Origin of the sequence: Campylobacter concisus (assembly GCF_002912895.1) — a bacterium.
Lineage (GTDB): Bacteria > Campylobacterota > Campylobacteria > Campylobacterales > Campylobacteraceae > Campylobacter_A > Campylobacter_A concisus_G.
This window is the reverse complement of sequence record NZ_POZX01000033.1, coordinates 1-57,671: the sequence shown is the minus strand read 5'-3', so window position 1 is coordinate 57,671 and position 57,671 is coordinate 1. Positions and strand designations below refer to the sequence as shown.

Sequence of the window (57,671 nt, the reverse complement as noted above, 5' to 3'; positions counted from 1 at the left end):
TTTATTATAATTATACAAATTTGGTAAGAAAAAAGACATATATCACATACGGAGGAAAAGATGGCTAAAGAAAAATTTTCACGTAACAAGCCGCACGTAAACATAGGTACTATTGGTCACGTAGATCATGGTAAAACTACATTAACAGCTGCAATATCTGCTGTTCTTTCACGCAAAGGACTTGCTGAGCTAAAAGATTATGATAATATTGATAATGCTCCAGAAGAAAAAGAGCGTGGTATTACAATTGCTACTTCACATATTGAGTACGAGACAGAGAAACGCCACTATGCCCACGTTGACTGCCCTGGTCACGCCGACTATGTAAAAAATATGATTACAGGTGCTGCGCAAATGGATGGAGCTATTCTAGTCGTTTCTGCAGCTGATGGCCCAATGCCACAAACTAGAGAGCATATTTTGTTATCACGCCAAGTTGGTGTTCCATACATTGTTGTTTTCATGAACAAAGCTGATATGGTTGATGATGCTGAGCTACTTGAATTGGTTGAAATGGAAATCCGTGAATTACTTAATGAGTATAATTTCCCAGGCGATGATACACCTATTGTTTCTGGTTCAGCACTTAAAGCTCTTGAAGAGGCAAAAGCTGGTCAAGATGGCGAATGGTCAGCAAAAATTATGGAATTAATGGATGCAGTTGATAGCTATATTCCAACTCCAGTTCGTGCAACAGATAAAGACCTTCTTATGCCAATCGAAGATGTTTTTTCGATTTCAGGTCGTGGTACAGTTGTAACTGGTAGAATTGAAAAGGGTGTTATAAAAGTTGGTGACACAATTGAAATTGTTGGTATTAAACCAACTCAAACAACAACAGTTACTGGTGTTGAAATGTTTAGAAAAGAGATGGATCAAGGTGAAGCTGGCGATAATGTTGGCGTTCTTCTCCGTGGTACTAAGAAAGAGGATGTTGAGCGTGGTATGGTTCTTTGCAAACCTAAATCAATTACCCCTCATACAAAATTTGAAGGCGAAGTCTACATCTTGACAAAAGAAGAAGGTGGTCGCCATACTCCTTTCTTTAATAACTATAGACCACAATTCTACGTAAGAACAACCGATGTTACTGGTTCAATTACGCTCCCAGAAGGAACAGAGATGGTTATGCCAGGTGATAATGTAAGAATTTCTGTTGAATTGATTGCTCCAGTAGCACTTGAGGAAGGCACTCGTTTTGCTATCCGTGAAGGTGGTAGGACTGTTGGTTCAGGTGTTGTTTCAAAAATACTTGGTTAATTTATAAAAATTTGTCAAAGGGAGGATATCCCTTTGATATCTTAATAAGGACTTATATGAGAATTAAAATTGGTTTAAAATGCTCCGAAAGTGGTGATATAAATTATACAACAACTAAAAATAGTAAAACTACTACGGATAAAGTTGAACTTAAAAAGTATTGCCCAAGATTAAAAAAACATACTATTCATAAAGAAGTTAAATTAAAAAGTTAATTAAGAAGCTATTAGGGCAATAGCTCCAACGGTAGAGCGCTGGATTCCAAATCCAATGGTTGGGGGTTCGAATCCCTCTTGCCCTGCCACGACTAAGGTTAAGATTATGGAAAAAATTATAAATTATATTAAGCTTTCTAAATTGGAAATAATGAAGGTTATTTATCCTACAAAAGAACAAATTAGAAATGCTTTTTTTGCAGTTTTTATCGTAGTTGCTGTTGTATCACTTTTTTTAGCTCTTGTTGATGTTATTATGTCCTTTGTTTTATCTAAAGTTATATGATATAAGGAAGAAGTAATGTCACATAAATGGTATGCTATACAGACTTACGCTGGAAGCGAAATGGCAGTAAAGAGAGGAATTGAAAATTTAGTAAAAGATCATGGAATAGAAGATCAACTAAAAGAAATTATAGTTCCTACAGAAGACGTAATAGAAATTAAAAATGGTAAGCAAAAAATCAACGAAAGAACTCTTTATCCAGGCTATGCTTTTGCGTGCTTAGATCTTGATACGGCTCTTTGGCATAGGATTCAATCTTTACCAAAAGTTGGACGTTTTATTGGTGAGGCCAAAAAACCTACGCCATTATCTGAAAAAGATATCAATACTATTTTGGAAAAGGTTCAAAAAAGAGCTGCGCCAAAACCTAAGATATTCTTTGAGGATGGTGAGAGTGTTCGTATAACAGAAGGTCCTTTTGCTAACTTTACAGGTATTGTCGAAGAATATGACATGATACATGGCAAACTTAGACTTAATGTTTCTATTTTTGGTAGAAGTACCCCTGTTGATATTTTGTATTCACAAGTTGAGAAGATAATTTAAGGAGCAAGAAATGGCTAAAAAAGTTATAGGTGAAATAAAATTACAAATTGCTGCAACAAAAGCAAATCCTAGTCCACCAGTTGGTCCAGCTCTTGGACAAAAAGGTGTTAATATTATGGAATTTTGTAAAGCCTTTAATGAAAGAACAAAAGATATGGTTGGGTTTAATATTCCAGTTGTTATAACTGTTTATGCTGATAAAAGTTTTACATTTATCACAAAACAGCCTCCTGCTACAGATCTTATTAAAAAGGCTGCAGGTATAACAAAAGGAACTGATAATCCTTTAAAAAATAAAGTAGGCAAATTAACAAAAGCTCAAGTTCTAGAAATAGTTGAGAAAAAACTTGTTGATTTGAATACAAATGATAAAGAGCAAGCAGCTAAGATTATTGCTGGCTCAGCTCGCTCAATGGGTGTCGAAGTAGTAGACTAAAGCCTTTACCGTCAGGTTGATTAGCAAAAGACGGAAGCAATATATATGCGGAGAAATTTATGGGAAAAACTAGCAAGAGATTTCAAGAATTGCTCAAAAAAGTAGAGCAAGATAAAATTTATAACCTTAGCGAGGCTATTGATACAGTTAAAACTCTGGCTTCTGCTAAATTTAATGAAACGGTTGAGATTGCATTAAAATTAAATGTTGATCCAAGACATGCTGATCAAATGGTTCGTGGCTCAGTCGTTTTGCCGGCCGGTACAGGTAAAACTGTAAGAGTTGCTGTTATTGCTAAAGATGCTAAAGCTGATGAGGCAAAAGCAGCTGGTGCTGATATTGTTGGCGCAGATGATTTGGTCGAAGATATTCAAAAAGGTATAATGAATTTTGATGTTCTTATAGCTACTCCAAATTTAATGGGTCTTGTAGGTAAGGTCGGTAGAATTTTAGGACCAAAAGGATTAATGCCAAACCCAAAAACTGGCACAGTTACAATGGATGTTGCACAGGCTGTTAATAATGCAAAAAGCGGTCAAGTAAATTTTCGTGTTGATAAGCAAGGAAATATACATGCAGGTCTTGGTAAAGTTAATTTTACTAAAGAACAATTAAATGAAAATATTTCAACATTTATTAAAGCGATCAATAAACATAAGCCTGCAACCGCAAAGGGTAGATATGTTAAAAATGCTTCGTTGTCTTTGACAATGAGTCCATCTATAGCTCTTGATACTCAAGAAGTTATGGACTTAAAATAAAACTAAAAATTAAAATTTATATCTTAGATTGGAGATAGCCGAGGCCATTGGGCTTAATTGATTCGACCCGCTCTGCTTGAAATTACCGGTCGGAAAGGAGAAAAAGTGACACGTAACGAAAAAACTGAAGTTGTTGCAAAATTAGAGAGTGAATTTAAAACTGCTGAAGCTATTGTAGTTTGTGACTATCGTGGCCTTTCAGTAAAGAAACTTGAAGTTTTAAGAAATTCTGCTAAAGAACAAAATGTAAAAGTTCAAGTTATTAAAAATACTCTTGCAAATATTGCTCTTAAAAATTCTGATAAAGTCGGAATGGAACTCAAAGATACAAATATATATCTTTGGAGTGAAGATCAATTAGCAGTAACTAAAGTAGCCGCAAAATTTGAAGAGTCTAATGCTGATCTTTTCAAAATAAAAACAGCTTATATTGATGGCGAAGTTGCTAGTGTTGATAAAGTTAAAGCTCTATCTAAAATGCCTAGCCGTGATGAGCTTATTGCGATGCTTTTACAAGTTTGGAATGCACCAATTCAAAATTTCACAATTGGTTTGAATTCGCTTAAAGAGAAAAAAGAACAATCAGCTTAATTTAAATTAAAAAAATAATAAGGATTAAAAATGGCAATTACTAAAGAAGATGTATTAGAGTTTATATCTAATCTTTCTGTACTTGAACTTAGTGAACTTGTAAAAGAGTTCGAAGAGAAATTTGGTGTTAGCGCAGCTCCTGTAATGGTAGCTGGTGGTGCTGTTGCAGCAGGCGGTGCAGCAGCTGCAGCAGAGGAAAAAACAGAATTTAACATTGTCTTGGTTGATTCTGGTGATAAGAAAATCAACGTTATTAAAGTTGTTAGAGCGCTCACTGGTCTTGGTCTTAAAGAAGCTAAAGACGCAGTTGAGGGAACACCATCTGTTCTTAAAGAAGGTGTTAGCAAAGATGAGGCTGAGGCAGCTAAAAAAGAGCTTGAAGAAGCTGGTGCTAAGGTTGAACTTAAATAATTTTTTATTATTTGAGCTTAATATTTCAAGAGAGGGCACAGGCTCTCTCTTTTTTAAATTTTAGATGCCTTGTTAAAAGGCTATACTTTTCTTTCAAAATTACCACGAGGTAGATGCAATGTTAAATAGCTTATACTCAGGAAATCGTCTTAGAGTTGACTTCTCTAATGTCGTTAAGGAGATAGACGTTCCGAACCTACTACAACTACAAAAAAAGAGCTTTGATAATTTTTTAAATCTAAATAATAATCAAACAGAAAGCGGTATAGAAAAAGTTTTTAAATCAATCTTTCCAATACATGATCCGCAAAATCGTTTGACTTTAGAATATGTTGGCTCAGAAATTGGAAAACCAAAATATACGATCAGAGAGTGTATAGAAAGAGGTCTTACATACTCTGTAAATTTAAAGATGAAAATACGTCTTATCGTTCATGAGAAAGATGATAAGACAGGTGATAAAGTCGGTGTTAAAGATATAAAAGAACAAGAAATTTTTATACGCGAAATTCCACTAATGACTGATAGAATTTCATTTATTATAAATGGTGTTGAGCGTGTTGTTGTAAATCAACTCCATAGAAGCCCAGGTGTTATTTTTAAACAAGAAGAGAGCGCGACTGTTGCAAATAAATTAATTTATACAGCTCAAATAATACCTGATCGTGGCTCTTGGCTACATTTCGAATATGACACAAAAGATATTTTATATGTTAGGATAAATAAACGTAGAAAAGTGCCAGTAACTATATTATTTAGGGCGCTTGGATATAAAAAACAAGACATTATTAAGTTGTTTTATCCAATACAAAATTTAATTATTAAAAATAACAAATTCTTAACTCTTTTTAATCCTGAAGATTATTTGGGAAGAGTTGAATATGATATAAAAAACGAAGATGGAGAAATTCTTCACCAAGCAGGCAAGCGTCTAACGAAGAAAAAAGCTGATAAGTTGATCGAGGATGGCGTAAAATTTGTTGAATACCCAGTTGAAGCACTTATTGGTAGATATTTGGCAAATCCTGTAATAAATACAGAGAGTGGAGAAATTTTATATGATACACTATCTGCTCTTGACGAGAATAAACTTGCAAAAATTTTAGCTGAGCATGAAAGTATTGAGATTATAAATAACTCCGCTGCTGGTGTTGATGATGCGATTATAAATTCTTTCATAGCTGACAACGATATGCTTAAGGTTTTAAAACAAACTGAGGGCGTTGATGATGAAAATGATCTTGCGGCTATTAGAATTTATAAGGTCATGAGACCAGGAGAGCCAGTTGTTAAAGAGGCTGCAAAGAGTTTTGTAAATGATATGCTATTTAATCCCGAGAGATACGATTTAACAAAAGTTGGTCGTATGAAAATGAATCATAAGCTCTCTCTTGATGTGCCAGAATATGTTACTTTACTAACAAGTGAAGATATTATAAAAACTGCAAAATATCTTATAAAAGTTAAAAACGGACAAGGTCACATTGATGATCGCGACCACCTTGGCAACCGCCGTATAAGGTCAATCGGTGAGCTACTTGCTAGCGAACTTCACCTTGGTTTCGTAAAGATGCAAAAGGCAATTCGCGATAAATTTACAAGCTTAAGCAATAATACTGAAGAGATTATGCCATACGACCTTATTAATCCAAAAATGATTACTGCTACGATTATGGAATTTTTCACAGGTGGACAGTTAAGCCAGTTTATGGATCAGACAAACCCGCTTAGTGAGGTTACTCACAAGCGTCGTCTATCTGCACTTGGTGAGGGTGGTTTGGTAAAAGAACGTGCTGGCTTTGAGGTGCGCGACGTTCACCCAACTCATTACGGCAGAATTTGTCCAGTTGAGACTCCAGAAGGTCAAAATATTGGTCTTATCAATACGCTTTCAACCTATGCAAAAGTAAATGATCTTGGCTTTGTTGAAGCTCCTTACAAAAAAGTTATAGATGGCAAAGTAACTGATGAGATAGTTTATTTAACCGCAACTCAAGAAGAGGGTAATGTTATAGCTCCAGCATCAACCAAACTTGATGAAAATGGGCATATCGTTGAGGACTTGATTGAGGTTAGAAAAGATGGCGAGATGATGCTTGCGCGTAGAGAAGATGTTACTTTGATCGACCTTTGTTCTGGTATGATAGCTGGTGTTGCGGCTTCACTTATTCCATTCCTAGAGCATGATGATGCTAACCGTGCTCTAATGGGTTCAAACATGCAACGTCAGGCAGTACCACTACTTCGCTCAACTGCTCCTATTGTTGGAACAGGTATGGAAAGCGTTATTGCAAGAGATGCATGGGAAAGCGTAAAAGCAAGACGTAGTGGTGTGGTTGAAAAGGTTGATAATAAAAATATATTCATTTTAGGCGAAGACGAAGCTGGTCCATATATCGATCACTACTCTTTAGAGAAAAATTTAAGAACAAACCAAAATACGACTTTTTCTCAACATCCGATAGTTAAAAAAGGTGATGAGATCGTTGCCGGTCAAATAATTGCTGACGGCCCAAGTATGGAAAAAGGCGAACTAGCTATCGGTAAAAATGCACTAATTGCATTTATGCCTTGGAATGGCTACAACTACGAAGACGCGATCGTCATTAGCGAAAAAATGATACGTGAAGACGCCTTTACAAGTGTTCATATCTATGAAAAAGAGATCGAAGCTCGTGAGCTAAAAGATGGCGTTGAGGAGATAACAAAAGATATACCAAATGTTAAAGAAGAGGAACTTATGCACCTTGACGAAAGCGGTATTGTCAAAATTGGTACAGAGATCAAGCCTGGCATGATCCTTGTTGGTAAGGTATCTCCAAAAGGCGAAGTTAAGCCAACTCCAGAAGAGAGGCTACTACGCGCTATCTTTGGTGAAAAAGCTGGCCACGTCGTAAATAAATCGCTATACGCTTCAGCTTCAATGGAAGGCGTAGTTGTTGATGTTAAAATTTTCACCAAAAAAGGATATGAAAAAGATAGCAGAACAAATAAAGCTTACGAAGAAGAGAAGACTCTTTTAGAAAAAGAACATCATGATAGACTACTTATGCTAGACCGCGAAGAGATGCTAAAAGTTACAGCACTTCTTTCTAAAAATCCACTAGCAAGTGATCAAGAGGTAAATAAAAAAGAGTATAAGAAAGGCTCAAAGATCAATAAGGCTGATCTTGAAAATATAAATAGGTTTACTCTAAATGCTATCGTTAAAAGCTTTTCAAAAGATATTCAAAAGAAATATGACGAGCTAAAAAATTACTTCCAAAATGAGAAGAAAAAGCTCAAAGAAGAGCACGATGCTAAGATAGAAATTTTAGAAAAAGATGACATTTTACCAAGCGGCGTTGTAAAACTTGTAAAAGTTTATATAGCTACAAAACGTAAACTAAAAGTCGGCGATAAGATGGCTGGACGTCACGGCAACAAAGGTATCGTTTCAAATATAGTTAGAGAAGTAGATATGCCTTATCTTCCAAGTGGTCAGATCGTAGACATCGTGCTAAACCCACTTGGTGTTCCAAGCCGTATGAACATTGGTCAAATTTTAGAGAGTCACCTTGGTCTTGTTGGCTACCGCTTAGGCGAACAAATCAATGAAATTTTTGAGACCAAAAAAGGCGAGTGGATAAAAGATCTAAGAGCTAAGATGATAGAGATAGCAGGTGTTGCTAAGCTAATGGATGCTAAAAAAGCTCTTGGTAAGATGAGTGATGAGAAGCTTCTTGAATATGCAAAAGATTGGAGTAATGGCGTAAGATTTGCAACTCCGATTTTTGAAGGCGTTAAGGCTGACGAATTTGCAAAACTATTTGAGATGGCAAAGATAGATAGCGACGGCAAAACCGAGCTATACGATGGACGCACAGGCTCAAAGATAAGAGAGCGCGTTAATGTTGGTTGTATGTATATGCTAAAACTTCACCACTTGGTTGATGAGAAAGTCCACGCAAGAAGCACTGGACCATACAGCCTTGTTACGCAGCAACCTGTCGGCGGTAAGGCACTATTTGGCGGTCAAAGGTTTGGTGAGATGGAGGTTTGGGCACTTGAGGCTTACGGCGCCGCCCATACACTAAGAGAGATGCTAACTGTAAAATCAGACGATGTTGAGGGAAGACTATCTGCTTATAAAGCTTTAACAAGAGGTGAAAACGTTCCTGAGACTGGTATCCCTGAGACGTTCTTTGTTCTAACAAACGAGCTAAAATCACTAGCTCTTGATGTAGAAGTATATGATGAGGATGAGACAAATGAAACTAACTAATTTAAAACCAGTTGAGATAAAAGAAGAGCATAGACCTCGTGATTTTGAAGCTTTTCAACTTCGTTTAGCAAGTCCTGAGAAGATAAAATCTTGGAGTTATGGTGAGGTTAAAAAACCAGAAACTATCAACTACCGTACGCTAAAACCTGAGCGTGACGGCTTATTTTGTGCCAAAATTTTTGGACCGATCCGTGATTACGAGTGCCTTTGTGGCAAATATAAAAAGATGCGTTATAAAGGCATCAAGTGCGAAAAGTGTGGCGTTGAAGTAACAACATCTAAGGTTCGCCGCTCTCGCATGGGTCACATTGAGCTTGTAACTCCAGTGGCTCACATTTGGTATGTAAATTTCTTGCCAAGCCGTATTGGTGCACTTCTTGGTATTAAGATGAAGGATCTTGAGCGCGTACTTTATTATGAGGCATACATTGTTGATAATGCTGGCGAGGCTTATTACGACAATGAAAATTCTAAAAAAGTTGAGAAATACGACGTTTTAAATGAAGAACAATATCAAAGCCTAGCTTCAAGATATGAAGAGACTGGTTTTACAGCTAGAATGGGCGGCGAGGTCATCTATGACATGCTAGCTGAGCTTGATTTGATGGAAATTTTAAATCAACTAAAAGAAGAGATGGAGTCTACAAATTCTGAGGCTAAGAAAAAGACTATCGTAAAACGCCTAAAAGTTATCGAGAGCTTTTTAAATTCAGGTAACCGCCCAGAGTGGATGATGATAACAAATTTACCAGTTCTTCCACCTGATCTTAGACCGCTAGTCAGCCTTGATGGTGGTAAATTTGCTGTTTCAGACGTAAACGACCTATATCGCCGCGTAATAAACAGAAATAGCCGTCTAAAACGTCTACTTGAGCTTGACGCACCTGAGATCATTATCAGAAATGAAAAGAGAATGCTTCAAGAAGCTGTTGATGCGCTATTTGATAATGGCCGCAGAGCAAATGCAGTAAAAGGTGCAAATAAGCGCCCACTAAAATCACTAAGTGAGATCATCAAAGGTAAGCAAGGTCGCTTCCGTCAGAATTTGCTAGGTAAGCGTGTTGACTTCTCTGGACGTTCTGTTATCGTCGTTGGTCCAAAGCTAAAGATGGATCAGTGCGGTCTTCCAAAGAAGATGGCTCTAGAGCTATTTAAGCCACATTTGCTTGCTCGCTTAGAAGAAAAAGGCTATGCAACAACTGTTAAGCAAGCTAAAAAGATGATAGAAGATAAGACAAATGAGGTTTGGGAGTGCTTAGAAGAGGTTGTTAAAGACTATCCGGTTATGCTAAACCGTGCTCCGACACTTCACAAACTTTCTATCCAGGCGTTTCACCCAGTACTTGTTGAAGGCAAGGCTATCCAACTTCACCCACTAGTTTGTGCGGCGTTTAACGCAGACTTTGACGGTGACCAAATGGCTGTTCACGTGCCACTATCACAAGAGGCTATCGCTGAATGCAAAATTTTGATGCTTAGCTCAATGAATATCTTGCTTCCTGCAAGCGGTAAGGCTATCACAGTTCCTTCACAAGATATGGTTTTAGGAATTTACTATTTAAGCCTAGAGAGAAATGACGAAAAAGGCGCAAATAAAATTTTCTCAAGCGTTGATGAAGTAATGATCGCTGAAGAGGCTAATACTCTTGGTCTTCACGCTAAAATCAAAACAATGGTTGATAACAAGATCGTCTTTACGACGGCTGGTCGCTTGATTTTAAGAGCTATACTTCCTGATTTTGTTCCTGAAAATATGTGGAATAAGATTATGAAGAAAAAAGATATTGCAAATTTGGTTGATTATGTTTATAGAAATGGTGGTCTTGAAGTAACGGCTGACTTCCTTGATAAGCTTAAGAATTTAGGCTTTAGATATGCGACAAAAGCGGGAATTTCTATCTCTATTGCAGACATCATCGTACCTGATAGTAAGCAAAAATATATCGACGAAGCTAAGAAAAAAGTTCGCGAAATTCAAAAGCAATACGGCGCTGGTCTTTTAACAGATAGCGAGAGATACAATAAGATCATTGATATCTGGACAGATACAAACAATAGCGTTGCAAGCGAGATGATGAAGCTTATCCAAAATGATAAGGGCGGATTTAACTCAATTTATATGATGGCAGACTCAGGTGCGAGAGGTAGTGCAGCACAAATTCGCCAGCTAGCTGGTATGCGTGGTCTTATGGCAAAACCTGATGGTTCGATCATTGAAACGCCAATCATTTCAAACTTCCGTGAAGGTCTAAATATAATGGAGTACTTTAACTCTACCCACGGAGCTAGAAAAGGACTTGCAGATACCGCTCTAAAAACAGCCAACGCCGGTTATTTAACAAGAAAACTAATCGACGTTGCTCAAAATGTTAAAGTCACAATGCATGACTGCGGTACGCACGAGGGTGTTGAAATTACAGATATTACAGAGAGTGGCGAGCTAATAGAAAGCCTTGAAGAAAGAGTATTAGGCCGTGTTTTAGCAGATGATGTGATCGATCCTATAACAAATGAAATTTTATTTAGCGAAGGCACATTACTTGATGAAGAAAAAGCTAGAGCTATAACAGAAGCTGGCATAAAATCAGTGAGCATTAGAACGCCTATCACATGCAAGGCACCAAAAGGCGTTTGTGCAAAATGCTACGGCTTAAACTTGGGTGAGGGCAAACTTGTAAAACCAGGTGAAGCAGTTGGTATCATTTCAGCTCAATCTATCGGTGAGCCAGGTACACAGCTAACACTAAGAACATTCCACATCGGTGGTACGGCTTCTACTGAGCAACAAGATCGTCAAGTAATCGCCCAAAAAGAGGGATTCATCAGATATTATAACCTTAATACTTATGATAATGGCGATAAGAAGATCGTTGCAAATAGAAGAAGCGCGGCTATACTACTTGTTGAGCCAAAGATTAAATCAACGATTGACGGTAAAATAGAGATCGAATATGCCCACGAAGATGTAAATATCGTGATAAAAGGTAAAAAAGAAGAGGTTAAATATACAATTAGAAGAAATGATCTTGCTAAACCAAATGAATTAGCTGGTGTTAGCGGAAAGATCGAAGGAAAGATGTATATACCTTATGTAAGTGGCGATAAAGTAAAAGAGAATGAAAGTATCGTTGAGATCATAAAAGAGGGTTGGAATATTCCAAATCGTATCCCATACGCTAGTGAACTTAAAATTTCAGACGGAGATCCTGTAACTCGTAAAATTTTAGCTGACGCAAATGGTGTGGTTAAATTTTTCATACTAAAAGGTGATTATCTTGATAGGGTTAAAGATATCAAAAAAGGTCACAAAGTAACTGAAAAAGGTTTCTTTGTAGTTGTTTCTGATAAAGATGGACGTGAAGCAGTTCGCCATTATATCCCAAGAAATTCTATCATCCAAGTTTCTGATAATGATGCAGTTGAGAGAGCGACAGTAGTCTCATTGCCTGAAAAAGATGATAAGTTGATTATTGCTGAGTGGGACCCATACTCAACTCCAACTATTGCTGAAGAAGCTGGTGTGGTTAGTTTTGAGGATATTGAGCCAGGATATAGTGCGACTGAGCAAGCAGATGAGGCGACTGGACAAAGACGTCTTGTTATCAATGAATACTTGCCAAGCGGTGTAAAACCTGCGATTATTATCGCTACTAAAAAAGGAAATTTAATCAAGTATTCGCTTGATCCAAAAACTGCGATCTTTGTCTCAAGTGGTGATGAAGTAGCTCAGGCTGATATTTTGGCTAAGACTCCAAAAGCTGTCGCTAAGTCAAAAGATATCACTGGTGGTCTTCCAAGAGTTAGCGAGCTATTTGAAGCAAGACGCCCTAAAAATACAGCTATCGTTGCAGAGATTGATGGTGTGGTTAGATTTGACAAGCCACTTCGCTCAAAAGAGCGCATAATTATCCAAGCTGAAGATGGTACAACTGCTGAGTATTTGATCGAGAAAAGTCGTCAGATACAAGTAAGAGACGGGGAATTTGTCCATGCTGGCGAGAAACTAACTGATGGGCTAATCTCAAGCCACGATATTTTAAGAATTCTTGGCGAAAAAGCGCTTCACTACTATTTGATTAGCGAAATTCAGCAAGTTTATCGCCGTCAAGGTGTTGCGATCGCTGATAAACATATCGAGATCATTGTCTCTCAAATGCTTCGCCAGGTTAAGATTGTTGATAGTGGAAATACAAATTTCATCGTTGGCGATATGGTCTCAAGAAATAAATTTAAAGAAGAGAACGAGCGCATCATGAACATGGGCGGTGAGCCAGCTATTGCTGAGCCGATCTTGTTAGGCGTTACAAGAGCAGCTATCGGAAGTGATAGTGTGATCTCTGCTGCATCGTTCCAAGAGACAACTAAAGTCTTAACAGAAGCATCTATCGCTGCTAAATTTGACTATCTTGAAGATCTAAAAGAGAACGTTATCCTAGGACGTATGATTCCGGTTGGAACTGGTTTTTATAAGGATAAAAAAGTAAAAATCAAAGAAAACTAATACTTCAAGCCCCTATTTTGGGGCTTAACCTCTTTATAGAATTAAATCAATTAAAAATTTACAAGCTATTAACTATCACCTAATAAAATCCTTATCTTTGAAATCACATCATGGAGAATTTATGAAAAACGTTGATCTTGGACTTTTATTTATACGTTTAGGACTTGGTCTCTGCCTTTTTATGCATGGTTTTGGTAAAATTTTACATGGACTTAGTGGGGTAAAAGGTATATTAGTAAATGCTGGTTTGCCTGGATTTTTGGCATATTTTTCTTACCTTGGAGAGGTCTTAGCACCCATTATGTTAATTATTGGTTTTTATTCAAGAGTAGGCGCTATCCTAGTTTTAGGTACTAGTATTACTATTTTATACTCGTACTATGGATTTGCAAATTTATTTGCATTAAATGAGGTTAATGGCTTTAAATCGGAACTTATCTATCTTTATATTGCTATTTCACTTTGTATTCTTTTGATAGGTAGTGGCAAATATGCTGTCAAACAAGACTAATACAAAATAAGGACAGCAGAGTTTTTATAAAATCAAGAATTAGATGAGTAAGTCTAACTTATTAACCGTTATTTAAGTTTATTTTAAATAAAATTAGGTCTTTTTAATAAATTTAGTTGAAAGGAATTATTGTGCCAACCATAAATCAATTGGTCAGAAAAGAACGCAAGAAAGTGACTGTTAAGTCAAAATCTCCAGCGTTAAAAGAGTGCCCTCAAAGAAGAGGAGTTTGCACTAGGGTTTATACTACAACTCCTAAAAAACCAAACTCAGCTTTGAGGAAAGTTGCCAAAGTCAGGCTAACAAGCGGTTTTGAAGTCATCAGCTATATCGGTGGTGAAGGTCACAACCTGCAAGAACACAGTATCGTTTTAGTTCGCGGCGGTAGGGTTAAAGACTTACCAGGTGTTAAATATCACATCGTTCGTGGTGCACTTGATACTGCTGGTGTTGCAAAAAGAACAGTTTCTCGTTCTAAATATGGTGCAAAACGCCCTAAAGCTGGCGCTGCAGCTGCAACAAAAAAGTAAAAATTTAGGTTCGCAGACGTTGCTAAAATTTGCAAACGTTTGAGTAAAATTTCATAAAAATTTGAAGGAAAGATCAAAATGAGAAGAAGAAAAGCCCCTGTAAGGGAAGTCTTACCTGATCCGATTTACGGAAATAAAATAATCACTAAATTTATTAATTCTCTTATGTATGATGGTAAAAAAAGCGTCGCTACTGAGATAATGTATGGTGCTATTAAAGCCATAGAAAAGAAAAATGCTGAGGTTAAAGGCATCGATGTTTTTAATGATGCTATCGAAAATGTAAAACCTATTCTAGAAGTTAAATCACGCCGTGTTGGTGGTGCTACTTATCAAGTACCAGTTGAGGTTCGCCCAGCTCGCCAACAAGCTCTTGCTATCCGCTGGCTTATAACTTATGCTAGAAAAAGAAGCGAAAGAACTATGATAGATAAACTAGCGAATGAGCTCTTAGATGCGGCAAACTCAAAAGGTGCATCTTTCAAGAAGAAGGAAGATACTTACAAGATGGCAGAGGCTAATAAAGCATTTGCTCACTACCGCTGGTAAGAAAGAATTAATATGGCAGAGAGAAAAACGCCTTTACATAAGGTAAGAAATATCGGTATTGCGGCTCACATTGATGCTGGAAAGACAACTACTAGTGAGAGAATTTTATTCTTTACTGGTATGAGCCACAAAATAGGTGAAGTTCATGATGGCGCTGCCACTATGGACTGGATGGAACAAGAAAAAGAGCGTGGTATTACTATTACTTCAGCTGCAACTACAGCTTTTTGGAAAGGTTATCAAATAAACCTAATCGACACTCCGGGACACGTTGACTTTACTATCGAAGTTGAGCGTTCTATGCGTGTTCTTGACGGTGCTGTTTCAGTATTTTGTTCTGTTGGTGGTGTTCAACCACAATCAGAAACTGTTTGGAGACAAGCAAATAAATATCACGTACCAAGAATCGTTTTTGTTAATAAAATGGATAGAATAGGTGCAAATTTCTTTAGAGTTGAAGAGCAGATTAGGGAAAGACTAAAAGCAAACCCAATACCTATTCAAATTCCTATAGGTGCTGAGGATAACTTTAGAGGTGTGGTTGACCTTGTAAGAATGAAAGCTTATGTTTGGAATGATGAGAAAAAACCAACTGACTATGTTGAAGAAGAAATTCCAGCTGAAGTTAAAGATAAAGCAGAAGAATATCGTGCGAAACTAATCGAAGCAGTTTCAGAGACAGATGATAGCTTGATGGAGAAATTTTTTGCTGGTGAAGATCTAAGTGAAGAAGAGATCAAAAAAGGTATAAAAGCAGGCTGCTTGAGAATGACTATCACACCTATGCTTTGTGGAACTGCGTTTAAAAACAAAGGAATTCAACCTCTACTTGATGCTGTTGTTGATTACTTGCCGGCTCCAGATGAAATTGAAGCTATTAAGGGCGTATATGAAGATGGCACTGAAGTAACTGTTGAAAGCACTGATAATGGTGAATTTGCAGCTCTTGCATTTAAGATTATGACTGACCCATTTGTTGGACAGCTAACATTTATTCGTGTTTATAGAGGAAGCTTGGAAAGTGGTAGCTATGCTTATAATACCGTTCAAGATAGTAAAGAGAGAATCGGTCGCTTGCTAAAAATGCACTCAAATAAACGTGAAGAGATTACTGAGCTTTTCGCTGGTGAGATCGGCGCTGTTGTTGGTCTAAAAAATACTTTAACAGGTGATACTCTAGCTAGCGAGAAAGATAAAGTTATTCTTGAGAGAATGGACTTCCCTGAGCCAGTTATTAGTGTTGCAGTTGAACCAAAAACAAAGGCAGACCAGGAAAAAATGGCAATAGCACTTCAAAAACTAGCTCAAGAAGATCCAAGTTTTAGAGTTAGTACAGACGAAGAGAGTGGTCAAACTATTATTAGCGGTATGGGTGAGCTTCACTTGGAGATCATAGTTGATCGTATGCTTCGTGAATTTAAAGTAGATGCTGAAGTTGGACAACCACAAGTTGCTTATCGTGAAACTATTCGTAAGACAGTTGAGCAAGAATATAAGTATGCTAAACAATCAGGCGGTCGTGGTCAATACGGTCACGTATTTTTACGTATTGAGCCGCTTCCAGCTGCTAGTGGATTTGAGTTTGTTAATGATATCAAAGGTGGTGTTGTTCCAAAAGAATATATTCCAGCCGTTGAAAAAGGTTGCAAAGAGGCACTTCAAAGCGGTGTTCTTGCTGGTTATCCAGTTGAAGACGTTAAAGTTACACTATTTGATGGTAGTTACCATGAAGTTGACTCGTCTGAAATGGCATTTAAGCTTGCTGCTTCAATGGGCTTTAAGGAAGGTGCTAGAAAAGCAGGTGCTGTTATTCTTGAGCCTATGATGAAGGTTGAAGTAGAAACTCCAGAAGAGTATATGGGTGATGTTATAGGCGACCTTAATAAACGCCGTGGCCAAGTAAATTCAATGGATGATAGAAATGGCGTAAAGATCATTGCAGCTTATTGTCCATTGGCTCAAATGTTTGGCTATTCAACAGATCTTCGCTCAATGACTCAAGGCCGTGCAACTTATTCAATGGAATTTGATCACTACGAAGAAGTTCCTAAAAACGTAAGTGATGAGATCATTAAAAAAAGAAATGGCTAATTAACCAAAGAAGGGCAGAGTAATCTGTCCTTCAAAAATTATTTATTCTGATAAAATCTATCTACAAAATATATGAACTGTCCTCATAGCTCAGCTGGATAGAGCGTAGAATTCCTAATTCTAAGGCCACAGGTTCGAACCCTGTTGGGGACACCATTATATAATCATCTTTATAAAATACAAAATACTCAAACAAGTATATACTAAAACGTACAATTAAGATATAGCAATTTATAAAAAATATTCTTATGCTGATCAGCAAATAGAGTAAAAGAAAAAATAAAAAGAATAAACTTTTAAAAAAATAAGATCACTAAAATCAAAGAAAAATTTTTAAAAATGTAATGGTAAGTGAATATATTTTTATCAATCTAGTCGGTTTATCTATATATGCATTCGTAGTGGGTTTAGTTTTTTATCAACACGTTATATTATTAATTTTTATCTAAACTAATAAATTTTATCAACAAAAATTTTTATATATTTAATAATCCGTGCTAACATTTCAAAAATTTATTTAAGGAGAGTAGATGAAAAAAATTTTACTTTTAGGAGCTGTTTGTTGTATGTTGTCAGCTGATGTTAAAACCGTTAATATAAGCCCAGATGAGATCAAAAAATATGATCAGATTATCGATATAAGAACTCCATCTGAGTGGCAAGAGACTGGCGTTATCGCAGGTGCAAAGACTATAACTTTTAATCCAAACGATAAGAGTGCATTTTTAGAGGGGCTTTCAAAGGCAGTTGATATCAAAAAGCCTATTGCTCTTGTTTGCAGAAGTGGCAGAAGAAGCACAGCAGCTGCAGCAGCGATAGATAGCTCAGATATTAAGATAATAAATTTAGATGGAGGTATGAGCAGTTTGATCGAGCAAGGCTACAAAACTACACCATATAAAAAATAGAAAAATTTGTGATCCTACATTTGACTACAAGATAATTTTATTTTGTAGTCAAATTTTATATCAAATAATAAAATTTATTATTTGATTAACCACCGATTAACTCTAGCTATATATAATTTCATCATATTTATAATAAAGAAGGAGACAAAATGTCAAAAGTTATTTTACAATTAAATATTATTCAGGCTGATGCAAATGCACTTTATATTAAATTTCATGATCTTCACTGGAATGTAAAAGGTATTCAATTTTTTAGCGTTCATGAATACACAGAAAAAGCTTATGAAGATATGAGTGAGATATTTGACGATGCAGCTGAGAGAGCTCTTATGCTTGGTGGCAGACCTATCGTCAAGGCTGAGGAGCTAGCAAAAGTTACTCACATTAAACACGAGCCAAAAGAAATTTACACTCCAACTGAGGTTTTAGAGATTGTCTTGGCTGATTATAAACACCTTTTGGGTGAGTTTAAAAAGCTTGACGAGCTTGCAGAAGGCGATACAACAACTCAAATGTATGCACAAGATCAAATCGCAAAATTTGAAAAAGCGATCTGGATGCTAAACGCAACACTTAGCAAATAAACTACTAGCGGGAGTTCTCCCGCTCTATCTAAATAAATTCTACTTTTTGGCGATATTGATTCTATAAATTTTAAGGGAGCCAAAATGAAAATTTCTCAAATCACAAACTCATATAATAATTCAAGTATAAAAGAAAATGTAAAATCAGAAATTTCACTTCATAAAGATGAAAAGGATATCTCTAAAAAAGAGTCTGAAATTACAAATTTAACAGCCAAAGATATTTCAAATAGCTACTTTTTGCAGTATCAAAAAGAGATCGTTAAAAGCAGTAGTTCAAATTTACTAGCCCAAAGCGGCTTAAGCTTTAATGCACCTAAAAATTTATCAGAAATTTTATCAGGACTTGATCTTGCAAGTATCGGCTATAACGGTAAATCTTTAAACGAGCTAAGTAGTGACGAGGCAAATGATCTTATTAGCGAGAATGGATTTTTTGGTATTGCAAATACGGCTGAGAGGATAGCTAGCTTTGTGCTAAATGGTGCAGGTGATGACGTGGAAAAACTAAAAGCAGGTAGAGAGGGCGTGACAAAGGGTTTTGAGGATGCGAAGAAAATTTGGGGAGGTGAGCTTCCTGAAATTTCACAAAAAACTATCGAGAAGACCCTTGAGACACTTGATAAAAAGATCGCCGAGCTTGGCGGTAACGTTTTAAATGTTTCAGCTTAACTATTTTAGGCAGGCTCGCCTAAGATAAATTTGTATGATCGTGTATATAAATTTAGATACGAGCCTTTAATTTCCCACAAAATTTATTTAATCTTAAAAGTTATACTTCGCCGTTTTACACTAAGGAGAAGAGATGAAAGCTAAAATTTTACTTCCACTGGCAACTGCTATCATGTTTTTGGGTTGCTCATTTTTTGAAGACAATCCACCAGTACGAAAACAGCCAAGACAGGTCATGCAAAATAGACCAGTAAAAAGCTCGATCAAAGGTTTTATAAAAGAGGTTACTTATAAAGATTCAAAATACTGCTATGAAATAGTGGCGAGCGATATAAAAAATCACAAACTCAATAAAGCAAATTTTTGTGCAAATAGATACTATTATGATAAAGGCGACTTGGTCTATGCGACCTTTTATGCAGATAAACTTATAGATATGCTTCTTATAAAAGAGGGCGGCTCTAGTGGCTTATATAATGGTATAAAAAAGCCACAAAATGAAGTGATTATTAAAAGAAAAAATGTAAAAACAAATATCGAAGTGCCAAAAGAGGAAAAAATTTCTTTTTAATTACCGTTGATTTACTGCTTGCTTATATAATTTCAACAGCAATCAAAACTAGAACTCCTTTTAAGGGGCAAAGCAACAGCCCCTTTTTCCTTTTACTCCTTTAAAATTTTGTCATTGTTTTATTTAAAACTATCAACTTTTGCCTATTTTTTATTAATTACGGTAAACGATCGGTAACTAAAATTAAAAATTTTAAGCTTCATGTTAAATTTTATTGATTATAATCATCAGCACAAAACCTTAAAAGGAGAAAAAATGAAACTAACAAAAATTAGTTTAGCCACTTTGGTTGCTTTAGGTGCATTTTCAAGCGTAGCAAGTGCTACTCCACTTGAAGAAGCTATAAAAAATGTAGATCTTTCAGGATTTGCAAGATATAGATATACAAACGATAAAAAACACGGTGAGTTTTCTAATACAAAATCAGAGTCTGGCTCAAAAGCTGGTCATCAATTTAAAGCAGTAGCAAATTTTAAAGCTGCAATTGATGATAACTTCTTTGGCGTTATTGGTTTAAGATATAACGCTACTGATAACTCTGGTGACAATACTCAAGATGATCAAGGTACTCAAGGAAGCGGCACAGATAAAACTAATACAACTGATCCATTTAAAGTTCATCAGTTCTATCTTGGTTATAAAGCCGGAAACACTACTATAACAGCTGGTAAACAAGAGATCGGCTCGTTCTTTACAGATGATGCTATCGGTACTGGTGTAAGAGTAGTAAATGAAGATATCGAAGGTCTTACTCTAACAGCTTTAGCTTTTGATGCGATTGAGGGTAATAATATTGAGAGCGATGGTGATCTATATGATGCTATAGGTAAAGATAAAGATAAAGGAATAAATAAATACGACGTTGGTAATCTATATGCAGCTGGTATCGCTGGCTCATATGATCCTATCAATTTCCAACTATGGTATGCTAGCCTAACAAATCTAGCTGATCTACTTGCAGCTGACGTTTCAGCAAATTTTGCTATTAATGATGATGTTAGTTTAGGTGGTAGAGTTAACTATATAAATACTACTGTAGATAAAAGTGCAAAAGCACATCTTTATAAAGATATAGATGAATCTAATGGCGTTGCAAACTATAATGATGGTAACTTCTATGCTGGCGAACTTACAGCTTCATTATTTGGCTTTGATTTGAGAGCTGGTTATATGGGTTGGAAAGTTGATAATAAAGGTGTAACATCATTTGCTCTTGAAGATAAAGGTAGTCTAATAGATGTTGGTGAGCTTACACTTGATCCAACTTGGGCTGATGGAAAAGCAAACCTAGTATATGGAACAGCTGGATATACATTTGATAAATTTACAGTTGGTGTTGATTACATAAAAGGCCACATTAAACACGCTGCAGCTCCTGGCAAAAATGGCAAAGAAAAAGTTGAAGAGGTTACTCCAAGATTTGCATATGAATATAGCAAAAAGCTAACATTTAGCTCATACTATGCATTCAAAACTTCAAAATTTGCTGATGAGGCTAAAAACAAAGAAGATCAATTCAGATTTGAGGCTAAATACTCATTCTAATCGTAGCTCATTAATCAACTTATGATATAATCCCGGGTCGGAGCAATCTGATCCGGGATTTTTAAATTTAGAGCAAAATTTCAAGGAAAATTATGAAAAATATTAAAATTTCTTTTTTGGCGTGTTTTTTGGTGGCAAATGCCTTTGCAGCTTCGCAAGTTTACTATATAGAAGCTCGTGGTGAGTTTGGTAAAGAACTTGCAGAAATGGCAAAAAAGCAGGCCAATGATAGAAATGAAAAAGTAAATGTCTATGTTGATGAAGATCCAAGACGTTATAAAGATAATAGAATTTTAAAATTAGGCGTTGATAGAAAGGGCAGATATAGTGTTTCTTTGGGTAAGGAGCTTTATGAAAAGCAATGTGCTAGCTGCCATGGCGAGAATGCTGATAAAAGGCCATTTGGTTCAATGCCTCTAAAAAATATGGATGCTAAAGATATTGAAGATAGTATCATCTCTTATAGAAGTGACTCAAGTTTTGGTGGAAGCGGTAAAAATGTAATGCAAAACCAAGCCAAAATTCTTTCAAATAATGATCTTGGCGCGATTCTCGCCTATCTAAAAGGCAAAGATGCATTTGCTGAACAAGACACAAATGAAAATAAACCGGTCTCTACTCAAACAAAGCAAGGTAGTTATTTAAGATAAGTTTCGCTTTGGTAGCTTTGTCATATTATAAACAAAAGGAAACAGATGTTAAATCCAAAATCATTATTTTTAAGTATGGGCTCAGCTATCGTTTTGATGATAATCTTTGCCATAGCTAGCGGAGCTGCTACGATAATAGAAAGTAAAACTAGCACAGAAGCTGCATGGTACTATGTTTATGGTGCCAGCTGGTTTGCGCTCATTCAACTACTTCTTGGTATAAATTTGACCTATAATATCTTTAGATATAACTTAATAGATCCCAAAAAACTCCCTTCGCTTACCTTTCACCTTGGTTTTATCGTTATCTTAATCGGTGCTGGAATAACAAGATATCTTGGCTTTGAGGCTGATATGCATATAAGAGAAAAAACTCAGTCAAATATCGTTACGACAAAAATATCCTATTTAAATTTAACCGCATTAAACGATAATGGAGAAGAGATAAACGCTGCTTTGCCACTAGGACTTTCTGATGCAAAAAAAGGTTTTGATCTAAAGCTAAAAATAGCAGATAATGAAGCTAATTTAAAATTTAAAGAATTTGTGCCAAATGCAAGTTATAAGTTTGTGGATGATAAAAACGGGCAACCAGTAGTGGAATTTGTGGTTTCAAACGAGAGTGAAAGTGAAGAAATCTTCTTGTTAGAAGAAGAGGAAGCAAGAGTTGCAGATATTAGTTTTATCTTTAATGCTAAGCCAGACGAGAGTAAAAAATATGTACTTTTTAAATTAGTGGACGGAAATTTCACAGTTACTTCAAATACCGATCTTTCAAAATTTACAATGAGTGATAGCTCAAAAACTGAGTTAAAAGCTGGTAGTGTAAATGATTTTGGCATAGGCAGTCTTTATACTATTTCAAATATAAATTTTGCTCCAAGATTAGTTTCTGCTTATGCCTCAAGGAAGCTAGTTAGTACAAAAGATAGCGAATTTAACGCCTTGATAGCTGAATTAAATTATAAAGGCGAGAGTAAAGAGATGCATATTTTTTATAACCTAACAGAGCCTTCACGTTTAGCTGTGGCTGGACAAAAATTTAATGCTTCATGGGGTGCGCAGCAAGTTAAACTTCCGTTTAGCTTATACTTAAAAGACTTTGAACTTAAAAGATATCCTGGTTCAAATTCGCCTATGAGCTACTCAAGTGAAGTTATTGTAAAAGATGATACAAACATGTCAGGGCTTGACTATAAAATTTATATGAATCATGTGCTTGACTATGATGGTTATAGATTCTTCCAAAGTTCATACGATACAGACGAAAAAGGAACCATTCTCTCTGTAAATAAAGATCCAGGCAAGATACCAACTTATATCGGCTACTTTTTGCTTGGACTTGGCTTTGTGTTAAATGTTGTAAATCCTGGTAGTCGTTTTAGAAAACTAGCTAAGTTAATCGATAATGAATCAACAAAAGGTGGTAAAAAGGTTGTTGCTATCATTGCCATTATGCTTTTAAGTTTAAATTTTAGCTCATTAAAGGCTGAAGACTTTTTGCCTAATATCAGCAAAGAGCACACACAAAAGCTTTCTAGGCTTATTGTGCAAAGCTCAGATGGTAGAATGAAGCCATTTGATACTCTTAGCAAAGAAATTTTAAATAAAATACATAGAAGTGAGAACATAAATAGCCTAAACTCAAATCAAGCAATGCTTTCAATAATGGTAACACCTGATTTTTGGCGAAGTGAAAAAATTATCTCACTTGGGCAAAGTAAAGAGCTAAAAAAAGAGCTTGGCATAGATGAAAATGCAAAGTATGCAAGTTTTAATGACTTTTTTAGAGCCACAAAAGATGGCGGAAGTGAATATAAACTCACAAAATTTGCTGAAATTGCTAATCGTAAGCATCCTGGATCACGCAATACATTTGATAAAGACGTAATCAAGATCGATGAGAGATTGAACGTTTTTTATATGATATTTATTGGTGAAATTTTTAAAATTTTTCCAAAACAAGATGACCCATCAAACTCTTGGTATTCACCTGCTAGTGCAATGATGTACTTTCCGCCTAAAGAGGCCGATCTAGTCATTAATATGATGAGAGAGTATTTTGCAGCAGTTGATGCGGCAACAAAAGATAATGATTGGAACAAGGCTGATGCCGCACTTGATAAAATTTCAGTCTATCAGCAAAAGTATGGCTCTGCTGTAATGCCAAGTGAAGAAAAGATAAATATAGAAATTTTGTTTAATAAAATTCAAATTTTTGAGCGATTGACGCCGATTTATCTTTTGGCTGGCCTAGCGCTTTTATTTTTTGTTTTTGTCAAAATGCTAGCTCCAAAAGTTCAGATAAATGGTATCGTAAGAGTTGTATACATTATAAATTTACTAGCTTTTCTTGCTCACACTGTCGGACTTGGACTTCGTTGGTACATTGCTGAGCATGCACCTTGGAGTAATGCTTATGAATCGATGGTCTATATCGCTTGGGCTCTAGGATTTTCTGGTATCGTCTTTGCAAAACGTAGCCCTATCGCTCTTGCTCTTACGTCAATATTGGCTGGTGTCACATTGTTTGTTGCACACCTTAGCTGGATGGATCCACAGATCACTACACTTGTGCCAGTGCTTCAAAGCTACTGGCTAACAATACATGTTTCTGTCATTACTGCAAGTTATGGATTTTTAGGGCTTTGCGCGTTACTTGGTGGCTTTACACTATTGCTTATCATTTTACAAAATAAGAAAAAGCCAAATCCAGAAATTTCTCGCAACATCCTCGAAGCTACCCGTATAAATGAGATGGCTATGATACTAGGACTTAGCTTGCTTACTCTTGGAAATTTCCTGGGTGGTGTTTGGGCGAACGAGAGCTGGGGCAGATATTGGGGCTGGGACAGCAAGGAGACTTGGGCGCTAGTTTCGATACTTGTTTATGCCGCGGTTCTTCATATAAGATTTATTCCAAAACTAAACAACCAGTATGCATTTGCAGTGGCTTCATTTTTTGCTTATTGGTCGATTATTATGACTTATTTTGGCGTAAATTTTTATTTAGCTGGCATGCACTCGTATGCAGCTGGCGATCCATTGCCAGTGCCTGATTTTATCTGGATTAGTATCATAATAATGGTGCTTATGAGTGTTTTAGCATTTACAAAGCGATCACTTTGCTCAAGGCTTTAGATGCTAATAAAAGGTCTAATAGTTTTCTTTATTGTATTGTTATTAATTGCAATTTGTGTGCTAATCTATTTACTTTTAAGAAATAGAGATTATAGCACCGAAATAAAGGACCTTGCATTAGAAAAAGAAGAGATAACGATCGAAAAGCTTGAAAAGCTTGCGGGTGATAATAGTCTAAGTAAAAACGAGCTTTTCGAACTTATTCAAGTCTTTGTAGGAAATTTTAGTATACCAGCTAAAAATAACCAAGTCATGCCAAAAGAGGCAAATAACTATATAGATTTCATAATTTTAATCTGCTCTCATAAAAATTCTGATGCAAAGCTCATTAGTTTTTTAGACAAAGAGGCTAAAAAGAAAAATCCAAGCTATATTGTCGAGATAGAAGAGAGTGAGAAAATCGGCATAGAAAATCGCAAAAATCGTAGATAAATTTATTAAAAAAAGTGTAGTTAAAATATCTTAAAATTAAGCTTGGGATAAAAATGAGTTCTTATGATATTGATTCTATGTATGTGGTATCTTTTATTTTCTTTTCAATCGTATTGCCTATATTTTTGATAATTCCTGCAGGTAGATATAACATAAAGGTTTATGCGAGTAAATTTGATCTAATCGGGCTTCATCTAATTTTTCCAATCATTATATTGCCTGCTTTGGTAGGTACTTTTATTTTAGTTTGTAACTTTTTAAATATTTCAGATTATGCTGGTTTAAGCTTTGTATTCTATGCTTTTTTGATTCTAATGATATCCTATATAATTTATGGTTTTTATGTTTGTATCAGATACAACTACGGCTTTTTTCATTGTATCGTAGCGCTTTTCTTAAGATTTAATTATGTTATGCCGCTTATTTATCTGCTCTTTTTAGGCGGAAAAAACTACAAAGATGACAAAGAGATAACTTCTAAAAATATTAAAGACTTAAATCTTTTCGATCAGTTTAGATTTTCTATTTATAATTTAATTGCTATTAGAAACTAAAAGTATTTTAAGAGTATTAAAGGTTTTGCAATTAGAGAAATTTATTAAAAGCAATAAAAGCAAAAGAAATTTTTATATCTTTCTTGTCTTTAAAATTTTAGTCCAAAGCAGGCTTTTGTTTTGTCTTATCGTTTTTAAGCTTATCTTTTTTGGCTTCAAACTCAGCTATTACATTTGCATCAGGAAATAAATATCCATCCTCAACCATCAGATCAACTGCTTTTTTAAACATAGGCAAGGCACTTTGAGCACCGAAGTAGTAGTAAGGCCTTTTAGGATCCCTTGCTAAAACGCCTATTGTGTAGCTATTACCTCTTGTGTCGTTCACAAAGCCAAAAAATGAGCCATTGTAGGTATTGCTGTATCCACCACTACCTGAGGCAATGTGTGCAGTTCCAGTCTTGCCACCTATCTCAAGTCCTGGTGTAAAGGCTTTTAGTCCAGTACCTTTTTCAACCGTTTTTATTAAAATTCTCTTCATTATCTTTGCGGTTTCTTGTGAGATAACTTGAGCTGGCTCGGACTTTGGCAAATCGTATCTTTTTCCATTCCTTTCTAAGTAGGCAACCATGTGAGGGGTAACTTCAATGCCTTTATTGTTAAATGTATTATAGGCTTTTAAAAGCTGCATAAATGTAGCTTGCAAGCCGTATCCGTAGCTCACAGTTGCCTTATAGGTTGATGAGTTTAGCTTTGTAACTGTTGGCATCATACCTACTTGCTCGTAAGGTAAATCTATGCCAGTCTTTCTTGAAAAGCCAAAATTTAAAAGTCCTTGATAAATTTGTGGCCCATTTAAACGTTCAACAAGCTGAATCATGCCGATGTTTGAACTGTACACGATTATATCTTCAGCACTCATAAAAGGCTCCGGATGGGTATCTTTGATTATCCTTTTGCCAAGTTGGTATCGGCCATTATAGGTATTTACAAGCTCAAATGGATTTACTTTCTTCTCTTGAAGCAAGATGGAAAATATAAATGGTTTAAAAACCGAGCCAACTTCATAAGCATATTCGCTAACGGTCGAATTTAGAGCGCTATAATCTTGCTTTCTTATGTTTGAAGGATCATATCTTGAGCTAGAAGCTATGGCTAAAATTTCTCCATTTTTGCTATTCATTATGCATATGACTAGCTCTTTTGCATCTAGAAATTCACGCTTTTCATCTAAAATTTGCTCTAGTTTTGTTTGAAATTTTAATGGTATAGAAAGTACCGCATTATAGCCATCTACTCTTGTTGCTAAATTTGAGTCGCTTGTTAAAATGATATTATTTCCAATATCGCGAGGCCCTAAAATTTTTGCATTTTGTATAGGGGCTAAATAATCTTCATAATATCTCTCAAGACCTTTTACTCCTTTGCTTTTTGTAAGCGCGTCACTTTCAGTTTTGCTCACGTAGCCAATAGCTGGTGTGAGGGCGTCTTTTGACATAAATTTACGGTTTTGGCCACTCTCCATTACGCGCATGCCTTGAAACGAAGCAAGGCCTGTTTTTGGGTCAAGATATGAGACCAAGATGCTCTTGCGGTTTAACTTTCTTGAGAGCTCTTGAAGATAGGTAGCGCCTTTCGCGTCTATACTATAAGAGAGTGTGACAAGCCCTTTTGTGTCATTTATGATCTTTCTTACTTTGTTTGGATCGTCGCCACTATAAAGTGAATAGAGCTTGATAAACATCTCTTTTTTATTTGGATCGATGTTTCTGGTGTCAAGCATCACTTTGTATAGTTTTTGGCTTGATGAGATGCTGAACCCATCTTTTGTGATTATATTGCCACGAATTGCCGTATTTATATCGCTTGTTTGAAGCCTAGGAAGCTTTCGCTCGATACTTGCTCTATAAAATATGACAAGTACGAATATTGAAATTCCAAAAGTAATTAATAAAAAAAGTATGGTTATTTTTGATTTTCTGGAATTCATTAATGACTTAAATTTGTGTTCTAGAAATTTCTTTATAAGCACTTAGTGCTTTGTTGCGAATTTCTAGCATAAGCTTCATACTAGTCTCTGCTTTGCCTATCGCTATAGCAGCTTGGTGAAGATCTTTTACCTCGCCAGTTGCAAGATCGGCTATGGCTTTATCTGCGTTGATTTGGACTTTATTTAGCTCTTTTAAAGAGTCGTTTAGAGCATTTTCAAAGCCACCTTCTTCGCCTGCTTTTGCTATTTTATTTGAATTTTCATTTTTATTTATTTTGTCTAAATTTATACTATTTATCATTATGCTTGTCCTGAAATAAGTGATATCGCACTTTGTGCTATTGTTTTTGCATTTTGAAAGGCTGCCACGTTTGCTTGATATGCCCTTGTTGCTTCAAGTAGGTCAGACATCTCAATGACTGGATTTATATTTGGAAATGCGACGTAGCCATTTGCATTTGCGTCTGGATGGCTCGGGTCATATTTTAGCTGAAAGTCCTTATCGTCACGCACCACTTTATCCACGATTACGCTAACTAGGGCAGGATGAGCGTTTCTTGGTGAGCTTGGATCGTCAAGCGGATTTTCATACTTGAGTAGACTTTGTGAGCTTTTAAGCTGATCGTTTAAAATTTTATCAAAATTCATCTCTTTAAAGATGACCTCTTGCCTTCTATATGGACCACCTTCAGTAGTTCTTGTGGTTTGAGCGTTTGCTATGTTTGAGCTGATGACGTTCATCCTGAAGCGTTGCGCGCTTAGTCCGTATCCGCTAATATCAAAATCATTTAAGTATGACATCGTCTCTCCTAGTTCTTAGCACTTGCGTCTATTACGCTTTTAAAGATATTGCTTTGAGCCTTGTAGGCGTTATCAAGGGCGTTTATCATAACTGTGTTTTTACCCATTTCTGTTGTCTCAACATCAAGATCGACTGTGTTTGCGTCGTTTCTAGCCATGTGACCATCACGCAAGAAAATTTGAGCTGTGTCGCTTTTTGGAAAATCAACCGCAGCCATATGCGCTTCGTTTGTCTTAGCAAGCTGTAGCTTTTTTTGGCTTGAAGTGTTATAAATTTCATTTGCTTTTTCTTTTAAAACATCTTCAAATCTTACATCTCTAGCCTTGTAAAATGGTGTATCAACATTTGCGAGATTGCCAGAGATTAGCTTTTGGCGTAGTTCTCTGCCTGCAAGGGCTGATTCAACAAGTGGGCTAGATTTTGATTTATCTAAAACAAACATTTAAAGTCCTTCTAAAATTTCACACATTTATAAGCAAATGATGTTCCAAATATAAGGTAAATTTACTTTGTTTCATAAATTTTTGCCAAATCTTCTTTCATTTTTGTGACTTTTATGCCGCCAAGATAGTATTTAACTCCGTATTGTCTGCTATCTACGTCTGTTAAAATTTGATATTCGCCATTTTTTATCACGACCTTAAAAGGTAGTGCGATCTCGTGTTTATATTCAATGTCTCTTACGATTTGCTCGGCAAGTCTGTCATTTATCTTTTGATCGTTTGTTATGAAATAGTAGGCATTAAATTTTTGCATAAATTCATGCAAAACATACTCATTTGTGACATTTTCAAAGTGAGTTAGTCCGATTAGTGTAAATTTATCTTTGTTTTCAAGCTGATATTTTGTAAGCTCAGCTGCCTCTTTTTGGCAAGGTGGGCAAAATGTGCCAAAAATGTCGATCATCAAAACCTTATTTTCATCATTTCTGATGGCAAAGCCGTGATCTTTTCTAATTAAAGTAAGCTCCTTGCCGCTTACATCTACAAGCTTAACCTCTTCGTTTGGACTAAATTCTTTAAAATTTGCACTGCTGCTCTCATCGTTACTGCAGCCAAAAAAAGCAAATAAAGCGATTATTAAAACGAGTAAATTTTTCATCTTATCCCTTAAATATATCTTTTTATGGCAGCTCTTGCCTCTTTGTCTGCCTCGCGTCTTTTTAGAGTCTCGCGTTTATCGTGTAAATTTTTACCTTTTGCAATGGCTAGTCTTGCTTTTACGATGTTTTTATCGCTTAGATAAAGTGCCAAAACAACCAAAGTAAGCCCATCTTGTGAGACTTGACCAAAAATTTTATCGATCTGCTTTCTATGCATCAAAAGTTTTCTGGCTGCTCGCTCATTTGGACGAAATGCGCTATGTGTGGTCTCAAGATAGCTGATGTGGGCGTTTAGTAAGAAAAGTTCGCCCTTTATGACGCGTACAAAGCTATCTTTTAAATTTGCTCTACCAGCCCTTAGAGCCTTGACTTCGCTGCCTTTTAAAACGATGCCAGCCTCGAAGGTTTCAAGTATGCTAAAGTCATGCAAAGCTTTTTTGTTTTTTGCTAGATCTTTTATCAAAGTTTTACCTTTTATTTTACGCTAAATACGCTACTGCCGCTACCACTTAGAAATTTATCTTTAAACTCATTCATCTGTGGATAGAGATTGAAACATGGGGCAAAAAGATCATTTAGCTCCTCGTTTTTATAAATTTCAAGTAGCTCTTTGCTCTTTAAATTTTGCATCTTTTTTGCAGCATTAACGTCTATGTATTGTAAGAAATTGCTTCTAAATTCTTGATAAACCATCGGTGTGGAGCAAAAAACATTTGGCGTGAAGATATTTAAATTTGGCACTTCATCGTCAAATTCTTCTATGATCTCGCCTATGCCGCTTACATTTGCTGCTTTGTAGCCACTTACAAAAAAGGCCACATCTGCGCCGATTTTGGAGGCTATTTGCATCAAATTTTCATGTTTTATATTTAAATTTAGCTCGTCATTTACCATTAGCAAAAAGGTGGCGGCGTTTGAACTACCTCCGCCAAGACCCGCACCAATTGGGATATTTTTGTTGATGATGATTTTATGGGAGCTAAAAAACTCGTCAAGCTCGTTTGAAAAGCCGGCTCTTTTTAGCTCATCTATCGCTTTTTGAATGATGTTATCTTTTATATCGCTGTTGTTACATTCTATGGCAAATGAATCTGACTTTTTAAAATAAATTTCGTCAAAAAGCTGTTCACAGAGGATAAAGCGCGATAAAATTTCGTGGTAGTTGCCCCTAGTGCCAACTATCTTTAAAAATATATTTATCTTTGCAAAGCTTTTCATTTCTCGATTTTTTTTGCTAGCTCATGAATATCGGCTTCACTTGCAGTTTTTGTGGCATGGATATTTTCGTTTTTGATATCGTTTGCTAGTTCGCTTCTTAGTATCATTGTATTTCGTGGCGCTTCGATACCGAGTTTAACGGTATTTTTTGAAATATTTACTATGACAACTTTTATGTCATTTCCTATTAAAATTTCTTCATTTTCTTTTCTTGCTAGGATTAACATTTTTCAACCTTATTTAGAGTGTAATTTATAGTATCATCCGTGATTTGGATTACGCTCATAAATTTATCATAATTTAGCAAATAAATTCCTTGCTTTTGTGTTTCAAAATCGTTAATTTTTAATTTCTTACCATCAAGAATATCATTTATATCCCCAAAGTATGTATTTTCCTGAATATTTAAAAAATCACAAATATTCAAAAATTTTTCATTTTCGTAGCAAAATTTACCTTCACTTATCCTTTTTAATGAGCTTAAAGTTACATTATAACCAAGCTTTTTTCCAAAAATTTCTGCATACGAACGGATATAACTTCCTTCGCTTACGCTTAGACGAATGGTTAAAAATGGGTGTGAGTAGTTTAAAATTTGGCTATCAAAAATTTCCATAGTTTCTGTCTTTAGCTCAAATTCTTCACCATTTCTAGCTAGCTTATAGGCTCTTGTACCATTTATGTGCTTGGCGCTAAATTTTGGTGGGATGTAGCTTATCTTGCCGGTTAGCTCGCCTCTAATGGCTTCAAGTTTTTCTAAATTTAGCTCTTTTACATTTGAAATTTCAGTGATATTTTCATTATCCATGCTTGGACTGCTAGCCCCAAGCCAAATCGTCGCTTCATAGACTTTTGGACTTTTGTCTAAAAATCTAAAAAATTTCGTATACGAGCCAAAAGCGACTATTAAACAACCGCTTGCAAATGGATCAAGTGTGCCTGAAAATCCAGCCTTTTTAACGCCGTATTTTCTCTTTAGTCGTCCTAAAAAGTGGTTTGAGCTCATGCCAGCAGGCTTGTTTGCCACGAAAATGGCGTTCATACTGCCTTTTCCACGAAGCTTGACATGATCTCTCTTACATTGCCACCAAAATTTATAGTCAGTTTAAACTCTTTTTTGATCTTGCTAACCGCACTCACCCTGCCGATACCAAAAATTTTATGTTTAACAAGGTCGCCTTTTTTAAATTCATTACTCTGTTCGATGACTAGCGAGCCATGCGTGATGCCACTCTCGCTTAAAAATCTACTTTTATTTAGTCTTGTTCGCTGACCCTTGTAAAAGCGTGAGTTTGCAAAGCTTAGACTAAGTGTCTTTTTGGCTCTTGTGATCGCCACGTATGCAAGCCTGCGTTCTTCTTCGATATCGCTGCCGTCGCCAATGAGTGGAAAAAATCCCTCTTCAAGACCGATCACAAAAAGGTGCTCAAACTCAAGTCCCTTGCTCGCATGCACGCTCATGATACTAATAGCCTCATCGCTAATGCCGTCTTGCTCACTTGTCAGCGTGATTTCGTTTAAAAACTCTTCCAGATCAAAGCTTGGATTTTGCTTGATCTGATCTTTTAAAACAGCGTAAAACTCGTCGATGTTCGCCGCTCTTTCAGCACCATCTGGCAAGCTCTCGTAGTATTTTTTCACGCCAAATTTAGCTTCAAATTTATCTATTAGGTCAAAAACTGAGCTGCTTTCTTGAAGCTCTTTTAGATTGTTTGCAAACTCAACAAGAGCTGATCTCACCTTTTTGCTAAAGGCTTCGTCGTTATCAGAGATGTTTGAGATCGCCTCGTAAATGGAAATTTTGCCTTCAAATGCCATTTTTTCAAGCTTATCAAGACTCACTTTGCCTAGCCCTCGTTTTGGGCGATTGATGATGCGCCTTATTGAAAAGTCATCGTTTGGATTATTTATAAGCCTTAAGTAGCTTATGATATCTTTAATCTCGGCCCGTTCGTAAAATTTTACGCCACCGACCATTTTATAGGCGATCTGCTCTTTATTTAGCCCATCTTCAAGCGAGCGAGAGAGCGCGTTTATGCGGTATAAGATCGCGATATCTTTTGCCTGCACGCCTTTACTTAAAAGCTCTTTTATGTTTTTTGCGATCTTGCCAGCCTCGACGCTCTCATCAAAGCTCTCTATCAAATTTACAGCCTCGCCTTCGCCTTTTGTGCCCACAAGCTTCTTGCCAAGGCGGTTGCGGTTATGATCTATTAGTTCGTTTGCAGCTTTTAGTATCGCTTCGCTCGAGCGGTAGTTTTTCTCAAGTCTTATGATCTTTACATCTTTAAATTGATCTTTGAAATTTAAGATATTATCTATCTTTGCACCGCGCCAGCCGTAGATACTTTGATCATCATCGCCCACTACGCAGATGTTTTCGTGGCATAGACAGAGCTTTTTTAGCAGTTTATACTGAAGGTCGTTTGTATCTTGATACTCATCAACCATTATGTATTTGTAGCGGTTTGAAATTTCTCTCGCGAGATCTTCGTTTTCGTCTAAAATTTTATATGTAAGCCCCAATAAATCGTCAAAATCAACAAGATTATTTGTTTTGAGATAATCTTCATATTTTTCATAAATTTGAGCAGCTTGTTTGTAAAAGTTATCTTTGCTTTTATCAAATGAAGAGAAATTTGCGTTTTTATAGACCTCTTCGACGCTTAAAAGTGAGTTTTTATAGTTTGAAATTTCACTTGATAAAATCGCCGTGGCGACTGGACTTTCAAAGCTTTTTATAATGCGTTTTTTATCGTCCGTGTCGATTATTACAAAATTATTTTTTCTGCCAAGCTTTTCAATGTAAAGCTTTAAAAACAAAAGTCCAAATTTGTGAAATGTACAAAGCAGTGGCGAATAGTTTTTACCGCTTTGGCTTAGCATCGCCATGGCTCTACTACGCATCTCGTTGGCGGCTTTGTTTGTAAAAGTAAGAGTTAGTGTATTTGCCGCATCTATACCGACCTCGCCGATGAGGTAGGCAAGCCTAGTTGTGATCGTCTTTGTCTTGCCGCTGCCAGCTCCTGCAAGTATGAGCATCGGACCATCTATATGAGTAGCTGCTTCCCGCTGAGATTCGTTTAAATTTGATAGTAAATTTTCCATTTTTTGCTTTTTAAATTTTCTTTTGATTTTAGCCAAAAATGCTTAAAATTACTATTTTTTCTTAAATATATCTTTATTTTTTGGGTTTTGCAAAAAGACTGAGGCTGATTTTTTAGCGTGATCGACTTGCTTCTCTTTTGGCTTGTAGATAGAGAAATTTACAAGGATCGGGCTATTTTCAACCAAAATTTGAACTACCGCGCCAAGTGGAAATGATACCACTGAGGCAAAATTCTCACTACCAAAGCCAGCCTCAAAGCTAAGCTCATCTTGCGTTAGCCTCGCACTTTCAAGCGTGTAGCCACCAAGTGAGAACATAATGACTGGCATGCTAAAGCCACTGCTTACCTCATCTGGCAAGCTAGGCTCAAAGCTAACTAGCGGCAAATTTGCCATAACCGAGAAATTTAGCCCCTTTTCAAGTAAAAAATCAATGCACTCATAGACGTGCATCTTCATCAAAAGCGCAAATTTCTCGTCGTCTAAAATTTCGTCTAACATCTTAATCCTTTGAAATTTCTAAAAACTCATCTACTAGTTTTTTGACCTCGTTTATGCCGATCTGCCAGAAATTTTTATCATCTATATCAAAGCCAAATTTACCCACAAGCTCCCTTGGGCTAAGGCTCCCACCAAGGCTCAAAAACTCGGTGTAAATTTCAACGAAATTTTTGCATTTGCTGCTTTTGTAAAGCCCAAAAAGTGCAAGCACAAGAAGCTGCGCGTAAGAGTAGGCGTAGCAGTAAAATGGAGTGTGGATTAAGTGCGGGATGTAGCTCCACCAAATTTTGTAGTAGTCATTTAGCGTGACGCTTTTGCCAAACATCTTTTTGCTCTCTCTTAGCCAAATTTTATTTAGCTCATCTAGGCTGATCTCGCCCTCGTGTGCGTGCACAGCCCTTTCAAAGGTGGTGAAATTTATCTGGCGGTAAAGCGTGGCAAATATATCCTCGATCTTGCCAGCAAGCAGTGAAATTTTCTCTTTTTTGCTAAGGTTTTCTTTTACGTGGTCAAAAACTAACATCTCGCAAAAGACTGAGGCCGTCTCAGCCGTGGTTAGCGGAGTATCTGAGTTTAGGTAGCTTACATTATAAGAGAGCTTTTGATGCACAGCGTGACCAAGCTCGTGAGCTAGCGTAAAAAGGTCTCTTCGCTGGTTTGTGTGATTTAGCAAAACATAAGGGTGAGTGTCGCTTGATCCTGAGTGAGAAAATGCGCCACCTCGCTTGTTCGGAGCTGGATAAACGTCGATCCAACCGCCACTAAAGGCGCTTTTAGCTATATCGCCAAATTTAGGTGAAAATGTCCCAAACGCCTTTAAAACTATCTTTTTACACTCATCAAATTTATACTCTCCTTCGCTGCTAAGAGGTGCGTATCTATCGTAGTCATAAAGCTTTTTAAGGCCTAAAATTTCTCTTTTTCGCTCGTAAAATTTAGCAACTAGGTCAAAATTTTTCTCAGTTACGGCAATGAGCGAATCAACGCTTTTTTTACTGATTTGATTTTCAAGGTGTCTTGGCTCTTCAGGAAGCTTGAAATTTCTAAGCTCGCAGCTTGTTTTTAGATCAGTTTTTATCATATTGTATATGTAGCCAAGAAGGTGCTGATGCTTGCTAAGCTCGTTTGAGAGGCTTTTGGCGGCTAGTTTTCGCACGTTTTGGTCGTTATCATGAAGCTTGGCTAAAATTTCCTCTTCATTTAAAAGCTCACCTTTAAATTTAAACCTCATCTTGCTCATGCTCTCATCAAAAAGCCTCGAAAAGCCCTCAGCCCCAGTGCTTGCAGTGCGAAGCAAAACTCTTTCTTCAGCAACGCTAAGTTGGTGTGGTTTTGCTTTAGCGAGATTGCTTAGGTAATAGCCATATTTTTTGGAGCTTTTGATGATCTCTTCTTGTTTTTTAGGGCTAAACTCATTAAATTTGATCTCAAAAAATATCAAATTTTCATTTGCTTTTGTCGCTATCTCATCGATCTTTGCGTAAAATGCACCCTTGCTTGTATCTTTAGCAAAATTTAAAAAAGCGTAAGTCATTACTTTTGAAATTTTAGCGATCAAGTTTTCATATTCGCCAAATGCCTTTAAAAACTCATCTGTTTTTAAATTTTCATAAATTTCAAGGTATTTATCTTTAAATTTCTCGCACTCTTTTTGTAAATTTCGTGCGTTTTGCTCGCACTCTTTTTCGTTTACAAAAAGTGCCTTTATATCCCAAACCTGCATAAATTTCCTTTTTAATTTTTGGGATATTTTACAAAAAAATGGATAAAAGTAAAATTTCAGCCAAAATTTAGCTGAAATTTTATGAAGATTAGTTTGAAGTCTCTGAGGCTACGGCTGTAAAAAGAACGTCTGATGAGCTATTTAGCGCAGTTTCAACTGAGTCTTGGATGACGCCAATAGTAAAACCAACTGTTACAAACTGCATTGCTATGTCATTGCTGATACCAAAAAGACCGCACGCTAATGGCACTAGAAGTAGAGAACCGCCAGCCACGCCAGAAGCGCCGCATGCACCAAGAGCTGAGATGAAGCAAAGAAGTAGTGCATCGCCAAATGTGACTGTTATAGATGGGATAGAATTTACCGCAGTAAGCGCTAGGATACTAATGGTAACTGCTGCACCACCCATGTTTATAGTAGCTCCTAGTGGGATTGAGATAGAGTAGAGCTCTTCTTTTAACCCAAGCTTTTTACAAAGTGCCATATTTACAGGGATATTTGCAGCTGAACTTCTTGTAAAAAATGCTGAAATAGCACTCTCTTTTAAACAGATCATGACAAGTGGATAAGGATTTTTTCTAGTTAATATAAAAACCATTGCTGGATAGATGATAAATGCGACAACAAGCATTGCTCCAACAAGAACCAAGATGAGTTTAAGATATCCTGCAAGTACCTCAAATCCAGTTTCATGAATGCTAATAGCTACCATGCCAAAAATACCAAATGGAGCTAGTCTAATGATAAATTTAACAATATGAGTTACACCATCGCTTATGTCTTTAAATACTTTTTTGGTCTCAGCTGTGGAATTTCTAAGTGCTATACCACTACCAACTGCCCAGGTGATGATACCTATATAGTTACCATTTGCAAGAGCGTTTATCGGATTTTCGACCATTTTATAAATGAGATCTTTTAAAACGTTAGTAATTCCTTGAGGTGCTGACATATCAGCACTTGCAAGACCTTTTAAAGAAAGCTCCACTGGAAATAAGAAACTAGCAACAACTGCAACAACGGCTGCTAAAAATGTACCAATTAGATAGAGTGTAATGATCTTTTGCATACCTTTTGTATGACCAAAATCTCTTAAAATAATGGATGTCGCCACTAAAACAAAGACAAGAATTGGTGCAATAGCTTTTAAAGCGCCTTTAAATAAATCTCCTAAAACCGAAGCTGAAGCTGCGATAGAATCGGCTGAACTAGCTTTTTCTTTGGCTTCATTTAGCTGTTTGGCTTCATCTTGACTAAGGCGAGTTTTTATAACTTCATCTACGCTCAAACCACTTTCGTTTTGAATAGTTTGAATTTTAGCTGAGATCTTGTTATAAGGAGCTGCTTCGTAGTGTGTGTAAAAGCCAACTAGGGCACCTAGGATGATACCAACTAAAATTTGAACTATCAAATTTCCATCGGCGTATCTTCTTGCTATGTTTTTAAGCATATTCATTTGACACCTTAATAAATTAGTTTTTTGTTGATTTTAGCTAAACAATTTTTAAATATAAAGAATTTGATAAAGATTAATTAGCCTTTTAAATAGATTTGTTACAATTGCACAAAATTTTAGTTAATAAAAGGATAAAAATGTATCTATTTACCTCTGAAGTTGTAAGTCCTGGCCATCCAGATAAATGCGCTGATATCATTGCTGATAGCATAGTGGATACTATTTTAACACAAGATACAAATGGTCGTGTCGCAAGTGAAGTTTTTGTAGCTGGGAAAAATATAGTAATAGGCGGAGAGATAAACTCAAAGGTAAAACTCTCTTTTAAAGATTACGAAAAGATCGTAAAAGATGCTCTTGCACATATCGGATATGATGGAAAGAGTAATTTTACAAAAGAGCAGTGCTTGCATCCAGATGATATCGAGGTCAAAGTTTATTTAAATCAACAAAGTCCAGATATAAATCAAGGCGTTGATCAAAGTAGCGGTGAGATCGGAGCAGGGGATCAAGGCATTATGTTTGGTTTTGCGAGCTGCGAAGCAAAAGAATTTATGCCAGCAGCTATAACTTATGCAAGAATGCTTTGTGAAAAAGTATATAAATTTGCAAAAGCAAACCCTGATAAACTTGGTGTTGATATAAAAACACAAGTTACTATTGATTACGGTAGCAAAGACAACTTTGAAAACTGCAAACCTCAAAGTATCCACACTATCGTTGTCTCTGCCCCTTGCGTGGAGAGCATGAAGATAGAAGAGCTTCGCGCGCTAATACAAAATTTAATAGACGAAACTGGACTTCCAAAAGAGCTATATAATAAAGAAAAGACGATCATCTATATAAACCCAACAGGCAGATATGTAAATCATAGCTCACTTCACGATAGTGGTCTAACAGGCAGAAAACTAATCGTTGATAGCTTTGGCGGATATAGCCCGATAGGCGGCGGTGCTCAGTCAAGCAAGGACTACACAAAGGTTGATCGCAGCGGACTTTATGCAGCGCGCTGGATAGCTAAAAATATAGTCGCTGCTGGTCTTGCTAAAAAGTGTATCGTCCAAATAAGCTACGCGATCGGTGTTGCAAAGCCAACTTCAGTTAGTGTTGATACCATGGGAACTCATGCAAATGGCATAAATGACGATATGCTTTCAAATTTTGTAAGCGAGCATTTCGCTCTAACGCCTCGCTGGATAACAAATAAATTTGGACTTGATAAGCCAAGTAAAGATACGTTTTTATACGCAAAAGTAGCTGCAAAAGGTCAAGTGGGAAATGCAAAATACCCTTGGGAAAAGCTTGATGCGGTTGATACCTTCAAAGCTTTACTAAAAAAATAATCAAAAAAGTGGCTTTATCTAAAAGCCACTTTAAATTTCTTTTAAAACTCATCCCAAAATACTTTTTTAGGTTTTATGATCTCGCTTTTTGAGCCATTTACGCTGTGATAGACTGCTTTATTATATTTTGTCGCAAGGTGTTTTATAAGCAGCCTTTGAAGCACAGGCTCGCTGCTTGGCACAAACCAGCCATTGTTTGTGATAGCTACAACCACGTCAAATTCGCCCTTGTAAAGCTCCTCTCTTGTCGCTTCATAGCAGATAGCGTTTCTAATTTTTACTCCATCTACCTCGTAGTCGCTAAAATTTTCAGCCTTTTTAAAGTCGCTAGCTCCGCCAAAAAATAGCTTATTTACCGCATCTTGCATAAATTTTGGCAAAGGAATTTCTTCGCCAAATGGCACTAAAAATTTCTTATCCATTCGCCTAAAAGTGCCATCTTGAAATAAAAAGGCGGAGTTATAAATTTGCTTATTTTCATAGGCAAGCGCACCAGCTACGATAGTTATCTTTTTTGAAAGCTCTTTTAGCTCATCAACGAGCAGTGGCTCATTTGTCATAAATAATGGAAACGAGCTCTCTGGCAGCACGATAAGGCGTTTTTGCTCGGCTATGGCGTTATATATCATTTCTAAATTTTTATTTGTAAATTTCATGCGTAAGCTTTTATCCCAGCGCACCCTTTGAGCGATATCGGTGTTTATTAGCTCCACGTCAAATGGCAAGGTTTTTGCCTCGCTACTTTTAAACTGTAAAGCGGCGATGAGGCAGATAAAAGCTAGGATAAATTTTAAAATTTTACCCTTTAGGCTTAAAAAAATGGCTGCTAAAAATATAAATATAAGCCCTCTTGTGCTTGGCTCAAAAGCGCCCAAAACAAGTGTTGCTTCAAGATTAAACCAGTTAAAGCCAAATGGATGAACGTAGCTTACTAAAAATAGTAAAACAGCTCTTAGCACGACAAAACTGGGAAAAGAAGCCACCCAAAACATAAATCCGTAAACAATGGCTACAAAGAGAATGACAAACGGTATAAGCCAGATCAAATCATAGTAGATAAAACTAAAGCTGATCCAGTAAAACCACAAAATTCCTGTGAAAAATCCAACCGCGAAAAAACTAGCTCTGCTTAAATTTATGATGATGTAAATTCCGGTCAAAGTAAGAAACGGCGAGATGAAATTTAAGAGCAAATTCTCGAAGAGGCTTAAAAAAATAAAGTTGGAGAGCAAAAAAGCACCGACAAAGGCTTTTATTATAATTTTAGTGCTAAAATGCCCATTTAAAAATCTTACAAATAAGGAAATCCATGCAAAACGCTGATTTTTTAACATCATTACTACCTCTTGTTGTGCTTTTCGCCATATTTTACTTTTTGGTTATTAGACCTCAACAAAAACAACAAAAAGCCCATGCAGCAATGCTCGCAGCTCTTGATAAAGGTGATAAGATAATAACTAATGGCGGACTTATCTGCGAAGTGATTAAAGCCGAAAATGATTTTATCAAAGTTAAACTTAACGATGATGTAATCGTTCGTATAGCACGCGAGTTTGTAGCTAAAAAGATCGAAGATAAATAATGCGTAACGCAAGAGTCACATATAGGCTAATTATCTTAATATTAGCCTTGATTTTTGGTTTTGGCTTTTCGGTGCCATCTTTTTTTCAAACTCAAAATGGGGCTAAAATTTCACTTGGCCTTGATCTTCAAGGCGGCCTTCATATGCTGCTTGGTGTTGAAACGAGCGAAGCTATTCACTCAAAAATAAAATCAATAGCCGGAAGTATAAATTATTATGCTAAAAAAGAAGATGTGTTAATTGATAAATTTAAGATTAAAGAAGAGAACATTGACTTTACTCTCCTTGATGGCGACGAAGCTCCAAAGGTAGATAAAGCACTAGCTGAGATAAAGGGGCTTGATATAAAAAAAGATGGTTTAAATTACAGCATATCTTTAACCGAGCAAGAAAGAACGGATACGATCGAGTATGCGATCTCGCAAGCTGTTGAAACTATTAGAAATAGGCTTGATCAGTTTGGCCTAGCTGAGCCAACTGTTGCCAGACAGGGCAAAGACAATATCCTAGTTGAGCTTCCTGGTATAAAGACTGAAGAGGATGAACAAAGAGCAAGAGATCTCATCGCAAAGGCTGCTCACTTGCAGTTAATGGCAGTTGATGATAAAAGACAAGATCAGGCTAATACAATGAGCGAGGCTGAAGCTGAAAGCTACGGTGATGTGATCTTTAAAGATGCTAAAAATGACCGCGTGAAATATGTCGTTAAAAATATCCCAGTGCTTGACGGCTCGATGCTAACTGATGCAAAAGTCGCATTTTCTCAGCAAAATAACCTACCGATCATAAATTTCACTCTTAACTCAGAAGGCGCTAGAATTTTTGGTGATTTTACTGGCGCAAATGTCGGCAAAAGGCTTGCTATCGTGCTTGATGGGAAGGTCTATTCAGCTCCAGTTATAAATGAAAGAATAGGTGGCGGCAGCGGCCAGATCAGTGGTGGCTTTACTCTTGATGAGGCTCACGATGTAGCGATCGCTCTTAGAAGTGGCGCGCTTTTAGCCCCTGTTAAGATGCTGGAAAAAAGAAGCGTTGGCCCATCTTTGGGACAAGAGAGCATCAATCAAAGCATGGTAGCTCTTGCTGCTGGATCTATCTTGGTTGTACTTTTTATGCTAGTTTATTATGGAATTTCTGGAATTTTTGCAAATATCGCACTAGTTGCAGACGTCGTTATATTAGTAGCTGTCATGGCGCTTTTTGGAGCGACGCTTACTTTACCTGGTATGGCTGGTATAGTGCTAACTATCGGTATGGCAGTTGATGCAAACGTCATCATAAATGAGCGCATACGTGAGCTTTTGCGTGAAGGAGTGGCTATAAGGACAGCCGTTCAAAAGGGTTATGAGCACGCCATGAGCGCGATTATTGACTCAAATTTAACTACTATCATCACAGTTGCGGTGCTTTACGCTTATGGTACTGGTCCAGTTAAAGGTTTTGCTGTGACAATGGCAATAGGCATCATGGCTTCGATGCTAACAGCTATACTTGGCACTCACGGTATGTTTGATGCTGTTATGGATAAGATAGAAAAAAGTGGAAATACCAGACTTTGGTTTGGTTATAAAAGGAGCTAATGATGCAAATTTTTACTAAAGCAAGAGTTTATGATTTTATGCGTTTTAGATTTGCTTCGCTAGCATTTTCTATATTTTTATTTGTTGGCTCGATCTTTTTGCTTGTTACAAAGGGTCTAAACTATGGCATTGATTTTTCTGGTGGTACGCTTATTCAGCTAAAATATGACATCAAAGCGCCACTTGATAAAATTCGCGACGCTTTTGGCACAAATGAAGTGCTTAAAAACGCCTCTGTTACTGAGTTTGGAAGCGAAGATGAGGCTGTTATTAGATTTTCAGGTTCAAGCTCAAATTTAACTGGCGACATCGGTGCTGAGATAAAGCAAATTTTAAAAGATACTGGAAATTTTGAAGTAAGACGTGTCGATATCGTTGGTCCAAAGGTTGGCGATGAGCTCAGACAAAAGGGCTTGATGGCTCTAGGAATTTCACTAATTGGCGTGCTAATTTATATCACATTTAGATTTGAGTGGCGTTTTGCTCTAGCTGCGATCGCAACTGAAATTCACGATATAGTTATAACTGTTGGTGCTATTTCGCTATTTAATATTGATGTAAATTTGGACACATTAGCTGCTGTTTTAACGGTTCTTGGCTACTCACTAAATGATACGATTATTATCTTTGATAGGATAAGAGAAGGCATCAAAGAGAGTAAGAGAACTGATATTGAAGGTGTTATAAACGAGTCAGTCTCAGCCACACTTTCTAGAACTATCTTAACTTCAGCAACTACGATGATGACAGTTCTTGTGCTATTTTTATTTGGTGGAGATATGATACATGGATTTTCATTTATTCTTATCGTTGGTATTGTCATAGGAACGATCAGTTCGATCTACATCTCTTCGCCGTTTCTTATCTGGTTTAAATTTAGCATCGAGCATTTTAGAAGTAGAGAGACTGAAAAACAAAAGATAAAAAAAGAGCGCGAAAAAGAGCGTGCTATGTTTGAGAAAGGCGTTGTGTAAGGAGGGATAATGAACTGGGGAAAAGTTATCTACATATTTTTTGCATTGATGAGTCTTACGACTACGGCAGAATTTTTATATGATAAAAATGAGATTGCGCTTTTTGTGGCGGCTAGTATAAATTTGGTTTCAACGCTACTTAAGATCGGTGTTAAAAATTTACTCTCAGCTGAGCTTTTTGCAAGCTCACTGGTTGCTGATTTGCACCTTATACCAGCTTTTGTTATTTTGCAAGTCTCTGAAAATATAACACTTAGCTATTCGTTGGCTATTGGTGCAGTCATCGCAAATATATTTTCACTAGCCTTGGTTTTAATAGAATCAAGTAAAGCTCAAGAAGAATTTTAGGAGAAAAAATGGCTGAAAAGAGAAAATATGAGCCTTTAAAGATAGAAAAAAAATGGCAAGAAATTTGGGATAAAAATGAAGAATTTGAACCAAAAGACGATCTAAGCTTGCCGAAAAAATATATCCTAAGTATGTTTCCGTATCCAAGCGGACGCATACACATGGGGCATGTAAGAAACTACTCTATCGGCGATGCACTTGCTAGATCATATAGAAAAAGCGGCTACAACGTGCTTCATCCTATTGGCTTTGATAGCTTTGGCATGCCAGCTGAAAACGCAGCCATAAAACATAAAATTCACCCTAAAATTTGGACCTATGAAAATATCGACTATATGAAAAAAGAGCTAGCAAGCCTTGGCTTTTCATTTTCTAAAAAGAGAATTTTAGCCACATCTGACCCACTTTACACAAAGTGGGAGCAAAGCTTTTTTATAAAGATGTTTGAAAAAGGACTTGTTTATAGAAAAAGTGCCGTCGTAAACTGGTGCGAGTACGATCAAACCGTACTTGCAAACGAGCAAGTAGAGGACGGCAAATGCTGGAGATGCGGCAACGAAGTGGTGCAAAAAGAGCTTCCAGGATATTACTTTAACATCACAAAATACGCTAGCGAGCTACTTGATGATCTAAAAACACTTGAAGGCAAGTGGCCAAATCAAGTCATCACAATGCAAGAAAACTGGATCGGCAGAAGCTACGGCTTGGAGTTTAAATTTAGCCTTGATGAGGCATCAAAAGAGACTTTGGGCGGTAAATTTGATGGCTTTGAAGTATTTACAACAAGACCTGATACGATTTACGGCGTTAGCTACACAGCCCTTGCGCCAGAGCATCCTATCGTAAAAGCACTACTTGAAAATGCTAAATTTGATGAAAATAAAAAGGCAAAGATAAAAGCCATACTTAATCAAAGCCCAAGAGAGCGTCAAGCGAGCGAAAAAGACGGAGAGTTTTTAGGAATTTACGTCGTTCATCCACTCACAAATGAAAAGATCCCAGTTTGGGTTGCAAATTTCATCCTAGCTGACTACGGCAGTGGCGCTATCATGGCTGTACCTGCTCATGATCAAAGAGACTTCGAGTTTGCAACTAAATTTAATCTACCTATAAAACCAGTCGTAAAGCCACTTGAGGGCGAGAGTGACGGCTCTAAGGCATATTCGGAGTATGGAATTTCTATAAATTCTGAGCTCATAAACGGTCTTGTTTCAGAGGAAGCTAAAAGCTTTATAATAGAGAAATTTGAAAAAGATGGTTTAGGCAAAAGGATCACAAACTATAAACTAAGAGACTGGGGAATTTCTCGCCAAAGATACTGGGGTGCGCCGATACCTGTTGTGCACTGCAAATGCTGCGGCGTAGTGCCAGAAAAAGAGGAAAATTTACCTATCGCGCTACCAGAAGATGTTGAGATCACAGGCGAGGGCAACCCACTTGATAAACACCCAACTTGGAAATTTACAAAGTGTCCAAAATGCGGCCAAGACGCGATCAGAGAGACTGATACGATGGATACATTTGTGGAGAGTAGCTGGTATTTTGCTAGATTTGCAAGCGATGAGAAGACGTGGGAACAAAAAGCGCTTGATGAAAAGAGTGTGAATTATTGGATGAACGTAGATCAGTATATCGGTGGTATCGAGCATGCGATATTGCATCTTTTATATGCTAGATTTTTCCAAAAGGTCTTAAGGGATCTTGGCTATCTAAGAGACGATGAGCCGTTTGAAAATTTACTAACTCAAGGCATGGTCTTAAAAGATGGCAAAAAGATGAGCAAAAGTAAGGGCAACGTCGTAGATCCTGACGATATTATCAATAAATATGGTGCCGATACGGCAAGACTCTTTATCCTTTTTGCAGCGCCTCCTCAAAAAGAGCTTGAGTGGAACGATAGCGCAGTTGAAGGCGCGTTTAGGTTTTTAAATAGGCTTTGGGAAAAGGCACAAACCATCAAAAAGATGGATAAAATCCCAGCTATAGACCATGAGAGTTTAAGCAAAGATGAGAAATTTGCAAGACTAAAAATTTATGAAGCGCTTAAAAAATCAACCGAGGTTTTTAGCGACACATTTGCTTTTAATACATTGATCGCTGCTTGCATGGAGGCACTAAATGCTATAAATGCGCAGGATAACGAAGATGTAAATGCTGAGGGCTTTTTTATCATCTTAAATTTACTCGAGCCTATCGTGCCGCATATTGCAAACGAGCTTAGCGAAGAGCTTTTTGGTAGGAAAAATTTCACAAAGATAGACGTAAAAGAAGAGGTTTTTGTAAAAGATAGCATCGCTCTTGCAGTTACGGTAAATGGCAAAAAAAGGGCTGAGTTTGAAGTGGCAGCGAGCGAGAGTGAGGGTGAAATTTTAAAGCTAGCTAAACAAAATGTGGCTAAATGGCTTGAAGGAAAAGAAATTTTAAAAGAGATTTATATAAAAGGCAAATTAGTAAATTTTGTCATTAAAGGATAAATTTTGAGATATTTTTTAGCGTTTTTTATTGCGATATTTATCTGCGGATGTGGTTATAAACCAGTTTCAAAGATCACACATGATCTAGTTGGCGATAAAATTTATGTTGATGTGATCATCAGTAAAGAAGAGCCAAAAAATAGTGTTTGGATAAAGGATGCTGTAAAAGAGGGCATGGTCGCAAGGCTAAATAAAAATTTATCAAGCAAAGAGAGTGCTGATACTTCGATAATTATTTCGGTAAAAGATTTAAATTACGAAGCAATTATTTATGATGAGTTTGGCTACATTACGTCATATAAAGCACATCTTAGCTTAAATTATAAGACTAAATTTAAAGATGGCAGTGTAGTTGATATTCCAGCCACTGGCGAGTATGACTTTAGTGTCGCAAGACGTCAAAAAGATGTAAGATTTGCTGACAGCATTCTTAGTGATACTCAAAAATACGAAGCTATCAAAGAGGCATCAAAAGAGGCCTTTGATGAGTATATCGCAAGTTTAGCGGTAAAAGGATATAGAAATGGCAGCAGTAACCGTTAGTCAAATAGTCAAGGAAGCCTTAAATGAGATCAAAGATCGCCATTTGATGCTAACGCCAGAGAATTACACTGAAGTCTATAATGAAATTTCTAAAAAACATGGCTTTACAACAGAAGAGAGTAAAAAGATAGAAAAATATATCTCAAGACTTGGTGATGAATATAAAAATCAAGCCTTGAGCCTTCATATAAAGACGGTCGATGAGTTTGTTGCTTTTATGACTGCCAGGCTCTCTAGGGGTGCTCAACAAGGAGCAGGACTTGCGGCTGACGATAAAAAATTACAATCACTAAACGCATTTGCTAGAAGAATTCTGCAAGCTATCTCAATGCTTCACAATAAAGATGCAAAAAGCTTAGCAGAGCAAAGTATGCAACTGCTCGCTAGAAGATATGATGAGAAAAATCTTGAAGAAATGTGCCTTAGATGGTTTGATTTTGTTAGCTCGTATGACACTGAATTTTTAGAATTTTTGAAATATTATGGTGTTAGAAATTTTGATGATTTAAAGACAATGAGTTCTGAACTTGAGAAATTTCTTACACAAAAAGATGAAGATGGCGAAGAGGATGTTTTAATTCAGCTGTTAAGCCTTACTCTTGAGCCTTCTATTACAAAGGATCTTGATGAAGAGCTTAGCACGATAAGAAGTACTTTGAAGCAAAATCCTAAAACCTTAAATAGTAAAGAATTTCAAGAAAAGGTAAAGGCATTTGTTGATCGCAGAATAGAAGAAGATAGAACGGAGATCATCGAAAAAGTTGGTTCGCTAAATAATGTCTTGCAAAATATAAGCGAGAGAATTTCTGATATCGCGGTTAGTTCGCAAAGTAGTTCTGATAAAGTAAAAAGCATTAAAAATGATCTAAAAAATGTAAATTTAAATACAAATAGCATTGATCAAGTAAGAAGCATGCTTATTGAGATCGCTGGTGCTTTGGAGATCGAGAGCAAAGAGCTTGGTATCGAGATGCACAATAGGCAAGCTACTATTTTAGAGCTTCAAAACAGAGTGAATAGTCTTGAAAAAGAGCTTGAAGAAGCTAAGTTGGAGAGCAAAGAGGACTTTTTGACAAAAGTATCTACTAAGCGTGCTTTGATGAATGAGATTCAACGCATTGAAGAAGCGTATAAACGTTATGGGACTGATTACTCTATATGTTTTGTTGATATTGACTTTTTCAAAAGCATAAACGATACTTATGGGCATGAGGCTGGAGATGTTATTCTTTCAGCAGTGGCTCAAGTGCTTAAGAAAAACGCTAGAAAGGTTGATTTCGTTGGTAGATATGGCGGTGAAGAATTTGTAATCTTACTTCCAAGCACTGGCTTAAAAGATAGTGTTAAATTTGGAGATAAGCTAAGAAGTATGATAGAAAATTTTAAATTTATCTATAAAAATGAGCGTATTAAGGTTACTATAAGCTCTGGTATAGCGACAAGAAGTGCAAATTTAAGTGAGACGATGACGCTTGAGGCTGCTGACAAGATGCTTTATCTCTCAAAAGAAAATGGTAGAAATCAAGTAATGCCAAAGATAATCGAGGAAAAATGAGCCTAGCTAAATTTCTTGATGGCAAGCCGCTTTATTACAAAGAGATTGATTATGGTAGGATTATTAGAGCGTATGCGACTATAAAAGAGCATATAAAGCCATTTAAAATTATTCACATCATCGGCACAAATGGCAAAGGAAGTACTGGCCGCTTTTTAGCGCAAATTTTAAGCCAAAATGGTGCAAAAGTAGGGCACTACACGAGCCCTCATATATTTAAATTTAACGAGCGATTTTGGCTAAATGGTGAGGTCGCTAGCGATGAAATTTTAGAGGTAGCTCATGAGCGTTTGCAGGCTCTTTTAAGCGACGAGTACAAGGTAAAAACGAGCTATTTCGAGTATATGACGCTACTTTCTGCGGTACTTTTTGAGGGTTGCGATTATTTTGTCTGCGAGGCTGGCATGGGTGGTGTGCTTGATGCGACAAATGTCTTTGAAAAAGAGCTAAGTATTTTTACGCCCATCGGACTTGATCATACGGCAGTTCTTGGGGATAGCTTAGAAGAAATTTCACACACGAAATTTGAAGCTATGGGCAAAAGAGCTATTTTAAATGATGAGATGAACGAGATAAGCGTTGCTATCGCAAAAGAGATCGCAAACCAGAGGGGCGCAATTTTAAGCTTCCCAAGAGAAATTTTAACCAAAGAAAATTTAAACGAGATCGCAAACTATGTAGATAAATTTAATCTACCAGAGTTTTTACGATCAAATTTAACTCTAGCCTACGCTGCTGCTAAAATTTTAGATAGCAGCATAGACATAAAAAAGCTTGGTGCTCTTACGCTTCGTGGCAGATGCGAAAAGATTGCTTCAAATTTATACGTTGATGTCGGTCACAACGAGCTTGGTGCTAAGGCTGTAGCTAAGAAATTTAGTTCTAAAGAGTTTAGCGATAAGAAGCTAACTCTAGTTTATAACTCATTTTTAGATAAAGATTTCAAGGCGGTTTTGGCAGCTTTAAAGCCAGTCGTTGAGGACGTGCTACTTTATCACTACCACTGCGAGGGCAGGGAGCTTGGCGGAGAGCTCATAAATAAAGCGTTAAACGAGCTTGAAATTTCACATAGAGAGTTTGAGTCAAGCGATATGAACGATATAAAAGAGGCAAAAAACGGCAAAATTTACCTAGTATTTGGCTCGTTTCACCTGGTCGAAGCCTTTTTAAAAGAGTACTATGCAAGCAAAGGTCTATGAGTATCTTTTAACGCACGCCCCACAAATTCTCATCTGTGAAGATGACAAAGAGGCGGCACTTTGTGCTGATGCGGCCAGTTTCGCTGGCTTTAACGTTTTTAAATTACCTGATTTTAGAGCCAAAAAGGGTGATGATTTAAGAAGCTTTAACGAAGAGCTTTTTGAAATTTCATCAGTACTTAGCAAATACTATAAATTTGATAGTAAAAAGATTATTATTAGTCCATTTAGTACGCTTTTAAATCCACTTCCAACGCAAAAAAATTTAGAGAGCTCCACGGTTAAGTTAAAAGATAATATAAACTTAAACGAATTTGCCGACCTGCTTATACGCTTTGGCTATGAGTGTGTAGATATCGTTGAGAGCGTTGGTGAGTTTAGCATACGCGGCGAAGTGATCGACATTTACGGCGTAAATATGGATGATCCTGTTAGGATCTTGCTTTTTGGTGATGAGGTTGAGAGCATTAGGAGCTACAACACCGCCACGCAAATTAGCAACAAAAATGAGCTAAGCGAGGCCGAGATCGTTCCTTTTATCGCAAATTTAAGTAAAGACGAGTTTGAAAAGGTCAGCCAAAAGATCGAGGATATGCAAAGCGATGTCTTGGTGAGCGACCTAAATTCGCTTGGATTTTGGGCGATCGATAGCTTTAGCGACTATTTAAAAGTTTTTGACTCAAGGCTTGTTAAAAAGATCGATTTTGAAATTTATGATGTGCCTGAGGAAAAATTTAAGGGCATTGAAATTTTACCTGAACCAAAGTTTTATAAAGACCTAGAGGTCACTTTAAATTTTGACTTTTTTGAGCTAAATAAAAGCAAAAACATAACCGTTCTTTCAAGAAATGAGGGGCTTTTTAAAGGTTATGAGCTTGATAGCTTTACAAATGTAAAGCTTGAAATTTCGCCACTTGTGGTAAATATAACCTCAAGCGACAAGATAGTCGTTTCACTAAATAAATTCGAGAAAAAAAGGCGAGTTAAACGCTCAAGTCTTGTGGTAGACGAGTTAAAAGTAAATGACTATGTCGTGCATGAAGACTATGGTATAGGTAAATTTCTAGGGCTTGAAAAGATCAAGGTTTTGGGTGCTACGAAGGAATTTGTGGTCATTGCTTATCAAAATGACGACAAGCTTCTTTTGCCAGTTGAGCATCTAAATCTGATAGACCGCTACATCGCACAAAATGGCTCTATGGCGGTGCTGGACCGCTTAGGCAAGGCAAATTTTGCCAAGATAAAAGAAAAGGTTAGAGAAAAACTCTTTGCGATCGCTTCAAAGATCGTAGCTATGGCGGCAAAAAGAGAGCTCGTGGCTGGTAAAGTTTTGCAAAAAGAAGACATCTCTTATCTAAATTTTGTCCAAGACGCTGGCTTTTCATATACGAGCGATCAGCAAAAAGCGGTAAATGATATAAGAGATGAGCTAAAAAGCGGCAAGGTGATGGATAGGCTCCTTAGCGGTGACGTGGGCTTTGGTAAGACTGAAGTTGCTATGAACGCCATTTTTACTTGCATAAAATCAGGCTTTAGCGCATTTTTCTTTGTGCCAACGACGCTTCTTAGCTCGCAGCACTACAAGACGCTAAGCCAAAGATTTAGCAAATTTGGCATAAAGGTCTTTAGGCTAGATCGCTTCTCAAGCGCCAAAGAGAAGTCGAGCCTGCAAAAAGCACTAAAAGAAAACGAGCCAATAGTTTGCGTGGGTACACATGCACTTCTTGGTGTAAAGGCTGAAAATTTGGGGCTTATCGTCGTTGATGAGGAGCATAAATTTGGCGTTAAGCAAAAAGAGCAGCTAAAAGAAATTTCTCAGCACTCGCACATCTTAAGCATGAGCGCTACGCCGATACCAAGAAGCCTAAATATGGCGCTTAGCAAGATAAAAACATATAGCATTTTAGCCACTCCGCCAAGCTCAAGGCTTGATGTTAGAACAAGTGTGAGAGAGTGGGACGAAAAGGTCGTCAAAGAGGCTATAATGCGTGAGCTAAGACGTGGCGGGCAGACCTTTTACATCCACAACCACATCGCAGATATCGAGCAGACGGCAAATGAGCTAAGAAAAATTTTGCCAAAGCTTAGGATTTTGATACTTCACTCAAAGATAAATGCGAAAGTTACTGAAGATGAGATGATGAAATTTGAGCGGGGTGAGTACGACCTGCTACTTTGCACCAGTATCGTTGAAAGCGGCATCCACCTGCCAAATGCAAACACTATAATCGTAGAAAATGCCAATAAATTTGGTATGGCTGACCTGCATCAGCTCCGCGGTCGCGTAGGCAGAAGCGACAAGCAGGCCTACTGCTACTTTTTGGTAGAAGATAAAGATGCCATTAGCAAAGACGCACTAAAACGTCTTGTGGCACTTGAAGGCAACTCATTTTTGGGCGCTGGCTCGGTGCTAGCGTATCACGACCTTGAGATAAGAGGTGGCGGTAACATCATCGGCGAGGCGCAAAGTGGCCATATCGAGGCTATCGGCTACTCGCTATATCTAAAAATGCTAGAAGATGAGATAAATAAGCTTCTTAATCAAGACTCCGCAAAGCTTGACAAGATCGATCTAAAGCTTAGTGTGAGTGCCTTTTTAAATCAAGAATTTATAAGAGAAGATAGACTAAGGCTTGAAATTTACAGGCGCCTTAGCAAGTGCAAAGAAGTGAGTGAAGTCTATGAGATACAAAGCGAGCTTGAGGATAGATTTGGCAAGATAGATACGTTTACAAAGCAGTTTTTAGACGTCATTATCATCAAAATTTTAGCTCTAAAAGCTGGTATAAAAACAATCTCAAATAGTGAGCAAAACATACTAATAACAAAAAATGATGATGAAAAGATCAGACTAAAGTCACGCAGCAAGGACGACGACGATGTTTTGGCTGAAATTTTGGTCTATCTAAGAAAGGATAAGAAGTGATAGATTGGGGCGTGAAGTATGCAGCGATTTACAGAAGCACAAAAGGCATGCTAAAACCAGTTGATGATATTGATTTTGTTGATATCGACTCACTTTATGGGCTAGAAAAACAAAAAGAAATTTTACTAAAAAATACTCTAAATTTTATAGATGGTAAGGATGCGAACCACGTGCTTCTTTGGGGTGAGAGAGGATGTGGCAAGTCAAGTCTCGTAAGGGCTGTTTTTACTAAGTTTTATAAAGCCGGACTTCGCATAATCGAGCTTGGATGCGAAGATCTAAAATACCTTGGCGACATCATCGACGAGATTAGAAAAAGTGAGTTTAAATTTATCATTTTTTGCGATGATCTAAGCTTTGAAAATGGTAGCAATGAGTATAAATTTCTAAAACCTATAATGGACGGCTCTATCCAAAAACCACCTAAAAACGTACTTTTATACGCCACGTCAAATCGTCGTCATCTAATAAGTGAGTTTAAAAGCGAAAATGAAAACTCGCAGTTAATGGACGGTGAGATACATTACAGTGACGCAGCTCAGGAGAAAATTTCTCTTTCAGATCGCTTTGGTCTTTGGATTAGCTTTTATCAAGGCAACTACGAAGAGTATCTAAAAATGGTTGATTTTTGCTTCAAAGACTACGCAGGTGATAAAGAGGAGCTTCATACGCTTGCTAAAAATTTCGCCACGCTAAGAGCCAGCAGAAGTGGTAGGACGGCAAAGCAGTTTTATCTAACTTTTAAAGAAAATTTAAAATGACTTCAACTGATCTATTTTTAACCTTATTTAATCACAAAAGCAAAAATTTTGATGAGCTAAAGTGGCCAGGCGAGGGTACTTTTGAGGTTGTTTTGGGCGCTATTTTAGTGCAAAATACCAACTGGAAAAACGTAGAAAAAGCGCTAGATAATCTAAAAAAAGCAAACAAAGATAGCCTACAAGGCATTTGCGAGCTTGAAAACAGCGAGCTTGCTACGCTCATAAAGCCAAGTGGCTTTTACAACACAAAGGCAAAACGGCTAAAAATGCTCTGCCTAGCTATAAAAAATGAATTCGAGAGCTTTGAAAATTTTAAAGAAAATGCCAGCCGTGAGTGGCTCATAAGCGTAAAAGGTGTTGGAGCCGAGACTTGCGATGCGATACTGGCATATGCTTGCGGTAAGCCATATATGGTCGTTGATGCTTACGCACTTAGGATAATGGCATATTTTGACTATACTTTTGAGAGCTACGACGAGGCTGCTGAGTGGTTTAGTTCGCTTGATTATGATAAAATTTATAAATTTCTTGATAGTGAGGAATTTGATGAGGTTGAAATTTTAAAACTCTATCACGCTCTTATTTTGGAGTTTTGCAAGGAAAATTTCAAAGGTAAAATCTTAAGCCAAAATGGTCAAAAAATATTAAGCAGCATTAAAAATTAAACTACTAATATGTAACAACTATTTATAAATTTACCAAAGATTGGGGCTTTTTATAATCTATTTTAAAATTCTGTGCTAAATTTACACAAAATTTATCTTATTTAATTTAGGAGGAGTGATGATTTATGATAACATCGTTAAAACGATTGGTAATACACCTATTGTAAAGATAAAAACAGGTGCTGATGAAGCCGAAATTTACGTAAAACTAGAGTTTTTTAATCCAGGTGGCTCTGTAAAAGATAGGATCGCATTTAATATGATAACTAAGATGCTAGCTGACGGTACGCTAAAACATGGTGATACTATCGTTGAGCCAACGAGCGGAAATACTGGCATTGGTGTAGCGATGTGCGGTGTTGCACTTGGTTTTAAAGTGATACTTTGCATGCCAGAGAGCATGAGTATCGAAAGACGCAAAATAGTAGCTGCTTATGGCGCACAACTTGAGCTTACTCCAGCGTCTGGTGGTATGAAAGCAGCGATCGCAAGAGCTACAGAGCTAGCAGCTCAGTCAAATCACGTAATGCTAAGCCAGTTTGAAAACAAGTATAACCCACAAGCTCACGAACTAACAACAGCTGCTGAAATTGTGGCTGATTTTAGTAAGCTTGATGCATTTGTAGCTGGTGTTGGCACAGGTGGTACAATAAGTGGCGTAGCAAAGATTTTAAAAGAAAAGGGCTATGATACTAAGATTATCGCAGTTGAGCCTGAAGCATCGCCGGTTTTAAGTGGTGGTAGCCCAGGACCACATAAAATTCAAGGCATCGGAGCAGGATTTTTACCAAATACTATGAATATGAGCTTAGTTAGCGAGGTAGAAAAAGTAAGCAACGATGATGCGCTAAACGCAGCTAGATCAATCGCTAAAAGTGATGGACTCATGATAGGTATAAGCGGTGGTGCTGCTTACGTGGCTGCAAAAAGAGTGGCTAAAAGACTTGGCACTGGCAAAAAAGTACTTTTTATAGCTCCAGATAATGGCGAAAGATACTTAAGTACAGAGCTTTACGGAGCATAAAATATGTGGGAGAGTCTAAAGGAGCTAATTCAAACTGTTCGTGAAAAAGACCCATCAGTACGTAAGTGTTGCTTTTTGGCAATACTTATAAATACCCCTGGTATTCATGCGGTTTTGTTTCATAAAATTTCTCATTTTTTATATAAAAAAGAACATTTTTTTCTAGCTAGACTCATCTCACAAATTGCAAGATTTTTAACGGGCATCGAGATCCATCCTGGAGCAAAGATCGGCAGGAGATTTTTTATAGATCATGGCATGGGTGTGGTTATCGGTGAGACAGCTGAGATAGGCGATGATGTAATGATGTATCATCAAGTAACACTTGGAGGCACCGGAAAAGAGTGTGGCAAAAGACATCCGACTGTAAAAAATGGTGTGACTATCGCAGCTGGCTCAAAGATACTAGGTGCCATAACGATCGGTGAAAATGCCAAGATCGGCGCAAACTCAGTCGTGTTAAAAAATGTTCCAGCAAATGCGACAGTCGTTGGTATACCAGCGAGAATAGTTCGAGTAAATGGGACAAAATTTGAACCAGAATTTATTATCTAATCTTAAAGATTAGATAAATTTATTCTTACTTTTTATGCTTTAAAATTTGAGCATAAATTTCGTCTTTTAGTTTTAACTTCTCTTTCTTTAAATTATCAATTTCAGATGGTTTTGCTAGATTGTCGTCTATTTTTTTATTTAGCTCATCATGTTTTTTGCAAAGAGCAGCAAAACGAGCATCGGTTTTCTTTAGCTCATTTATAAGGTCTGTATATTCGTGTAACATATCGGCTCCTATAAAAATTTGAGAAATTTTATCAAGACTTTGTAAATGCTTGGATATAAAAAAGGCGCTAAGCCATTGCTTAAATTTTTAAAAAGGGCAAGTAGAAAAATTATTTTATACGTATTTAAATTCCTCAGGTTTGTGTTTGCTTTTTACAACGCGCTTGGTTAGACGTATTCCATCAACGGTGCCGATGACTAAAAGCTTTGATCCTGTCCCCACTAATGTGTCACCATTTGGCATTGGTACAAAATTATTATTTATATCTCTAATGCCTACTATGTCCGCATTTGTAATATTTCGTAGATGAGTCTCTTTTAATCTTTTAAATCTTATCCAAGAGTAATCAGGCACAAGAATTTCTTCTATATCGATAGGTGAATTTTTTGTATACAAAAACTGCTCTAATAAATTTTCCATGTCCGGCCTTACGCTCATGGCACTTAACCGTTGCGCGACTAAGCGAGATGGGCTTACTACATTATCAGCACCTAATTTTTTTAATCTTTGCGTATCGTCTTCTGTCTCTGCATTTGTAATGATATGATAAGGCTTTCTACGACCTATCTCTTTTTCATAAAGTCTTACAGATGCTATAAGGGCGATGTTATCAGCAATATTTGAGCTAAGAGTTATAAGTCCTTTTGCGCTTGATAGATGTGTCTTTAAAAAGGCAATTTGTGTATGTGGCTGAGCTTTTATGAAATATGGATATTTATAAATTTGAGCTAGCTCTGCAATATCTTCTCTATCATCGACCACTACAAAAGGTATATGATTTTCGCGAAATTGAGCACTAAGTTCGATTGTGTATAGATTGTGATAACAAATAACGAAGTGATTTTTTAGTCTTGCGATCCTATAAAGCATGCGTCGTTCCTTTAAAATGCTAATTAATGTACCTCTTTTTAAAACCTCAACCATAATACCAATCGATAGTGTAAATATAATAAAACCAATAAGTATAAATGTGATAGTAAAAATTCTGCCCTTTGGAGTTATTGGAGCAACTTCGGTAAAACCAACTGTTGTAAAAGTCATGCCAGCTTGGTAAAAGGCATCTATTAGCGAGAAATTATCTATTAAGACATAACCTAATGTTCCAAAAAGTAACAGTAATACAACTGATATTAGTGGAAATCTAAATGGTTTTAATTGTTCGTAAAGCTCAGTATCTAGGCTTATTTCTGGTTTTGTAGAGTTTGACCAGTTGAGGAATTTTAAAAGCCTTGAGAGAAAAGACATAAATTCCTCTTCATTTTATATTCTTAGTTTGATTGTTTTTTCATCGTTCTTAGAGTAGAAGCAGCAACTTTTATCTTTCTTGTAGTACCATCTTCTAGTGTAACGCGAATCGTTCTAAGATTTGGCAAGAATCTTCTTTTAGTTTTATTGTTAGCGTGGCTCACATTGTTGCCTATCATCGGTCCTTTGCCTGTTATCGCACATCTTTTTGACATTTTTTTTCCTTATAAACAAAAATTTCTGCTGATTTTATCTAAAACAAACAAAAGTAATGCTTAAATAGATTCTTTTTTAAAAGAATTGATTTTTATTAATAATCTAGATAAAATAACACCTTTGTCTATAAATTATAAATAGCAAAAATATTTAGAAATCTTGAGTGATATAAAATGCTTAGTAAAGAGTTGATCGAAAAAAATGTTGATTTTGTTTTACAGATGCCAACTCTTTTTGAAAAGATCGAGCACTTTTTGTTAGCTGGTAATGTAACTGAGGCAGTTGCTACTTTACAAAATATAGCATCTTTTAAAACTTATTTTAGCTCCATTTTTAAGCGTGCAAAATTTGATATTCCTTATGATGGCAACGATTTGGTAGTAATAGCAAATATGCTTGGCATTGATACTTTTAGAGCAATAGTACTTTCTTATTTTATATTTTTAAAATCTCCAAAAATTTATAAGGTATTTAATTTTAAAATCGTCGATTTGATAGAGCTTAATGCCAAAATTTTATCAGATTGGCTAAAGGTATTAAATTCTTTTAAAGAAAAGCACTATAACTATTTATCGCTTGCTCCGTATTCTATGGCCTGTATTATAG

At 36.7% G+C, this 57,671-nt stretch carries 55 protein-coding genes and 2 tRNA genes; 40 read left to right on the top strand and 17 right to left on the bottom strand.

Going from position 1 to position 57,671, the window contains the following annotated elements; translation table 11 throughout:
* The first annotated feature begins 60 nt into the window (after positions 1-60).
* The 25 genes from tuf (at position 61) to CYP51_RS04050 (ending at position 26,009) form a co-directional block, all read left to right on the top strand.
* Positions 61-1,260, top strand: a complete 1,200-nt coding sequence (gene tuf, locus CYP51_RS04170; protein ID WP_021090663.1) for an elongation factor Tu — start codon at positions 61-63, stop codon at positions 1,258-1,260.
* 56 nt (positions 1,261-1,316) lie between these two features.
* Complete coding sequence (rpmG, locus tag CYP51_RS04165; protein WP_035167196.1) at positions 1,317-1,475, top strand: 50S ribosomal protein L33; 159 nt, start codon at positions 1,317-1,319, stop codon at positions 1,473-1,475.
* A 13-nt stretch (positions 1,476-1,488) separates the two neighbouring features.
* A tRNA-Trp gene (locus CYP51_RS04160) sits at positions 1,489-1,564 on the top strand.
* A 17-nt stretch (positions 1,565-1,581) separates the two neighbouring features.
* A complete protein-coding gene (secE, locus tag CYP51_RS04155) occupies positions 1,582-1,761 on the top strand; it encodes a preprotein translocase subunit SecE (protein WP_072594862.1) in 180 nt (59 codons plus the stop codon).
* A gap of 15 nt (positions 1,762-1,776) precedes the next feature.
* Positions 1,777-2,307, top strand: coding sequence for a transcription termination/antitermination protein NusG (gene nusG, locus CYP51_RS04150; RefSeq protein WP_021090793.1), 531 nt, complete (start codon positions 1,777-1,779; stop codon positions 2,305-2,307).
* 10 nt (positions 2,308-2,317) lie between these two features.
* Positions 2,318-2,743, top strand: coding sequence for a 50S ribosomal protein L11 (rplK, locus tag CYP51_RS04145; RefSeq protein ID WP_021091067.1), 426 nt, complete (start codon positions 2,318-2,320; stop codon positions 2,741-2,743).
* A 59-nt stretch (positions 2,744-2,802) separates the two neighbouring features.
* A complete protein-coding gene (gene rplA, locus CYP51_RS04140; RefSeq protein ID WP_021091006.1) occupies positions 2,803-3,504 on the top strand; it encodes a 50S ribosomal protein L1 in 702 nt (233 codons plus the stop codon).
* Between the two features lie 105 nt (positions 3,505-3,609).
* Complete coding sequence (gene rplJ, locus CYP51_RS04135; protein ID WP_103624498.1) at positions 3,610-4,095, top strand: 50S ribosomal protein L10; 486 nt, start codon at positions 3,610-3,612, stop codon at positions 4,093-4,095.
* A 30-nt stretch (positions 4,096-4,125) separates the two neighbouring features.
* Entirely contained in the window at positions 4,126-4,506 is a 381-nt protein-coding gene (gene rplL / locus CYP51_RS04130; protein WP_021090592.1) for a 50S ribosomal protein L7/L12, read from the top strand.
* 118 nt (positions 4,507-4,624) lie between these two features.
* Positions 4,625-8,770 carry a DNA-directed RNA polymerase subunit beta gene (rpoB, locus tag CYP51_RS04125; protein ID WP_103624497.1) on the top strand — a complete coding sequence of 1,382 codons (4,146 nt, stop codon included), beginning with the start codon at positions 4,625-4,627 and terminating at the stop codon, positions 8,768-8,770.
* The gene (gene rpoC / locus CYP51_RS04120; protein ID WP_103624496.1) at positions 8,757-13,271 is read left to right on the top strand and encodes a DNA-directed RNA polymerase subunit beta'; all 4,515 of its coding nucleotides are present in this window, start codon (positions 8,757-8,759) and stop codon (positions 13,269-13,271) included. The genes rpoB and rpoC overlap by 14 nt, the downstream gene beginning before the upstream one ends.
* Positions 13,272-13,392: 121 nt before the next feature.
* Positions 13,393-13,782 (top strand): DoxX family protein, encoded by a 390-nt coding sequence (locus tag CYP51_RS04115; protein WP_103624495.1) that lies wholly within the window; start codon positions 13,393-13,395, stop codon positions 13,780-13,782.
* 131 nt (positions 13,783-13,913) lie between these two features.
* Complete coding sequence (rpsL, locus tag CYP51_RS04110) at positions 13,914-14,312, top strand: 30S ribosomal protein S12 (RefSeq protein ID WP_021090705.1); 399 nt, start codon at positions 13,914-13,916, stop codon at positions 14,310-14,312.
* A gap of 78 nt (positions 14,313-14,390) precedes the next feature.
* Positions 14,391-14,861 carry a 30S ribosomal protein S7 gene (gene rpsG / locus CYP51_RS04105; protein ID WP_021090980.1) on the top strand — a complete coding sequence of 157 codons (471 nt, stop codon included), beginning with the start codon at positions 14,391-14,393 and terminating at the stop codon, positions 14,859-14,861.
* A gap of 12 nt (positions 14,862-14,873) precedes the next feature.
* Entirely contained in the window at positions 14,874-16,952 is a 2,079-nt protein-coding gene (gene fusA / locus CYP51_RS04100; protein ID WP_103624494.1) for an elongation factor G, read from the top strand.
* Positions 16,953-17,031: 79 nt separating this feature from the next.
* Positions 17,032-17,108 (top strand) — tRNA-Arg (locus tag CYP51_RS04095).
* Between the two features lie 374 nt (positions 17,109-17,482).
* Positions 17,483-17,860 (top strand): rhodanese-like domain-containing protein, encoded by a 378-nt coding sequence (locus CYP51_RS04090; protein WP_103624493.1) that lies wholly within the window; start codon positions 17,483-17,485, stop codon positions 17,858-17,860.
* Positions 17,861-18,009: 149 nt separating this feature from the next.
* Complete coding sequence (locus CYP51_RS04085; protein WP_103624492.1) at positions 18,010-18,444, top strand: Dps family protein; 435 nt, start codon at positions 18,010-18,012, stop codon at positions 18,442-18,444.
* A gap of 84 nt (positions 18,445-18,528) precedes the next feature.
* On the top strand, positions 18,529-19,116 hold the full coding sequence (locus tag CYP51_RS04080; RefSeq protein WP_103624491.1) for a hydrogenase-4 component G: 588 nt from the start codon (positions 18,529-18,531) through the stop codon (positions 19,114-19,116).
* 133 nt (positions 19,117-19,249) lie between these two features.
* Positions 19,250-19,687 (top strand): hypothetical protein, encoded by a 438-nt coding sequence (locus CYP51_RS04075; protein WP_103624490.1) that lies wholly within the window; start codon positions 19,250-19,252, stop codon positions 19,685-19,687.
* Between the two features lie 255 nt (positions 19,688-19,942).
* Complete coding sequence (locus tag CYP51_RS04070) at positions 19,943-21,232, top strand: OprD family outer membrane porin (protein ID WP_103624489.1); 1,290 nt, start codon at positions 19,943-19,945, stop codon at positions 21,230-21,232.
* A 92-nt stretch (positions 21,233-21,324) separates the two neighbouring features.
* Positions 21,325-21,882 carry a c-type cytochrome gene (locus CYP51_RS04065; RefSeq protein ID WP_103583452.1) on the top strand — a complete coding sequence of 186 codons (558 nt, stop codon included), beginning with the start codon at positions 21,325-21,327 and terminating at the stop codon, positions 21,880-21,882.
* A 45-nt stretch (positions 21,883-21,927) separates the two neighbouring features.
* On the top strand, positions 21,928-25,023 hold the full coding sequence (gene ccsA / locus CYP51_RS04060) for a cytochrome c biogenesis protein CcsA (protein ID WP_103624488.1): 3,096 nt from the start codon (positions 21,928-21,930) through the stop codon (positions 25,021-25,023).
* Positions 25,024-25,455, top strand: a complete 432-nt coding sequence (locus CYP51_RS04055; protein ID WP_103624487.1) for a fatty-acid--CoA ligase — start codon at positions 25,024-25,026, stop codon at positions 25,453-25,455. It begins immediately after the preceding gene.
* Positions 25,456-25,508: 53 nt separating this feature from the next.
* A complete protein-coding gene (locus CYP51_RS04050) occupies positions 25,509-26,009 on the top strand; it encodes a hypothetical protein (protein WP_257640172.1) in 501 nt (166 codons plus the stop codon).
* A gap of 97 nt (positions 26,010-26,106) precedes the next feature.
* Here the strand turns inward: CYP51_RS04050 and CYP51_RS04045 are convergent, their stop codons facing one another.
* The 13 genes from CYP51_RS04045 to sstT form a co-directional block, all read right to left on the bottom strand.
* Complete coding sequence (locus CYP51_RS04045) at positions 26,107-27,939, bottom strand: peptidoglycan D,D-transpeptidase FtsI family protein (RefSeq protein ID WP_103624486.1); 1,833 nt, start codon at positions 27,937-27,939, stop codon at positions 26,107-26,109.
* Between the two features lie 7 nt (positions 27,940-27,946).
* Complete coding sequence (gene fliE, locus CYP51_RS04040) at positions 27,947-28,240, bottom strand: flagellar hook-basal body complex protein FliE (protein ID WP_021090507.1); 294 nt, start codon at positions 28,238-28,240, stop codon at positions 27,947-27,949.
* Positions 28,240-28,740: a flagellar basal body rod protein FlgC gene (gene flgC, locus CYP51_RS04035; protein ID WP_087584280.1), complete on the bottom strand. Its 501-nt coding sequence runs from the start codon at positions 28,738-28,740 to the stop codon at positions 28,240-28,242. Before flgC ends, fliE begins: the two co-directional genes overlap by 1 nt.
* A gap of 8 nt (positions 28,741-28,748) precedes the next feature.
* Complete coding sequence (gene flgB, locus CYP51_RS04030; protein WP_103624485.1) at positions 28,749-29,183, bottom strand: flagellar basal body rod protein FlgB; 435 nt, start codon at positions 29,181-29,183, stop codon at positions 28,749-28,751.
* A gap of 62 nt (positions 29,184-29,245) precedes the next feature.
* Positions 29,246-29,842: a thioredoxin gene (locus tag CYP51_RS04025; protein WP_103624484.1), complete on the bottom strand. Its 597-nt coding sequence runs from the start codon at positions 29,840-29,842 to the stop codon at positions 29,246-29,248.
* 8 nt (positions 29,843-29,850) lie between these two features.
* Positions 29,851-30,303 carry an SsrA-binding protein SmpB gene (gene smpB, locus CYP51_RS04020; RefSeq protein WP_103624501.1) on the bottom strand — a complete coding sequence of 151 codons (453 nt, stop codon included), beginning with the start codon at positions 30,301-30,303 and terminating at the stop codon, positions 29,851-29,853.
* A 14-nt stretch (positions 30,304-30,317) separates the two neighbouring features.
* Positions 30,318-31,061, bottom strand: a complete 744-nt coding sequence (locus tag CYP51_RS04015) for a 4-(cytidine 5'-diphospho)-2-C-methyl-D-erythritol kinase (protein ID WP_103624483.1) — start codon at positions 31,059-31,061, stop codon at positions 30,318-30,320.
* Positions 31,058-31,288, bottom strand: a complete 231-nt coding sequence (gene csrA, locus CYP51_RS04010; RefSeq protein WP_021090864.1) for a carbon storage regulator CsrA — start codon at positions 31,286-31,288, stop codon at positions 31,058-31,060. The genes CYP51_RS04015 and csrA overlap by 4 nt, the downstream gene beginning before the upstream one ends.
* Entirely contained in the window at positions 31,282-32,103 is an 822-nt protein-coding gene (truB, locus tag CYP51_RS04005) for a tRNA pseudouridine(55) synthase TruB (RefSeq protein WP_103624482.1), read from the bottom strand. Before truB ends, csrA begins: the two co-directional genes overlap by 7 nt.
* Positions 32,100-34,169 carry an ATP-dependent helicase gene (locus CYP51_RS04000; protein ID WP_103624500.1) on the bottom strand — a complete coding sequence of 690 codons (2,070 nt, stop codon included), beginning with the start codon at positions 34,167-34,169 and terminating at the stop codon, positions 32,100-32,102. Before CYP51_RS04000 ends, truB begins: the two co-directional genes overlap by 4 nt.
* A 51-nt stretch (positions 34,170-34,220) precedes the next feature.
* Positions 34,221-34,670 (bottom strand): hypothetical protein, encoded by a 450-nt coding sequence (locus CYP51_RS03995; protein ID WP_103624481.1) that lies wholly within the window; start codon positions 34,668-34,670, stop codon positions 34,221-34,223.
* A 1-nt stretch (position 34,671) separates the two neighbouring features.
* Positions 34,672-36,393: a M3 family oligoendopeptidase gene (locus CYP51_RS03990; RefSeq protein WP_103624480.1), complete on the bottom strand. Its 1,722-nt coding sequence runs from the start codon at positions 36,391-36,393 to the stop codon at positions 34,672-34,674.
* An 88-nt stretch (positions 36,394-36,481) separates the two neighbouring features.
* Positions 36,482-37,849, bottom strand: coding sequence for a serine/threonine transporter SstT (gene sstT / locus CYP51_RS03985; protein WP_430516213.1), 1,368 nt, complete (start codon positions 37,847-37,849; stop codon positions 36,482-36,484).
* A 137-nt stretch (positions 37,850-37,986) separates the two neighbouring features.
* Between sstT and metK the strand changes: the two genes are divergently transcribed.
* Complete coding sequence (gene metK, locus CYP51_RS03980; RefSeq protein ID WP_103624479.1) at positions 37,987-39,192, top strand: methionine adenosyltransferase; 1,206 nt, start codon at positions 37,987-37,989, stop codon at positions 39,190-39,192.
* Positions 39,193-39,233: 41 nt separating this feature from the next.
* On the opposite strand, the gene CYP51_RS03975 is transcribed toward metK, so the two are convergent.
* Positions 39,234-40,526, bottom strand: a complete 1,293-nt coding sequence (locus CYP51_RS03975; RefSeq protein ID WP_180997735.1) for an apolipoprotein N-acyltransferase — start codon at positions 40,524-40,526, stop codon at positions 39,234-39,236.
* On the opposite strand from CYP51_RS03975, the gene yajC reads away from it, so the two are divergent.
* The 13 genes from yajC to epsC all read left to right on the top strand — a co-directional run bounded on the left by yajC (position 40,502) and on the right by epsC (position 55,378).
* Positions 40,502-40,774, top strand: coding sequence for a preprotein translocase subunit YajC (gene yajC, locus CYP51_RS03970; RefSeq protein WP_021090619.1), 273 nt, complete (start codon positions 40,502-40,504; stop codon positions 40,772-40,774). The genes CYP51_RS03975 and yajC overlap by 25 nt on opposite strands.
* A complete protein-coding gene (gene secD / locus CYP51_RS03965) occupies positions 40,774-42,354 on the top strand; it encodes a protein translocase subunit SecD (protein WP_103624477.1) in 1,581 nt (526 codons plus the stop codon). The genes yajC and secD overlap by 1 nt, the downstream gene beginning before the upstream one ends.
* 2 nt (positions 42,355-42,356) lie before the next feature.
* Positions 42,357-43,328: a protein translocase subunit SecF gene (gene secF / locus CYP51_RS03960; RefSeq protein ID WP_103624476.1), complete on the top strand. Its 972-nt coding sequence runs from the start codon at positions 42,357-42,359 to the stop codon at positions 43,326-43,328.
* Between the two features lie 9 nt (positions 43,329-43,337).
* The gene (locus CYP51_RS03955; RefSeq protein ID WP_021090699.1) at positions 43,338-43,676 is read left to right on the top strand and encodes a DUF6394 family protein; all 339 of its coding nucleotides are present in this window, start codon (positions 43,338-43,340) and stop codon (positions 43,674-43,676) included.
* 8 nt (positions 43,677-43,684) lie between these two features.
* Positions 43,685-46,150 (top strand): leucine--tRNA ligase, encoded by a 2,466-nt coding sequence (gene leuS, locus CYP51_RS03950; RefSeq protein WP_103624475.1) that lies wholly within the window; start codon positions 43,685-43,687, stop codon positions 46,148-46,150.
* Between the two features lie 3 nt (positions 46,151-46,153).
* Entirely contained in the window at positions 46,154-46,693 is a 540-nt protein-coding gene (gene lptE / locus CYP51_RS03945) for an LPS assembly lipoprotein LptE (RefSeq protein WP_103624474.1), read from the top strand.
* The gene (locus CYP51_RS03940; RefSeq protein ID WP_103624473.1) at positions 46,674-48,248 is read left to right on the top strand and encodes a GGDEF domain-containing protein; all 1,575 of its coding nucleotides are present in this window, start codon (positions 46,674-46,676) and stop codon (positions 48,246-48,248) included. Before lptE ends, CYP51_RS03940 begins: the two co-directional genes overlap by 20 nt.
* Positions 48,245-49,447, top strand: coding sequence for a glutamate ligase domain-containing protein (locus CYP51_RS03935; RefSeq protein WP_103624472.1), 1,203 nt, complete (start codon positions 48,245-48,247; stop codon positions 49,445-49,447). The genes CYP51_RS03940 and CYP51_RS03935 overlap by 4 nt, the downstream gene beginning before the upstream one ends.
* Entirely contained in the window at positions 49,428-52,373 is a 2,946-nt protein-coding gene (gene mfd, locus CYP51_RS03930; protein WP_103624471.1) for a transcription-repair coupling factor, read from the top strand. Before CYP51_RS03935 ends, mfd begins: the two co-directional genes overlap by 20 nt.
* A complete protein-coding gene (locus CYP51_RS03925; protein WP_103624470.1) occupies positions 52,370-53,134 on the top strand; it encodes an ATP-binding protein in 765 nt (254 codons plus the stop codon). The genes mfd and CYP51_RS03925 overlap by 4 nt, the downstream gene beginning before the upstream one ends.
* Positions 53,131-53,799: an endonuclease III domain-containing protein gene (locus CYP51_RS03920; protein WP_103624469.1), complete on the top strand. Its 669-nt coding sequence runs from the start codon at positions 53,131-53,133 to the stop codon at positions 53,797-53,799. The genes CYP51_RS03925 and CYP51_RS03920 overlap by 4 nt, the downstream gene beginning before the upstream one ends.
* Positions 53,800-53,917: 118 nt before the next feature.
* On the top strand, positions 53,918-54,823 hold the full coding sequence (cysK, locus tag CYP51_RS03915) for a cysteine synthase A (RefSeq protein ID WP_103624468.1): 906 nt from the start codon (positions 53,918-53,920) through the stop codon (positions 54,821-54,823).
* 3 nt (positions 54,824-54,826) lie between these two features.
* Positions 54,827-55,378 carry a serine O-acetyltransferase EpsC gene (epsC, locus tag CYP51_RS03910; RefSeq protein WP_103624467.1) on the top strand — a complete coding sequence of 184 codons (552 nt, stop codon included), beginning with the start codon at positions 54,827-54,829 and terminating at the stop codon, positions 55,376-55,378.
* Positions 55,379-55,403: 25 nt separating this feature from the next.
* On the opposite strand, the gene CYP51_RS03905 is transcribed toward epsC, so the two are convergent.
* The 3 genes from CYP51_RS03905 to rpmB all read right to left on the bottom strand — a co-directional run bounded on the left by CYP51_RS03905 (position 55,404) and on the right by rpmB (position 57,064).
* The gene (locus CYP51_RS03905) at positions 55,404-55,604 is read right to left on the bottom strand and encodes a YdcH family protein (protein ID WP_021091004.1); all 201 of its coding nucleotides are present in this window, start codon (positions 55,602-55,604) and stop codon (positions 55,404-55,406) included.
* Positions 55,605-55,718: 114 nt separating this feature from the next.
* Complete coding sequence (locus CYP51_RS03900; protein ID WP_103624466.1) at positions 55,719-56,849, bottom strand: potassium channel family protein; 1,131 nt, start codon at positions 56,847-56,849, stop codon at positions 55,719-55,721.
* Positions 56,850-56,872: 23 nt separating this feature from the next.
* Positions 56,873-57,064, bottom strand: a complete 192-nt coding sequence (gene rpmB / locus CYP51_RS03895; protein ID WP_021090707.1) for a 50S ribosomal protein L28 — start codon at positions 57,062-57,064, stop codon at positions 56,873-56,875.
* A gap of 174 nt (positions 57,065-57,238) precedes the next feature.
* Here rpmB and CYP51_RS03890 point away from each other — a divergent pair.
* On the top strand, positions 57,239-57,671 hold a 433-nt coding region (locus CYP51_RS03890; protein WP_180997734.1), incomplete at its 3' end, for a hypothetical protein.

Coding starts and splice junctions, on each gene's coding strand:
- rpoC (WP_103624496.1), top strand. CDS start 8,757: ATGAAACTAACTAATTTAAAACCAGTTGAGATAAAAGAAGAGCATAGA.
- epsC (WP_103624467.1), top strand. CDS start 54,827: ATGTGGGAGAGTCTAAAGGAGCTAATTCAAACTGTTCGTGAAAAAGAC.
- flgC (WP_087584280.1), bottom strand. CDS start 28,740: ATGTCATACTTAAATGATTTTGATATTAGCGGATACGGACTAAGCGCG.
- CYP51_RS04000 (WP_103624500.1), bottom strand. CDS start 34,169: ATGGAAAATTTACTATCAAATTTAAACGAATCTCAGCGGGAAGCAGCT.
- flgB (WP_103624485.1), bottom strand. CDS start 29,183: ATGTTTGTTTTAGATAAATCAAAATCTAGCCCACTTGTTGAATCAGCC.
- CYP51_RS03905 (WP_021091004.1), bottom strand. CDS start 55,604: ATGTTACACGAATATACAGACCTTATAAATGAGCTAAAGAAAACCGAT.
- ccsA (WP_103624488.1), top strand. CDS start 21,928: ATGTTAAATCCAAAATCATTATTTTTAAGTATGGGCTCAGCTATCGTT.
- sstT (WP_430516213.1), bottom strand. CDS start 37,849: ATGAATATGCTTAAAAACATAGCAAGAAGATACGCCGATGGAAATTTG.
- secE (WP_072594862.1), top strand. CDS start 1,582: ATGGAAAAAATTATAAATTATATTAAGCTTTCTAAATTGGAAATAATG.
- rpmG (WP_035167196.1), top strand. CDS start 1,317: ATGAGAATTAAAATTGGTTTAAAATGCTCCGAAAGTGGTGATATAAAT.
- CYP51_RS03955 (WP_021090699.1), top strand. CDS start 43,338: ATGAACTGGGGAAAAGTTATCTACATATTTTTTGCATTGATGAGTCTT.
- nusG (WP_021090793.1), top strand. CDS start 1,777: ATGTCACATAAATGGTATGCTATACAGACTTACGCTGGAAGCGAAATG.
- CYP51_RS03920 (WP_103624469.1), top strand. CDS start 53,131: ATGACTTCAACTGATCTATTTTTAACCTTATTTAATCACAAAAGCAAA.
- rpsG (WP_021090980.1), top strand. CDS start 14,391: ATGAGAAGAAGAAAAGCCCCTGTAAGGGAAGTCTTACCTGATCCGATT.
- truB (WP_103624482.1), bottom strand. CDS start 32,103: ATGAACGCCATTTTCGTGGCAAACAAGCCTGCTGGCATGAGCTCAAAC.
- CYP51_RS03995 (WP_103624481.1), bottom strand. CDS start 34,670: ATGTTAGACGAAATTTTAGACGACGAGAAATTTGCGCTTTTGATGAAG.
- CYP51_RS03940 (WP_103624473.1), top strand. CDS start 46,674: ATGGCAGCAGTAACCGTTAGTCAAATAGTCAAGGAAGCCTTAAATGAG.
- CYP51_RS04055 (WP_103624487.1), top strand. CDS start 25,024: ATGCTAATAAAAGGTCTAATAGTTTTCTTTATTGTATTGTTATTAATT.
- tuf (WP_021090663.1), top strand. CDS start 61: ATGGCTAAAGAAAAATTTTCACGTAACAAGCCGCACGTAAACATAGGT.
- fusA (WP_103624494.1), top strand. CDS start 14,874: ATGGCAGAGAGAAAAACGCCTTTACATAAGGTAAGAAATATCGGTATT.
- CYP51_RS03935 (WP_103624472.1), top strand. CDS start 48,245: ATGAGCCTAGCTAAATTTCTTGATGGCAAGCCGCTTTATTACAAAGAG.
- cysK (WP_103624468.1), top strand. CDS start 53,918: ATGATTTATGATAACATCGTTAAAACGATTGGTAATACACCTATTGTA.
- CYP51_RS04045 (WP_103624486.1), bottom strand. CDS start 27,939: ATGAATTCCAGAAAATCAAAAATAACCATACTTTTTTTATTAATTACT.
- yajC (WP_021090619.1), top strand. CDS start 40,502: ATGCAAAACGCTGATTTTTTAACATCATTACTACCTCTTGTTGTGCTT.
- CYP51_RS04090 (WP_103624493.1), top strand. CDS start 17,483: ATGAAAAAAATTTTACTTTTAGGAGCTGTTTGTTGTATGTTGTCAGCT.
- metK (WP_103624479.1), top strand. CDS start 37,987: ATGTATCTATTTACCTCTGAAGTTGTAAGTCCTGGCCATCCAGATAAA.
- secF (WP_103624476.1), top strand. CDS start 42,357: ATGCAAATTTTTACTAAAGCAAGAGTTTATGATTTTATGCGTTTTAGA.
- CYP51_RS04025 (WP_103624484.1), bottom strand. CDS start 29,842: ATGAAAAATTTACTCGTTTTAATAATCGCTTTATTTGCTTTTTTTGGC.
- CYP51_RS04015 (WP_103624483.1), bottom strand. CDS start 31,061: ATGAAAAGCTTTGCAAAGATAAATATATTTTTAAAGATAGTTGGCACT.
- CYP51_RS04050 (WP_257640172.1), top strand. CDS start 25,509: ATGAGTTCTTATGATATTGATTCTATGTATGTGGTATCTTTTATTTTC.
- CYP51_RS04085 (WP_103624492.1), top strand. CDS start 18,010: ATGTCAAAAGTTATTTTACAATTAAATATTATTCAGGCTGATGCAAAT.
- rplA (WP_021091006.1), top strand. CDS start 2,803: ATGGGAAAAACTAGCAAGAGATTTCAAGAATTGCTCAAAAAAGTAGAG.
- CYP51_RS04070 (WP_103624489.1), top strand. CDS start 19,943: ATGAAACTAACAAAAATTAGTTTAGCCACTTTGGTTGCTTTAGGTGCA.
- rplL (WP_021090592.1), top strand. CDS start 4,126: ATGGCAATTACTAAAGAAGATGTATTAGAGTTTATATCTAATCTTTCT.
- csrA (WP_021090864.1), bottom strand. CDS start 31,288: ATGTTAATCCTAGCAAGAAAAGAAAATGAAGAAATTTTAATAGGAAAT.
- CYP51_RS03900 (WP_103624466.1), bottom strand. CDS start 56,849: ATGTCTTTTCTCTCAAGGCTTTTAAAATTCCTCAACTGGTCAAACTCT.
- CYP51_RS04080 (WP_103624491.1), top strand. CDS start 18,529: ATGAAAATTTCTCAAATCACAAACTCATATAATAATTCAAGTATAAAA.
- mfd (WP_103624471.1), top strand. CDS start 49,428: ATGCAAGCAAAGGTCTATGAGTATCTTTTAACGCACGCCCCACAAATT.
- rpmB (WP_021090707.1), bottom strand. CDS start 57,064: ATGTCAAAAAGATGTGCGATAACAGGCAAAGGACCGATGATAGGCAAC.
- CYP51_RS04065 (WP_103583452.1), top strand. CDS start 21,325: ATGAAAAATATTAAAATTTCTTTTTTGGCGTGTTTTTTGGTGGCAAAT.
- CYP51_RS04115 (WP_103624495.1), top strand. CDS start 13,393: ATGAAAAACGTTGATCTTGGACTTTTATTTATACGTTTAGGACTTGGT.
- rpoB (WP_103624497.1), top strand. CDS start 4,625: ATGTTAAATAGCTTATACTCAGGAAATCGTCTTAGAGTTGACTTCTCT.
- leuS (WP_103624475.1), top strand. CDS start 43,685: ATGGCTGAAAAGAGAAAATATGAGCCTTTAAAGATAGAAAAAAAATGG.
- fliE (WP_021090507.1), bottom strand. CDS start 28,240: ATGATAAATAGTATAAATTTAGACAAAATAAATAAAAATGAAAATTCA.
- CYP51_RS03975 (WP_180997735.1), bottom strand. CDS start 40,526: ATGTTAAAAAATCAGCGTTTTGCATGGATTTCCTTATTTGTAAGATTT.
- CYP51_RS03990 (WP_103624480.1), bottom strand. CDS start 36,393: ATGCAGGTTTGGGATATAAAGGCACTTTTTGTAAACGAAAAAGAGTGC.
- secD (WP_103624477.1), top strand. CDS start 40,774: ATGCGTAACGCAAGAGTCACATATAGGCTAATTATCTTAATATTAGCC.
- CYP51_RS04075 (WP_103624490.1), top strand. CDS start 19,250: ATGAAAGCTAAAATTTTACTTCCACTGGCAACTGCTATCATGTTTTTG.
- rplK (WP_021091067.1), top strand. CDS start 2,318: ATGGCTAAAAAAGTTATAGGTGAAATAAAATTACAAATTGCTGCAACA.